We start from the raw sequence: 57671 nt of genomic DNA, 5'->3' as shown, positions 1-57671 counted from the left end.
CGCAGCTGAATGCGCCAGCTGCCATCATCAAAGCTGATCCCTACGGCGGTATCCCCAATGTGATTAAGTTGTATATTTCCAAAGGGGCAAAGCAATACTTTTTACGCCAGCGACCTGATGTTTTAGATGTGTTTATTATTGATGAAGCAAACGAGCTTAAACATCAATTATATGAAAATATGTCGATGCAGGAGTTGGTGGAAAAAGAAAGCCACAGCTTTGCGTTTGAGCAGGGGGTATCATCACAGCATTATTTTAATATGCCGCAATTTTTTAAATTAGAAAGAATAAACGGTGAGTTAAACGTGGTGCCATTTGGGGTGATGATAAATGAATTGAGTTCAGACTTCTAAACCCAATTCAGTTTTGCTGACATTATCACTTTAGATATCGACAATTTGAGCTAGTACACCTGAGGGATTAAATCGCCAGCGAAATACCGCTTTGCTTTTTAATCGACTCAATCACAAACGGCATGAATATATTGTCATTACGCTCATCAAACCACTTTCCATCAACTAACGCAAAGTGATAACCACCAAAGCGAGTCGCAATCCAGAGCTCATGTAACGGCTCTTGTTTATTGATGACGATTTGCGAACCATCTTCAAACTCAAGCTGTAAAACATTACCACTGGCATTGATGTCTACATCGGCATCTTGCTCGTCAATAGCAGCTTCAATGGCATTTTCTATCTTGCTGAACATCTCATCTGCCAATTGATGAAACTCTGTATCTGTCATAGCCATGCATTTCAATCCTTGTGCTTTCTAGGTTATGAATGCGATTATAAGGCTATAACTCCCCAGATGCATAGAATGTTGAGAAAAATGAGACTGTTTTTATTCGTAATGCTTGCTAGCCTATCCATTATAGGCTGCGGACAAAAAGGCCCTTTATATAAAACTCCTGACGCAGAAACCAATCAGGAACAGCGAAAACCGCCAGAGTCTACCCTTGAGGAAAACCAAGTTAAACCTCAGACTCAGTCTCAACAATTGCCTCAAAAGCTAGGTTAAAGCCGCCTTTATCGCATAAAAGTATTACAGAATAATAAACAAGGAATCGCATAGTGGATCATTTTATTTATCAACAAGACAGCTTATTTGCTGAAGGCTGCTCAGTAGAGCAATTGGCTCGTGAGCATGGTACGCCGCTATATATTTATTCGCGCGCAACCTTAGAGCGCCATTGGCATGCCTTTGATAATGCCGTGGCAACGCACCCTCATTTAATTTGTTATGCCGTTAAAGCTAACTCTAACCTTGCGGTGCTGAACGTATTAGCACGTTTAGGCAGTGGCTTTGATATTGTTTCTGGCGGTGAATTAGCCCGGGTTATTACCGCTGGCGGCGACCCTAAAAAAGTGGTTTTTTCTGGGGTTGGTAAAACAACGGCGGAAATGGAACAAGCACTGAATATTGGTATTTATTGCTTTAATGTTGAATCAAGCGCTGAGCTTGAGCAACTTAATGAGGTAGCTGGCCGTTTAGGTAAAGTGGCCCCAATATCATTGCGAGTTAACCCAGATGTGGATGCCGGCACTCACCCGTATATTTCTACCGGGCTTAAAGAAAACAAATTTGGTATCGCCATGGATGAAGCTGAGCAAGTGTTCGCTCGCGCCCATAGTTTGCCTAATCTAGATGTTAAAGGGGTTGATTGTCATATTGGCTCACAGTTAACTGAAATGCGCCCGTTTTTAGATGCCATGGACCGAATGCTAGCGCTAATTGACCGCTTAGCAGTGCAGGGCATTGAAATTAAGCATTTCGATGTCGGTGGTGGCTTAGGGGTGACTTATGATGGTGAAACTCCGCCGCATCCTGATGTGTACGCCGCCGCCTTACTTGAGCGCTTGGGCGATCGACCACTAAAATTGATATTTGAACCCGGGCGCGCCATTGCAGCTAACGCCGGCATTTTTGTCACTCAAGTGTTGTCATTAAAAGAAAACAGCGATAAGCGCTTTGCTATTGTGGATGGCGCCATGAACGATCTCATTCGTCCGTCGTTGTATTCAGCTTGGCAAAACATTATCCCTGTTAACCAAACTGCGGCGCAAACCTTTGCTTATGATGTGGTCGGCCCAGTCTGTGAAACCGGTGACTTTTTAGGTAAAGACCGTCAGTTAAATGTGGCAGCAGGTGACTTTTTAGCTGTACGTTCAAGTGGGGCATATGGCTTTGTGATGGCATCTAACTATAACTCTCGTCCACGTGTGGCAGAGGTCATGGTCGATAAAGATCAAAATCAAGTGATCCGTGAGCGTGAAAAGATTGAACAATTGTGGCAAGGTGAACATATACTGCCGTAATAGTTTATCAATACGTTCATAATAGTTCGATAAAGGAAGACACTTTTGATCCAATTCACCAAGATGCATGGTCTAGGTAATGATTTTATGGTGGTTGATGGCGTAACACAGAATGTGTTTTTTTCGCCAGATCAAATTCGCCGATTAGCCGATCGTAACTTCGGGATCGGTTTTGATCAGCTGCTATTAGTCGAGCCGCCTTACGACCCAGATTTAGATTTTCATTACCGCATATTTAATGCAGATGGTAGTGAAGTTGAGCAGTGTGGCAATGGCGCCCGCTGCTTTGCGCGTTTTGTGCGTAACAAAGGGTTAGTCAATAAATACAAAATCCGCGTTAGCACCAGCTCAGGTAAAATGACCCTGCGCTTAGAGCGTGATGGCAGCGTTACCGTGAATATGGGCGTGCCTATCACAGAGCCCAGTAAAATCCCATTTCGGGCCAAACGCAGCGAAAAAACCTATTTATTAACAAGCCCAAAGCAAACGTTTCTTTGTGGTGCCATTTCTATGGGCAACCCCCATTGTGTATTAGATGTGGATGATGTTGCCACTGCAGAGGTGGAAGAAATTGGCGCTATGCTGACCCGTCATGAGCGTTTCCCTAAAGGGGTTAACGTTGGCTTTATGCAAGTGGTTAATCGTGGCCATATTAAGCTTAGAGTCTATGAGCGCGGCGCAGGTGAAACATTGGCTTGTGGTACCGGCGCTTGTGCTGCAGTGGCCATTGGGATTTTGCAAAATAAGTTAGATAACCAAGTTAAAGTTGACTTACCCGGTGGTAGTTTAAACATTAACTGGGAAGGTGAGGGCAAGCCGTTATGGATGACTGGACCTGCTGAACATGTATTTGATGGACAAATCCAGTTATGACCGATGTAATTAATACCAAAAAAATGCTCGCCCAAAATGCCAAAGCAGCAGCTGATTTGGGCGCTGACTTAAGCATGCCGACATTATCGATGGAGGATTTAGCCATCGATGAGCACCTGATCCGCGAGTATTTGCTGCAAAATCCAGAGTTCTTTAATCGTTACCCTGAATTATTGCTGGCGATGCGTTTATCTCATCACGAACGCGGCGCAGTGTCATTGGTCGAGCGCAGGCAAGAAATGCTGCGCACCCGAGTTACCCAGCTTGAAGAAGAAATTACCTCATTAATGAAGATAGCCACCGAGAACGAGAAAATTTTTCGCTTTAATCGGCAGTTATCCTTAGACATTCTAAAGTGTGAAGATTTAGGCCAATTAAGACAGTTGGTGTCACAAAGCCTTAAGCAAGAGTTCGGCTTTACCCATGTAAGGCTGATAACCGTGCATGATATTGACAGCGAATTGGCTAAGATTTGGCGTCAGCGTATTCAGCAAGGTTATTATTTTGGCCGCTTAACCCAATCAGAGTCTAAGCGTTTATTTGGTGGCGAAGTCGGCTCAGTAGCATTGACCAAGCTGTCAGATGAAAATGGTCAGGTGATTTTTGGGGTTGCATCAGCTGATGCGGCGCATTTTCATCCGGATATGGATAATTTGTTTTTTGAACAAATACGCGATTTACTCGACCATATGCTGCCGAAATTTTAAATGTCACAACTTTTTTAAGCTTTAACATTACTGTTTTAGCTTTATCATGATCTGCTTGGAGGTAGTGTTATGAGTCAGCTAAGTTGGTTAGCCTCATTTGAACGCTACCTTATTTCAGAACGTCAATTATCCCCCTACAGTGTGCGCAATTACCTGTATGAAATTAATCGTGCCAGCAAAATAATATTTACTCACGATGAATTAACCGAGAATGATGATTCATGGCTGGCGGTAAGCCGTGAGCAATTACAAGCCGTTTTAGCCAAACTTCACCGCCAAGGCTTAAGCCCGCGCTCGTTATCTTTATGTTTATCTTCTTTAAAACAATTCTTTGAGTTTTTAGTCCGTGAGCAAGTGATTAATGCCAATCCAGCGAAAAACCTTAATGCCCCTAAGCAAGCTAAGCCTTTACCTAAAAATATGGATTTAGATGCGGTCACGCATTTATTAGATATCGATGCTAGCGACCCCTTGAGTAAACGAGATAAAGCCATCATGGAGCTGTTTTATTCTAGTGGCTTACGTCTGGCGGAGCTCGCGAGTTTAGATATTCACGATATTGATTTTCAGCAGCATGAAGTCAAAGTCATGGGTAAGGGCAGTAAACAGCGGATTGTACCTGTGGGTAAAATAGCCCTTAGCGCGTTACAGACTTGGCTTGATTCACGGACTGAAATGCCATCAGCTGAAGCCGGTGACGCGTTATTTATCAGCCAACAGGGAAAACGTTTATCTCACCGCAGCATTCAACTGCGGATGAATAAATGGGGTCAGGAGCAAGCATTATCTGCAAAAGTTCACCCGCATAAATTGCGCCATTCCTTTGCAACGCATATGCTTGAATCAAGTGCTGATTTAAGAGCGGTGCAAGAATTGCTGGGTCATGCCAATCTGTCAACGACCCAAATCTACACCAGCCTTGATTTTCAGCACTTAGCGAAAGTGTATGATGGCGCTCACCCTAGAGCGAAAAAAGCCAAGGGGAAATAATGAAACAATACCTAAGACTGAAACCGTTTAAAGCCATTAGTTTTGATTTGGATGACACCTTGTACGACAACGTGTCGCACATTATTAAAGCGGAAGCTGAAATATCGCATTTTATGCAAGATAACTTTAAAGCGCCGTTAAATTGGGGGATCTCCCAGTGGCGCTTGTTGAAATCTCAGGTGATTGCAGAGCACCAAGAGTTGGCCCATGACACCACCGCCGCCCGTTATGAAGTGTTACGCCAAGGCTTACTGCAATGGGGTTATAGTGAAGCACAAGCTAGCCAAGGTGCCCAACAAGGGATGCAATGTTTTAGCTTTCATCGTAGCGATTTTAAGGTAACGGAGGAGGTATTGAGTTGCCTTGCCAACTTAGGAAAGCACTTTCCGTTAGTGGGTATTACTAATGGTAATGTGGATGCAACGCGCATTGGTCTTGATGACGTATTGCAATTTGTGCTGCATCCTGGACACGGGGTTAGGATGAAGCCCTACAGTGACTTATTTGATCTCAGTTGCCGCCATTTAGCCATCAAGCCCAGTGAGTTACTGCATATTGGCGATCATACAATCAGTGATGTGTTAGGTGCCAGAAAAGCGGGTTGTCAAAGTGTGTGGTTAAATCATCAAGCGAGTGACAACAGGCAAGCTAAATATATTTTACCCCATATTGAAATCCATCAATTAGATGATCTTACAAGCTTGTTTGGCTAATATTTTTAGCAATATCTATTTGTAAAAGAGTTTATTTTAACTCCCTTACTTTGAACTGTGTTTTTCAAATTATAAGTGCCTTAACGGGCATTTTTTTTGGCTGCTTTTGGCGAAAAATAGCCAAAAAAAAATGGTTCTGCTGGGGAGCAAGAACCATTAAACATGATGAATGTTAAATTGGAGCGAAAACAATGATGAAACTGGGATAAAACAAATCTGGCTCTATTTACAGTGCTAATGCCGCTGGAAATAACAGGTTATTTTCAATATTAATATGGGTCTGTAAGTCTGCATCAAACTCAGCAAGTGTCTTGTAACACTTCTGCCAAGTACTACAAGCGCCTTCAGGAGCTTGATAGTTTTGGGTTAATTCTCGTAATTGTTGCAAGATGGTGCCAGCATGGTCATGCTCGTGTTCCATGGCATTGATTGGGTTACCGATATGACCAAAGCACCCGTTCACTTCCAAGCCATCACCTAAACGTCTCATGGCAGGAAACAAAATTTGTTCTTCCTTCATAAGATGTGGCATTAAGTCTGAAACCAAGGCCTGTACAAGGTTAGCTAAAGGCTGAATTTCTGCATGGTCGCTAGCATGTGCTTGCACCATTCTTTGGGTGTATTCCACCAGTAAAGGCGCCGTTTCACGTACATATTGATGATGAGTCACTTCAATATAATCAATGAGTGATGCGAGGGGCAGTGCCTGTAATTGCTCAAAGCTTGAAGCTGTGGTCATGAATATTCCAAAGATGCATATAATTTACATGCATATTATATGCATCTTTAAGTTGCTCAATACAAGCACCATAAAAGTGTTATCTGGATCACGTTTTATGGCGCAATATGTCTCTTTATGAGTACTGCTATTGAGTGCAACCTTGATCAGTTTTTAGCGGTGAGCTCAACACAAGATTACTGACTTTTTGCTCGCTCACCATGCCGCCAATTCTTAGCAGCTTATCTTGATGACAAATGAGGCCGCGATGATCCATTGAGGGTGTTGCAAGCCTTATTGGGGTAAGCCAGCTGTTGCTAGCAAAGTCGAAGCTATATTGATATTGCTGTGGGGTACTGGGAGCGCCGTTATAACCGATACCACTATAATTGTATGGGTTGTCACTGCCACCAATAAAGATGGCGTAGCCTGCTTTGTTATTGTCTCTATCACTGTCTTTATTGCTATTTTTATTAGAGCCTACACCTGTTGCCGCCATTCTATAATGCGCAATAGCAGGCTTGTTCATGTCACTTTTTGCCGTCTTAGCAACAGAATAATGTGGCAGTAATTGCCAACTAATTCTTAAATGATTCTCTGGGTTCAGTTCACCATATAAACACACGGGTGATGATGCATAGCTGCGACGTTTACCTATATTAGCCTGAACTTTCACACCATCGCACAAGACAATTTTATTGTTAACCATGGCCACCGCTTGACCAAACACCGCCGGGGCAGGTATCGGACTTGCCTGAGACCAAGTATCGGTTTGAGTGTCATACACTTGCACTAAATTAACATTGCCGTCGTTGTGCCAACCACCAAATAAATATACATAGCGTTGTTGGTAAACACTGGCAGCCGTGTCATCAACAGCGACGGGCATGTCGGCAATACGTTGGTACTCATTAGCGCTGATGTCGAAACGGTAATTATCGACAGTGCTAATTTCTTCATGATTTTTAGCCACAGTGTAGCCACCAAAAACATAAGCTTGATCATCAACACCCACAGCTATAGAAGCTAATCTTCCAGCCAAAGGCGCGACAAAAGGAACATCTTTAATGGGCTGCCATTGGTTATTGGGACTCGATAAATCAAGCGCCCACGCTTTATTATGCACCGCGAGATAATCTTTTGCTTCAGCAAGCCCGGTAAAACTCAGTAAATACTGGGCATTATCTGTAGTGACTTTGGCGATGGCATTATTTGAAACTGACTCAGGCAAGGGCGTATAGGTTGCAAAAGCAATCGGTGCAGAAATGATTAATAAGATAGCCGAGTTGAGTTTTAAAGGCAGTTTCATGTAAATCCTTTTGTGGGTTAGCACTGTATTTATTAGTGTAGCGAGCAGTGTAATTATTCGTATGGTAAGCAGTATTTTTTTCGGTATATGCAAGCATACTTTACACAAAATAAAGTATCGAGCGAAGCCTTGATAAGAAAGTATCACAATTAAATTTCTATGAAAATTAAGGTGTTTCAGGTAATTTAGACGCTTATTATTTAGTGGAAATTAACTGTATTCGCACCATAAATTAAAATAATAACAAGGGTAACGACAAATTTTGATTATCCATAAATCATATAGAAAAATATTCTCAGCCCACTTTCTCCATCGGTGGCTAATGCTGGTGCTGGCGATTCCCATCATCATATGGAGCGTGACCGGTAGCTACTTTGTGTTGATGGATATTGGCTTTATTCGCAGTGATCATGTGGTTAGCAAAGTAGAAGTTATTGACCCTTCTCAAGTGCAATACTCGGTAGGTAACGTCTATCAAAATTACCCTAAAGCCCAGCAAATATCCCTTAAAAGCGTGCTTAGTAAAGCGGTTTATCAAGTCAATTTAACAGATGATAAGCTGCTCATCGATGCGCAAACGGGTCAGGTACTTGAACGCTTTAATGAGCAACAGGCACGTCAAATCGCAGCTTTATATTTACCATCGGTTTCAGCGACCCAATTAAGCTCCATTAGCCTTATCGAACACAATGCACCAGCTGAGTTATCTGCAAGGCATCTACCTGTGTGGCGAGCTGAGTTTGATGATATTGGCATGACAACCCTCTATATATCCGCTAAAAGTGGCGATGTGGTAACCCGCCGACATGAATACTGGCGCTTGTTTGACTTGTTTTGGAAGTGGCACATCATGGATTATAACGACGGTGAAGCCATTGATAATCAGTTACTCTTTTATACTTCAATAAGCGCATTTATCGCTGTTTTTTCTGGCCTGGTGTTAGTGTGGCAACGCCGAAAGAGGTATGTGAAATGAGTGCTAAATCGAGCGTGAGAACAAGTAAAATACCAGGCAAGAAAGCCAAGCGGTTACAGCATTTGATCCGAGTCTGGCATTACTGGGTAGGCGCGTTAGTTAGCCTACAATTTTTGATTTGGCTAGGGACTGGTATTTACTTTAATATCACCCCACACGAGGCGCTAAAAGGCATGGCATATAGTCATCATGCTGCCCATGAAGACTATAATTTCAATGCTGCAGAACTAATAACGGCAAAGCAAGTACTGACAAACCATCCGAATCAACAGCAATTAGCACTCATATCATTGGACAGCAATCCCGTGTATTTACTGACTGAAACCGCAATGCGTTATAAACATGAGTGTCAGCAGCAAACCTTAGTGAATGCCTATAGCGGTGAAGTGATTCATATTGACCTATCGTTAGCAACCACGCTGGCCATCGACAGTTATAGGGGGCCTGGCAGCGTTATCAGTGCTAATAAACTTAAGCCGCCGATTAGCGAGTGGCCTAAAGAATGCAATCCCTTATGGCAAATCAACATGGATGATGATCTTGAGACACGAATATACATCAATGCCATTAATGGCCAGTTAATTGGTCACAAAAATAGCGACACTGAACTGGCAGATTTGATGTTCAAATTACATTTTATGGATTACTTACATCAAGGCAGTTTCAATAATCCTTTCAGTTGGTTTTTTGGCTTAATGGGCTTGTTTTTATCACTGTCAGGTTTGTATTGGGTGGGAGAGAACTTAGTGAATAAGCGTTATAAATTAACGCGGTTCTTAAAGGTTAAAAGCTGAGTTTAAGTGTAGTTATTTTCATGGTTTAATAAAATCAAACTAAAAAGAAGGCCCTCATCAGAGGGCCTTTCTCATAGGTATTGTTTGCTTAACATGCCTATATAATCGTGAAGCTTAATATTTAGTGAAGCTTACGGCGACGACCAGCGAATAAACCTAGTACACCTAATGCTAAGAAGCCTAAGCTACCACCGCTTGATTTTTTCTCTTCAACAACAGGAACTTCAGGTGCTGGCGCTACAGGCTCTACGCCATCAGAGTTAACCGTTAGCTTAAAGCTGGTGGTTGCTTGATCAGACGGGTAAGCCATATCATGCACAGTTACAGATACCATGGTTTCACCAAACCAGTCAGCATCAGGGGTAATCGTGATGCTATCACCTTCAACTTTAGCAGTGATGTTATCACCTGCCACCATAATGCCATTGACTGTGCCTTTAAGGTCAGCATAGACAACATTCATTGTAAGAGAGCTATTCTCTTCAATTACTTGGTCTGTAAAACCTGCAACTTGAATATTACTTGCTGATGAAACCGTATGGGATACCGTCACTAACTCTGAATCAGCGTATTGACTGCTAACCTTTACTGCATTATCCATTCCAACAGCTGCAGCTGATACACGGGCAGAGAAGCTAACCGTTAATGCTGAGCTTTCAGGGCCTTGATAATCAGCACAAACTAGCATGCCTTCAGCCACTTTTTCATCAACGTTATTGTAGGCAAAACCGTCATTGTACCAACCACCGACAGGCTGGTAGGTGCCACGCTCACCGTAATAACCATGTAGACCAATTGAACCAAAATGATCGTTAGCCGTTTGCAGCGCTTGATAACCAAACATGATTTCATGGGCACCAGGGGCAAAATCTAACTTAGTTGAGATAATGGTTTCAACATCAAAGTAAGCTGATGCATCTGGGTTACGGTTACCGGTAAAGCGGTTATCAATTTCTGCACCACCTTTCCACTGGAACACATAATAATCATCAACCACAGCACCATATACTAGGTTAGTGACTGCGCCGATATCTTCACGGAATGCCACTTCTGGCATAATCACATCACCACGCCACAATGGGGCAACCATAGTGTCAGGGAAGCTTTGGAACACATCATTAAACTCATAATGGTAATTATAGAAATCTGGCATTTCGTCAAATTTCACATAACCAAATGGTGAGATTTCAAGTAAGTCATGCAGCATGTCTTGCTCTGCACCGTATAAAGGTACGTGAGGTAAATCATTCGCTGACATTGGAATACTCAAATATTGGTTAGAGTAGCCAGTAATGCCTAAATCAGAGAAACCAAACTCACTTGGTACATCCACAAAGGTGTCACTCGCGCCCTGCATTTGCGCAGGAATACGACACGTCGCATCCTCTAGACTCGTGGTAAACACATAGTGACGTGGGGTATCTAATGACGAAGGTTGCACAGTATTAAAGGCAATGGTATTACCATCAATTGTCATGTCTTCAGTGTATTGTGGTAAGCCAGAAACCTGAACGCTGTCTTCAATTAACTGGAAGCCTGAAGCGAGTTCAGTACTTAAGGTTAACTGACGCTCACCACCTAACAAGTTAGGCGCTAGGCTGACTTCAAACTCAACAATATCACCGGCCTTGGCACTGGTATGGCTTGCTTCAATTTCGGTGTCGCTACCGTCATGAATAAGCTGTACTGGGATATAACCTAAGTTATCATCGTTATAGCTGTCGCTACCAATTCCCACATAACCATAGTAAACATCGCCCTCTACAGCATCAGCTAAATCATAGTTTAACTGTACACGGTAAGGGTCCATGCCATTTGATGAATCTGGGCCAACGGCAGTCAGATTAGCGTCATCTTGATCACCGATGATAGCTAAAGCGAAGATCATATTATCAGCAAGGTTAGCTGCATCTTCATAATCATACTTATAGTTAGAGCCATAAGCCCAGTAAGTTCCTGGAGTTGGATTATTGATCGCGCAGTAATCGTTGTTATCAATACGAGAGTAACAAATGGCTTCTTCATTCCACTGGATCTCACCGTCGTTATTGACATCCATACCAATATCGATTGATGCATAAGCATTATAGTCAGCTTTAACCACTTCCCACACAATACGCTTAGTGCCTTCTGGTACGTCAAAGAAGTTAACCACTTGGCCATCATCAATACGTGATTGCGCGGTATTGTCTAAGTCGCGCACATCACTGCGCTGCATTTGCACATCAAAAATTTCAGCTTTAACTAAGCCATTAACGCGGCTATTAAAGGTTTGAATTTCTTCAGTGTTAATTTCAGGGGTTAAAATATGCCCTTGTTGACGGTGGATATTACCGACCACATTTTCAGGCATACTGGTACCACTGTAGCGAATGCTAACCGGTAAATGTTGCATTGGCATATCCGTGCTTGCAGGGGTAATAGTCACATCACCTAGTAAGCGTAGAGATGATGAATCAGCTCCCGGAGCTTGCACTTCTAACACTGTTGCAGTCAGCATGATGGCTTGTGTTTCGCCTTTGCTAAGGCTAAATGTCTTAGGCGACACTTCAAGCGACAACATGTCGGCACCTTCCATTGCTAATGTCTGTGCATCAACAGTCCAGCTGCCATCAGCTGTCGCTGTAAATGTACGCATCATGGTACAAGTGCCACTGCAACTTTCATTGTAAAAATATGGCACGTTGAGGGTATTCACTGTACCGCCATTTTTAGGGTTAGCCGCGCGGTAGTTATCACCGGTTTCATCCATGATTAAACCCGCTTTAAATGCGCGAGCAACGTTAATCACGCCACTACCTGCATCACTAAAGCCTGCTGGCTCTAAATCAACAAAGGGGTAAGTTTCAACCGTGCGAGTCACTTCAGCTAAATTCGCAGTCATCATTAATGCTGACTGAATTTGTGCTGGTGTCCAACTTGGTTGTGCTTGCTTTAATAATGCCATTGCACCTGCAACATGGGGCGCTGCCATTGAAGTACCACTAATGGTGTTGTAGTCACCAGGTACACCTACACCAGAAAACGGCATTTCATCAGCCCATGCCGCATAAATATCAACACCAGGAGCGGCAAGGTTTGGTGACATGACTTCAGGGTTATCAAAGTTATGTCCACGAGATGAGAAGTCAGCTAACGCATTAGGCACACGTTCAGTCGTCACCACATTTGAAGCCGTGATGGTTAACTGATGATCACTGCCTTTAGATAACCAGCTTGATAAACCAAACCAGTTAGTTGAAGCATCACCATAATAACCACTATAAGGCAAGTGAATACCGGGGATCACATAAGGGTCGTTATTAACCGACTCTGTAGAGCTGGCGTTACGTAAAATAAAACCACCTGCACCGCCTTCGGCTACGTTAATGGCTTTTTGTACACGAGCGATATCACCACGCTTACAAACTACAATTGGCGCAGTGTCATATGGAATGCCTTCAGGAGAGTTATCAAAAAAGCCTGCTGGGAAGGCTTCATTACATTTTTCATATTCCCAGCCGTAGGCTTTTGCTTCAACCACAGGGCCTGTATAACCTTCGGTAATCCCGCCGCCAACAAGTTCTGGTAGCTCTTGCTCGCCGCCAGTTGCGCCAGTAAGCATTTTACCTTCAACACTAAACTCACGTGTATGAGTGGTTGCTGCAACAGAGGTCACCCAAGGGGATAAGTGATCAATTGCGCCGCGGCGTACATTTGCTTCAGAAGGGTCAAAAGAGTTACCCGCTGAGGCTGATACCGAAATACCGGCTTCTCGTGCTGCTAAAAAGGCCATCTCCATTGGGTCTTCCCATGGGAATGCGCCATAAGCAGTACCAATTGAGTAGTTAATCACATCTACGCCATCGGCGACTGCATCTTCAATACCCGCAAGTAATGCAGAACCAGGGCAGCCTGTGTAATTATTAAAGCTGCCGTCACCTGGGTGACATACTTGGTACATAATGACGTTAGCGTGCGGCGCGACACCTGAAATACGCGGTAACATTAAGTCCGTTGGCTTGCCGTCACTGGTTACGCCAACATCAGGTACCATATAGGTACTACCTAATATGATATTACCGGCAGCGGTTGAAGCAGTATGTGAACCATGGCCGTTGTAATCTTCGCCATTAGCAGGTCTTAATGGGCCTTCGATTTCCCACCAGCCTTTATCAGGTTGAAAACTTTCATCGCTATAAGTGTCGGTAATCACAGGGTAAGAGCGCACACCAATAAGCTTGTCATTACACATGCCGGCAAACTCTTCAAGCTCACAGTCGCCTAAATAGCCAGCATAACGCGACGGTAATTGATGTACATAGCCATCATCGCCTTGTGCTGCAAACGATTCATGGTCGGTGTTAATCCCGGTATCGAGCACACCTACAACAATACCTTTACCGGTAAACGCTTCACCAGTAACTTCACCGGTCCAAAACTTGTCAGCGCCGATATGCTGTGGACCCACATCAGTTTGTAATTGGTAGATGATTTCACGGGTCACACTGACAACACCAGATAAGCCGGCAACGCTTGCTGCTTGATCTTGAGTCATACGCATCGACATACCGTTAAAGGCAAGCTGATAGTTAGCGATAGTTTTAGTGTTACCTACCAAGCTGGTAATTTGCGAGCTTACGCTAGCTTGTTTTTCACTAAGGTAACTACGATATGATTGTACATCGGTACTATTGATATCAACTTTATCATGCAGCTGTGGGCTTAATGCCGCCGGGATTTTACTGGTTCGAGGAGTCGTAGCATTTAATCCAGCAACACCGCCTTGATATAATGAAACTGGCTTGTCAGATAACTGAATAATATAAGTTTGCTCACCTTCAACATCATCTTCATAAACAAAGGGAACTTTTTGATCAACACTTGAAATAGCACGATGAACATTACGTCCATTACTATTTCGAGTTTGTGTCACTACCTCTCCAGATAAACGATCTTTATTTTTATTGTCGTTATATTGCTTAATTGCATCGGTAATAACTATAGGCTTAATATTGGCCGAGTATGCACCATCAGCATTGGCGCTATCAGCACTCGCTCCGGCAGCACCCGCATAAATGGCCGCTAGGGTCATTATATGAACTTTGTTCAGTTTCATTGTCGTTTCTTCCGTTATTATTTGTGAATGCAAATTTTTAACAAATTTGTCACATGAATGTTTAACGTGTATTTGCGTTAGCGGCCAATGCATTTTATGAATCAACTGATAGTTTTTGTGAAAAACAATAAGGGCTAGCGATCAAGTCATAAAGTAAATAAGCTTAAAAACCAATGATTTGACTTTTTTTAGATAAAAATATCAGCTATATAAGAGATTAAATGGAGTGAATTGAGTTTACTTGGCGCCTATGGTGATACAAAGTGAAACAGTCACTACAGGGTGATTGTTGTGATTATTAGGCTAATTGAACTATCGCCATTAGCTTTACTAATAAAATAATAACAATGGTACATTTTTACTGCTAAATAGCGTTAAGTATCTTTATAGCTAGAGATAATAATTTATTTAATAGTTGGCTTAATAGTTAGTGTTTTATGTTATTTGATAAAGATTAGTTGGTGAACATTATTTTATAAATTTTAGCACGAAAATATTAATTTAAATAATTCAGTTTAAATATAAGTAGGATTGATATGGAATTACGTCACATTAAATACTTTGTTGTATTGGCTGAATTAAAACACTTTCATAAAGCTGCCGCAGAGTTAAATATTACTCAGCCGTCACTATCCAAAAGCTTGCAAAAACTCGAATTATTAGTTGGTGGTAAGCTATTTCAGCGCGACTCTAAAAATATGACGCTAACCCCTTTGGGGGAAATGGTATTAGCTCATAGCCAAAACATTGTAAAGCAGCACGATAAACTAAAACGCGATATCGCCAGCTTTCATGGTGAAAATGAGCATGAAATTAGCATTGGCGCCAGCCCTATTCCATCAAACTGTTTAGTGGGCCCTATATTGGGGCAGTTTATTCAGGCTTGTCCCAAAATGACCATTGATTTTAAAGTGGATCATTGGCAATCATTAACAGAGCTGTTACTTCAAGGAAAGTTGGATTTGTTTGTTGCGGAAGCCAAAGTGACTGAGCTTGAAGATAACCCATTACTTCACTTACAAGCGCTGCCACCATTTCCGGTGATATTTTGTTGTCGTCCTGATCACCCGCTTACTAAGCTGCCGAGATTATATTTAGCGACATTTAGAGATTATCCTTTGGCGATCCCATTGAAATTGCCCATTACCATCGCCAATCAATTTGAAGACTTATTTCAATTACAAAGAGATGATTTTGCCGGTTTAATTCGTTTTGATCAGCTTCACTCAATTAAAGACGCTATTTTTCATTCAGATTTAGTAGTGCTAACTCCAGAAATAGCAGTACGTGATGAATTATTAGCGGGCACCTTGGTGCAGCTTAGCCCGCAATTGATGCCGAAACTGAATGCTAAGTTCAGTATTGTTAGCCTAGCAGAAAACCAACAAAGCCAATCGATTAAGGTGTTTAGCGAGTTTATTGTGCAGCGAGCTAACTCAGTTAAGGACTCAGTTAATGAGCTTGAAAACTTAGATATACAAATTGCGTAAGGCTGAAAAGTAGGGCAAACCTAACGAGTATCAAACTAACTTAGCTTGGCATGACTGCGTTACTGGCACAAATAGCATCACAATTTATATGGTTATTTTCAGAGGGTAGGCTATAACTAAGATGCTTGACTAAAATTGCCGCATGCCAACCAAGGATTGTCAGTATGCTTAAAATTGTATTTTTGCTTCTATTATTTAGTTATTCCCTCGAGATACTCGCCTCTCCTAAGTTTTTTAAAGTTTACTTTGATGCCGATAGAACGGGTCATATTGAATCGTCATTAGCAATTGAACAGGGTTTTAAAGTCGCATTTGAACAGGCAGATAATAAACTTGGTGGCCTTGGTGTGGAATTTGTCACCTTAGATCATCGAGGTAATGTCGGCAGAAGCAAAAAGAATATGGACCGTTTTTTGAAAGATCCTAATGGGATAGTGTTTATAGGCGGTCTGCATTCCCCGCCATTAATAAAATATCGAGATTTTATTAATGAGTCACAATTGCTCACCCTTGTCCCTTGGGCTGCTGGTGGACCAATTACTCGATACCCCTCAAAAGATAATTTTGTTTTTCGGCTTTCGGTAGATGATCAAAAAGTTGGCAAGCACTTAGTTGATTTTGCGATGCAAAAACAATGTAAAAAACCACACATGATGCTCGAAAATACCGCTTGGGGTAAATCTAATTATCGCAGTATGACTTCTGCCCTTGAGGCTTATGGCATGACTGAAGTGGGGGAAACTTGGTTTGCTTGGGGGATAAACCCAGCGCAAGCAAGATTATTATTAGCAACCGCCCAAAAAGAACAAGTTGACTGCTTATTTATGGTCGCAGGGGCCACAGAAGGGGCGTTAATCGTAGCCGCTGTGGCTGAGCTGGGTTTGGATATTTCAATATACAGTCACTGGGGGATTACCGGTGGGGATTTTGCCACTGTGGTGCCATTTGAGATCCGCAATAAAGCAAATTTACACTTCATACAATCATGCTTTAATTTTTATAGCTCAGAGGTAACTGATTTTAATCAGCAGGTTTTTAATGATGCTAAAGCTATGTTTCCAGAGCAGTTTGTTGATAAAAACATCAAATCGCCGGCAGGCTTTGTTCATGGTTATGATCTCGGTAAAATTTTTATCGCAGCCGCCAATAATGTCAGTTTTACTGACAATATAGTCACTAATCGCATAGCAATGAAGCAGGCACTGGAGTCGATGACAGCGCCGGTTGACGGATTAATAAAACAATATCAGGCACCATTTAGTGTATTTAGCCATAGCGCCCCAGATGCCCATGAGGCGCTAGATGAAAACGATTTATGTATGGCGATATACGATGATATTAATGCGGTTAAATTGATTGAGCAGTAAGCCTAAGGCGTCGAATTTATTATGTGGTTTGATAAAAAAAATGGAATGCATTTATTTTCGCTGTTTATTTTGTTGGGGGCCATTACCTTTATGGCGTCCAGTTATATTTTTGTGTCCAATCAGGCCGCTGAAACTGCAAAACTCATCAATGAAGAGAATTTAAAAGGTAAATTTTCTGCAATTGAACAATACGTTGCCGAGTTCATCGGCGCCCATGAAAGGGATGTTAATAAAATATCCACTTACCCTGATGTTATCAGCGCGACGCTAGAAGGTGTTGATGATAAACATACCTTACATGACCAACTATCACTGATAAAACCACATGATGTAGATACTTTTGTGAACCTGTATGACTTTGCTGGCGAGGGCATTTATCTTGAATTTGAGCTTGGGGAGCAACTAAGACATTACCTGGTTGAGGGGATTAATGATGAGTCAATTCTTAATGATAACAACTATATCTTTTTTAACGAGCGTGGCCAAGATTACTTATTAATCACTGAGCCGATACGATATCACGCATTAGCTGAGGGCTTGACTGCTTATATTATCCAGTTAAATGACTCGCAATTAATAGGTCGATTAATTGCAGATAAAAATCATTGGTTTGGGATCAGACAAGACAGGTTTAACTGGGCTATGTCTCCCCAGGGTGGCTGGCAGACTCAAGCGAAAATGATCCCCCAATTTGATATTTATCTTCTGTATGCATCATCGCCACAATTTGTTGAAAAAATAGAGTCAGACTTCTTACGAAGCTTATTTCTTAGAATGCTGCTTGCTACCAGTATGACCATTTTACTCTTGTATTTTTTGGGTAGAAAAATCTTAGTATCCCCCTTTCAGTCATTAGCTCGCTCACAGCAATTACTTGAGCAACAGGCGGAAAATTTAAAAAATAAAGAGGCTGAATCAACTCGACTTGCGCGGGTTGTCAAATATATGCGAGATGCGGTGGTATTTACCGATCCTGATATCAAAATAATTTGGGTCAATGGTGCATTTGAGAAGATGACAGGCTATAAAAAACATGAAGTGTTGGGCATGAAACCCGCAGATTTACTGCAAGGGCCAAAGACTAGCAAAGTAACGGCTCGTAAAATTGGTGAGCTAATAAAAAATAGAGGCTTTGGTACTTTTGAGATAATTAACTACACCAAGAGTAACGAAGCCTATTGGTTAGAGGTGCAAATTGGGCCGCTGTATGATGATTCAGGTGAGCTAGAAGGTTTTATGGCGGTTGAGCGTGATATTACTGAGCGCAAAGAATTGGAAGACTCGTTAAAACTCACTGCCAAAAAAGCCGATGCCGCAAATATCTCAAAATCGCAGTTTTTAGCATCAATGAGTCATGAGCTTCGCACTCCAATGAATGGCGTGTTAGGTATGACAGAACTGATTAAAGACACTTCTCTTAATGTTGAACAAGAAGAGATGGTCAATACCTTATTGAGATCAGGAAGGCACATGCTATCTGTGCTCAATGATATTTTGGATTTTTCAAAAATTGAAGCGGGGAAATTAACCTTAAATTTAACCCGTTTTACCATCAACGAACTCAAGTCGGAAGTTGAACCGATTTATAAAGCCTTGTGCGATGAAAAAGGCTTGGCATTTAGCTTTGAGTCGGCTGGCGAGCAAGATAAAGTTTGTGTCGCTGATAAGATCCGAATTCAACAAATACTACAAAACTTGCTCAATAATGCGTGGAAGTTTACCCCTCAAGGCCATATTGCCGCGTCAATTAACGTCATCAATAATGAGGCTGAGCCGTTATTAGAAATTATTGTGTCTGATAGCGGTATTGGTATTAATAAAGATAAACAAGATTATGTTTTTCAGGCATTCTCTCAAGCTGAAGCGGATACCACCCGTCGGTTTGGCGGCACTGGGCTAGGGCTGGCGATTATCTCTGAGCTGGTGAATGTTATGGGAGGTAGCATAGAACTCAATAGTGAGCTGGGGGTAGGTAGCCAGTTTAGAGTGAGTATACCGATTAAATTAGATGCCAAACCGCAACAGGTCACAGGTCATCATAGCTCTATGTTTGATGGCTCAGGTTTAAAAGTGCTTATTGTTGAAGATAATAAAATCAATGTAAAAGTGATGAAGATGTTCCTCAACAAACGCGGCTTTGATTGTGAGGTCGCTGAAAACGGTCAAATTGGTGTCGATAAAGTGCAAGCAACACACTTTGACTTGGTGATCATGGATAATCATATGCCGGTGATGGACGGCATTGCCGCGACCAAGGCAATTAAAGCGTTAAACTTGGCTAATGAGCCGTTAATTATTGGCTGTACCGCAGATGCTTTTGAGCAAACCCGTATCGATATGATCAGCATGGGGTGTACTGAGGTTGTCACTAAGCCTATTCATAGCTCTAAATTAGACGAGATCTTAATCGCTATCTTTTGAGCTTACTCATAGCGATAGCCCGCAAGCCTGCTTACATAAAACGCCTGTCTATCTCATTAACCCCAGTTGCGGTTAACTCAATTGCCCATCGCTAAATCATTAGCAGATAAAGATCATGCTTAGGCGCTTAAGATTAAGCTATAGTGACGCCTAAATATCAATAGTTTGCTGTTCAGCCATTAAGTCGTAGGTTGTAAATTGTTACCAGAAAAATTTAAAAAATCAGAAAAAACGATCAAGCATAGTTGGTTTGGGCGCCTGTATTTAGGCGCTGCAGATGCCATTAAATTATCGGCTAATGGCATTGAGTTTCGTGCTCAGCAAGGTCGTTTATTTAGGCATTGGTTTACAGCAAAACCTGTACCTCAGCTGCAACAATTTACTTGGCAGCAACTGGCTGCGCCAGCCGAGTTTACCCCAAGCTTTTTAGGCAGTTTGCTTCGATTTCAAGCCCAAGGCCAGTTTTATCAGGTGCCATTTCTGGGATATTTTTCTAACCCCAAATTTAAACAAGACATTGAACAATATTGGGCGCAAGCTCATGAGCAGCAGCTGTGTGAGTTAGTTGCCCGCATTGAGCATACCTTAGCGAATAAGTATTTACGTCAGTCGTTACTTGGGCAAATGCAGCCTCGCATTAAACGTGAATATCGCCGCTGGTTTCCATGGTGTAAATCGGCGGGGTTATCGGTAACGCTTAACGCTGCGTTAGTGAAATTATCTGGCTTTTATCATTGGAATAACGCCAAGATAGCGCAAATTCGTTCGGCTTATGTTGACAGGCAATTAGTCAAATATGCAGACTTTTTTGATAATGTTGAATCAAAGCCATTAACCGATAAACAGCGCCGCGCTTGCGTTATAGATGATGATAACAATTTATTACTGGCAGGGGCTGGCACCGGTAAAACCAGTGTAATGGTGGGGCGTGCAGGCTATTTAGTTGCCAGCGGTCAAGCGCAAGCAGCGGATATTTTATTGTTAGCTTACGGCCGCAAAGCCGCTGATGAAATGGATGACCGCATCAAACAAAAACTGGCCACAGATGCAATAAAAGCCAGCACCTTTCACAGCCTTGGTTTAAGGATTATTGCAGCAGTGGAAGGCAAGCAGCCCAGTTTGTCACCATTGGCAGAAGATGACCAAGCCAAAGAGAAATGGTTACAACTCCAGCTTGATAACTTGCTTAAAGATGAGGTTTACCGCAAACGGCTGTGTGAGTTTTTTAGCCAATATTATTATGTGGAAAAAAGCCCATTTGATTTTGAATCCGAAGGCGAGTACTTCCAATACTTAACTGACAATGATATTCGCACGCTTAAAGGCGAGCGGGTTAAGAGTTTCGGCGAACTGTATATTGCTAACTGGCTATTTAAAAACGGCATTGAATATCGCTATGAAGCCAAGTATGAGCATGATGTTAGTAGTGTTGATTTTCGCCAGTACCAGCCTGATTTTTACCTGCCAGAATATGATGTTTATATTGAATATTACGGCATTGATGAGGCTAATAATACCGCCAGTTATATCGATAATCAGGCTTATCTTGAGTCGATACAGTGGAAACGCGAGTTACATCAACAGCATGATACTGCCTGTATTGAGCTATTTTACTATCAGCATAAAAAGGGCCAGTTAACGGCAGAATTGCAACAGGCATTAACGGCATTTGAACTGCAATATGCGCCGCTGCCCGATGACGCGATACTGGCAACCCTTAATGAGCTTGGGCGGGTGACTGAATTAGCCAAATTATTTAGTCAGCTTATTGGTTTATACAAAGCGGCTTGCCTTGATAATAAAGGCCTAGACAAGCTATTTAATCAAGCTACTGATCCCAAGCAAAGCCGTAAGGCATTTGAATTGCTCCAGCCCATCTTAACCGCTTACCAACAGCAGTTAGCTGCAAATGGCGATATCGATTTTGAAGACATGATTGCCAAGGCGCTTAACTATATACAAACAGGGCAATTCATTAGCCCGTGGCGTTATATTATGGTGGATGAATTTCAAGATATCTCTGAGCCTAGAGCGCGTTTAGTTAAAGCATTAACACAGGCTTACTCAGCACCGAGTAAAACCACAGCCTCATTATTTTGTGTTGGCGATGACTGGCAGGCTATTTATCGTTTTAGTGGCGCAGATGTCAGCCTAACGACCCATTTTAGTGACTATTTTGGCGCAGCTGCGACAAGCTATCTTGACCAAACATTTAGATTTAATAGCAGCATTGGCGATGTTGCTACCCAGTTTGTCACTCAAAATCCGGCGCAGCTTAAAAAACAGATTCGCTCCAACGTGACAGTGACCCAAGCGGCGGTATCAGTGATTAAGCGCGGCGAACATGAAGCCGCCACAGCTGACAACCCAAGCCCTAATGCGTTAGCGCAAGCATTGTCGGCGATTAGTGCTAGGGTCAATAAGCTTAAAGCTGGCGCAAAGCAACCGACAGTGTACTTACTGGCCCGCTTTTGGTTTCAGCTGCCAGATAGTAATGCCCTAAGACTACTGAATCAGCAATACTCCAATATAACCATTGAGTGTCAGTCCTTTCATGGCGCTAAAGGTAAAGAGGCTGACTATGTGGTGATCATCGGGATGAAAACCGGCCAGCATGGCTTTCCATCAAATAAAATCATCCCGCCTTTGTTAGATGCCTTTTTAGCAAAAGAAGAAGACTTTAAGTACGCTGAAGAGCGACGGTTATTTTATGTGGCGTTAACCCGTGCTAAGCATCGCGCCTATGTGCTGGCCGATATGACCGACGTCAGCCCGTTTGCCACAGAGCTTATTCAAGATGGTTATGCCATTGAGCAAGCAGAATTTACGACCTCTATAGTGCAAAGGCTGTTTGAAGATATTAACTGTGTTCGCTGCACCACAGGAGTATTAAAGCAAAGAACCGGTAACTTTAAATCATTCTATTCCTGTTGCCACTTTCCTTTGTGCGACCACAAAGAAGCAGGCTGCGAGCTTTGTGCAAGCCCCATGACCCGTAAACGCTTTGCAGGCTTTAAAGTCTGTCTTAATGATCAATGCGCCCATACCACACCGTTATGCAGCGTTTGCGGCGCTGATATGGTGCTAAGAAAAAGCGCTCGGGGGGAATTCTGGGGCTGTAAAAATTATCGTGGTAGTCATCGTCAAAGTAGCAAGGCTAACAGCAGGCAAAGTTGCACCCATGCAGTTGATAAAGCCAAGTTAGTACTGCCGAAGTCGATCGACTTGAAAGGAGTGAGCCTTCTCTGATGCTATCAAAGATATAGCAGCAGCTAGCGGCTCACCCTAGGGGCCGATATTATTGCCCTGCTGTTTTTTGATTTAAGTTACGGGTATAAGTCGGGACATCGAGCTCAGCTAAGCAATGATTATCATCGTTACTGCCTACAGACTTTTCTTTTAGAAAATCGTGAAGATTAAGCTGCTCTACTGATGCAAAGCGGTCTGTTGAAGGCGGTACTTTAGCATCATCCATAATGATTACTGATTGGTCGGTTGTGGCTTGAATACCGGTGGCAATCACCATCAATTCCAGCTCGCAATCCAGCTCAGGCACTATGGTTAATCCAATTATCACCAATGCACTAGGGTCGAGTTGCTGCTGCAGGGTTTCGCCAATCATATTATATTGGCTGAGCTCAATATTTTCAGATGCCATCACACTGACAATCGCTCCTTTGGCATGAGTCAGCTCAACGTCTTCCAGTAATGGATTTTTAAGGGCGCTATTAATCGTCACTTGGATATCTGCACCTGGCATTTGCTTCGCCACTCCCATAGCGGCTCGTCCATGGTGATTTACCACCGCAATGAAATCATTGAGATCGATATTAATCAAACCTGATTGGCTAATGGTGGTGGTTAACCCCAGCAATACATCTTGCAAAATACGGTTACTTTCAAAAAAGGCGTTAACTAGGCTGACTTTCTTATCCAGAGTTTTAGCCAGTTTGTCATTAGGTAACACGATTACAGCATTGGCGTGCTGCATTAATTTATCGACGCCTTTATTGGCCAGAAGATTCCTTTGCTGGCCTTCAAAACTAAAAGGGGTGGTAACCACGGCAATTAATGGTTTATTTAGCGCTGCGGCGACTGAAGCCATGAACGGGATGGCGCCAGTGCCAGTGCCGCCGCCCATACCGCCAGTAATAAAAATGATGTCGGCGAGTTCAATAAGCTCTTTTATTTGTGCTTCAGACTCCTGCGCAGCAGCTTGACCTTTTTCGGGCTTAGCGCCCGCACCTAATCCTTTAGTGGCTTCAATGCCAATTTGTAATCGAGTGCTAGATTGAGAGGCCTGCAGTGATTGTGCATCAGTATTGACGGCAATCAGCAGGACGTTGTCATTGAATGGCGATTGGCTAAGTTGATTTATGGTATTGCAGCCGCAGCCTCCCACACCGAAAACGGCAATGCGAGGTGATGGGTTGTTTTGCGTCAGTAAGTCAAACATCGATTCATCTCCTTGAAGTTACGCTAAACAGCGTAACTTAAGGGTGCGACAGCCTAAGACGCAGCAATTTGATAGCGCGCATTGACCTTGTTAATTAATCGAGTGAAATGGGCTCTTAATTTGGCTGGTGCCAGCACTTCGACATTGTCAGCCATGCTCCACAACAATGTTCTTAATCCTGAGGTGTCTTCAACGGTTGCTTCAACCAGATAGCGTTTATCTTCTAACTGCTTAACAGTTTGATTGTCACTGAGCTTGGCATTGCGCATGATAAAGTTTGCTGATGCAGAAAAAAGCAATTCAATATCAATCAACTCCGCTTGGTTTTCCATTTTTCTACGGGCAATATTAGCTTCACTTCGAGTAATGGAAGGGGTGTCCAGCACTCGCACATTACGTAGTAAGTCGATGGATTTGGCAAAAAGTTTTGGCTCAACCGTGCCAATGGTAAAGGTCAGTAGTGCGACACCATCTGATATTTGTATACCTTCAGGATTAATGGGCGTGTAATCAAGCCAATAGCTTTTCCCTTGGATCACTCGCTTTATTTGGCAGGCAATCTGGCGCTTGTTAAGCAGTGCCGATTGCACAGCTTCAAATATTTGTGGATCTTGCTGCTCAATTATAAAAGGAAAAGGTTTAGGTAACTGCGCCACGCGGCAGGCCCAGTAAAGCCAAGGGTTATCAGGATCATTTCCTAATATTTGATCTGCACGGTCAAAATAAGGGGTCAACTGCTTAAGGCTTTGGGGAGGCAGCAGTTGGCTAGCACTGTGCTTTAGGGTGTAAAATGCCAATGCCATGTGATTATCCATCAAGGTCAAGTTAAGACCACGCCAACAGGCGGCAATCGACCAGCCAAAAGGCTTGCTTCTGTCATCGAGCACTATGCCAAACAGCCCCATGTCGTACATGGCTTTTAATTCCCGCTGCACGGTTCTTAATCCAATATCAAAATCACGACTTTGCAGTCTTGCAGTGATGTCATTAGCGGTAATGCGCCTTGGATGAGCAGGTATTTGTTCCAGCATGGCAATTTGGCGTTGGATATTGATTTGCATCGATGTTCTCCCGATTATCTATGCCATGAGCATAATACTACCCTGCGACAGAATCTGACGCACTAAGCATTTTTTGTATCATTATCTGATATTTAACCATGAGTAAAAGTTAAAGTTTTAGCTTGGGAATTACGTTGAAGGAAAGCGGAATCGAATACAGGAAGGGGCAACAAAACAACGGGGGTACATATGGGGGACATATCAACAAAAACGGGCTTTCCATTGCTGGAAAGCCCGTTTCAATACAACAGCTTAAGAATTGCTTCTTAGTTCATGCCGTATTTTTTTAATTTTTTGCGTAAAGTGCCACGGTTAATACCTAGCATGTTCGCTGCACGTGTTTGGTTGCCACGTGTGTGTTGCATGATGATGTCTAGTAAAGGTGCTTCAACTTCACTTAATACCATTTCATATACTTCAGACGCTTCTTGACCGTCTAACTGAGAGAAGAAGTTTGTTACTGCGCGCTTAACTGCGTCACGTAATAATTGTGGCTTGATTGTACCGTTAGCGGTTTCAATCTTACCTACGGTTAGCTGGTGAACTTCTGTGTTAGTTGTCTGATCAAACATTCTATTCTGCTCTTTATATTAAAAATTAACTAATTCATCAAAGTAACATTCCACAAGGGAATATTGCTGTTCAGCGGTTTCAAGCCTATTGAAGTCAGCACGAAATTGACGCTGCTCTTCTTGGTTTAGGTACCATCCCATGTGCTTTCTAGCAAATCGGACACCTTTGTACTCGCCGTACAATTCGTACAAAGCGTTAAGGTGTTCGAGCATGATTTCTCGTTGCTCGCTTGCCTCAACTGGCGGTAATTTGTTACCTGTTTCCAAGTAGTGGTGAATTTCTCTAAAAATCCACGGTCTGCCTTGGGCTCCTCGTCCTACCATTACAGCATCGGCGCCAGTGTAGTCTAAGACGAACTTAGCTTTTTCTGGACTGTCGATATCTCCATTGGCAACAACAGGGATTGAGACATTTTGTTTTATTGCTTTAATCGTGTCGTATTCGGCAAAGCCTTTATACATACACTGCCTAGTGCGGCCGTGAACGGCTAAGGAGGCAATGCCACAATCTTCGGCAATATGAGCAATTTCAACACCATTACGGTGTTCAGGTTGCCAGCCTGTGCGAATCTTTAGCGTTACCGGTACATCAACTGCACTAACAACAGCCTGTAAAATCGCTTTTACTAGCTGGGGATCTTGCATTAATGCTGATCCAGCAAGCTTCTTATTCACTTTTTTGGCAGGGCAGCCCATATTGATGTCAATGATGTGAGCGCCTTGTTCAACGTTGAACTGGGCGGCCGCAGCCATTAAATCAGGATCTGCACCTGCAATTTGTACTGAACGAATACCTTCTTCACCAGAATGCATCATGCGCTGGCGGCTTTTATCGGTATCCCAAACTTCGGGATTAGATGAAAGCATCTCTGAAACCGCTAGGCCTGCGCCATAACGTAAACAAAGATTTCGAAAAGCGCGATCGGTGACACCTGCCATTGGTGCCACGATCAGCTGATTTTTCAGTTGATAGGGGCCAATTTGCATTGAGTTATTCACCATGCTCGTCAAAGGGGCGCTATATTAGCCCTTTTTTACCGTCCTGAAAAGGTCAATAAATGAACTAAAGATAACTTTTTTGCTTGACTTTTAGTTGTGGAGTCGTCAGCGCCCCTTTTGGCGTAAAACTAGCTGTCATAAGGGGTGTGCTGCCTTTACCGTTATTTGCGGGTGCCTGTCAAGCGGCTCCAGTCTTCTTTGTGAGCCGCTTCATCCATGATGAACCATTGGCTGTAGAATTGTGATACTTCTTCTGCTTGCTCTTGTAGTAAGCCTGAAAGGGCTAACTTACCACCTGTTTTGACTTTCTCTGCAATCAATGGGGCAAGCTCGCGCAGTGGGCCGGCTAAGATGTTAGCGACTAAGATATCAGCCTGTAAATTTTCTGGTTGGTTTTCGGGTAAATACAGTGACAACTGCTCGACAACACCGTTGCGCTCGGCATTGGCTGTCGATGCATCAATGGCTTGATAGTCAATATCAACCCCGGTGACCTTCTTCGCGCCAAGCTTTAATGCAGCAATGGCTAAGATGCCTGAGCCACAACCAAAGTCGATAACTTCTTTATCTGACAAATCTAAGCTGTCTAACCACTCTAAACATAATGCGGTGGTTGGGTGAGTACCAGTACCGAAGGCTAAACCTGGATCAAGAATAACATTTACTGCGTCTGGTTCAGGGATGTCACGCCAGCTTGGGCAAATCCATAAACGCTGACCAAATTTGATGGGGTGGAAGCTGTCCATCCATTCACGAACCCAGTCTTTATCTTCTACTTGTTCAATTTTATGGTTAAAGCCTTTACCTAAGCAGGGAACTGACTCTAATAACTCTATGGTCGGTGCTAAATCAGTGCCAGCATCAAATAAGGCCATTAATATGGTGTCTTGCCATAAAGGTGTTTCACCTAGTTTAGGCTCGAAAATTGGCTCATCTTGGCCGTCTTCGTAGGTGATAGACACAGAACCTTGATCCATCAATAAGTCGCCTAGCATGTCTGCATGATCGCGATGAGTGTGAATTCGTAATTGGATCCAAGGCATGGGATTTTCCTAACTGATAATAAAATTAAACATGAATTGGCGGCTATTATAGCTGATGCCATAACGAGGTGGCAGATATTCCTTTGGGTTTATCGGCCAAAAAGCAAAAACGCGCCAAATGATAACTATTTAACGGCTGATATTTGTTGTGAAACATTGGCTTTTACACTTCAGAAGTGGACAGGTTGTGGGACTATTTCACCGCGATGAGTGTATTTGAGTCAAATTGACTATGATGATTTAGAGGGTAATATTTGTATCGTTATCAAAATTATTTTAGTAATGAATGATTAAGATGTGAGATTAAGGTCCAGACAATGCAGATAAATGATTTACACCTGTTTGTGCGAGTGGCTGATTGCGGCAGTATTGGCGCTGCTGCAGTTGAGCTAGATATTTCAGCTGCTGCGGCAAGTGCAGCATTAAAACGATTAGAGAAACAGTTAAATAGCGTACTGTTTATTCGCACCACTCGTAGCTTGCGTCTGACCGCCGAAGGTGAGCATTATCTGATCCATTGTCGCGAGGCGCTGGCGCAATTGCAATTAGGCCAGCAAGCCTTGTTAACCGAAAAAGGTCAAATCTCAGGTCAGCTCAATATCTCAGTCTCTTCTGACTTTGGCCGGAATGTATTCTTACCTTGGTTAGACAGTTTTCTACTGCAGTATCCAGATTTAACCATTCAACTGCATATAGGCGATAGCCTTAGCCATTTTCAGCACGATAAAATTGATATGGCGTTACGTTATGGCATACCGCCTGATTCAAGCCAAGTGGCGTTTAATATTTGTCATACTCAACGGGTGTTATGTGCCTCTTCTGCTTATATTCAGCATCATGGCGAACCTAAAAGCCCAGCTGAATTAGCGCAGCACAATTGTTTAATTTATAAGGTTGATGAACGTAATTATGATTTGTGGACGTTAATTAACGAGCAGCAGAGCTTTAAAATACGGGTGAGTGGTGATCGAAGTAGCAATGATGCTGATGTCACTCGTCGGTGGGCAGTATCAGGCCAAGGCATTGTATTTAAATCGGCTTTAGATGTTGTAGATGATTTAAATAGCGGTCGACTGCAACAGATATTGCCTGGATTTACCAGTGAGGCGATGCCGTTGAATCTCATTTGTGCAGGGCGACAGCATGTCAGCCCTGCCATGTTGTTAATGCGTGATAAACTGCGGCAACATTGCCTGCAATTACAACAAGCTGTGGCTATTTAGTCTTATGTTTAGAGGGTTTGATATCAAGTTCAAATCTTTATCTCAAAGCGCAGTGGCTTGCTAACATCTCACGATTCGCGTTGGTGTGATCTGCGTCTGACTCTTGCCTTGCGGTGGGTGATCTGGGTCACTTGCTGGTTTTTGGTTATTGCTACCGTTTGTGAACTTGATATGGTCATAAGTCATATTGAATTTACAGGACGTGCAAATTTATGGCTGATCAACCCGCTCTTGAAGCGCTAACCTCTGCAGCAAAAAAGACCAGCGGATTCTCTCATCCTGTATGGGCCGCTCGGGCCGATATGCTTCAAAGTGCAACTGGCCTGTTACTTGGCATATTCATCATTATGCATCTGCATTTTGAGTCGAGTATTTTGATCAGTAAAGAAGCCTTTTATCATGTAGGCCACTTCTTAGAAGGGGGCATGTTCAGTGAAACTGGCCATGGCTTTCCTGTTCTGACTAAATTCATTTCGGCATTTATGCTGATAGTCTTATTAATCCACGCTGTATTTGCCTTACGTCGCTTTCCTGCACAAATAAAGCAATGGCGGGCACTTAGAAGTCAAATGACCATTATGCCTCACCAAGATACTAAAATTTGGTTTTGGCAGTTAATTACGGGTTTTTTACTGTTCTTTCTCGCCCCCGTTCACTTGTTTGACATGATCACCAATCCTGAAATCGGCCCGCATTTATCGGCTGAGCGTGTTTACCACCAAGATGTGTGGATGCTGTATGTCTTGCTATTACCTGCTGTGGTATTGCATGCCATGTTTGGTCTCTATCGCCTAGCGGTAAAGTGGGGCGTGACCACAAAGCGTATGGCGGCGCTTAAGCTTGCCAAAATAATGGTGGTTTACTTAATGATTATTGGTATCGCAAGTTTATTGACCTACATCTTTATTGGGCAATCGTTGGAGTTACCCGTAACGCCTTTTGTACCGAGTTAAAGACACAGTGACTGTGCACAGTCATGCACCATTGAGTTTATCGCTTAGAAATACAAAGCCTAATACCGTATTAAAGGAATGCCAGTGAAAATTATTTATACAGATTCATTAGTTGTCGGCGCCGGTCTTGCTGGTTTACGTGTGGCAATCGCCTCCAAAGAGCGTGGTTTAGATACCGTGGTGCTGTCATTAATACCTGCCAAACGTTCCCATTCTGCTGCAGCCCAAGGCGGTATGCAAGCCAGCCTTGGTAATACAGTTAAAGGCATGGGTGACGATGAAGACGTCCACTTTCAAGACACAGTAAAAGGCTCTGACTGGGGCTGCGATCAAGATGTGGCGCGCATGTTTGCCCATTGCGCACCTAAAGCGGTGCGAGAACTTGCTAATTGGGGCGTGCCTTGGTCACGTATTAGTGCTGGCGATCGTGAAGTGGTGGTGAACGCCGAAAAGGTCACCATTACTGAAGCCGAGCAAGCCCACGGATTAATTAATGCCCGTGACTTTGGCGGGACTAAAAAATGGCGTACTTGCTATACCGCCGACGGCACCGGCCACTCACTACTGTATGCCGTTGACAACAAAGCCATTGAAATGGATATTCCTGTCCATGAACGCATTGAGGCATTATCGCTTATTCATGATGGCAAACGTTGTCACGGCGTCATTGCCCGTTGTCTCATTACGGGTGAATTACGTGCCTATATTGGTAAATCAACGACGATTGCAACAGGCGGCTATGGCCGTATTTATGAAGTCTCTACCAATGCCATTATCTGTGAAGGCATTGGCCAAGCATTGGCGTTAGATACTGGCGTTGCCACATTAGGCAATATGGAAGCGGTGCAATTTCACCCAACAGCGATTGTACCAGTGGGGATCTTAACCACGGAAGGTTGCCGAGGTGATGGCGGCTTACTGCGAGATAAAGACGGTCATCGTTTCATGCCAGATTATGAGCCTGAAAAGAAAGAGCTCGCCTCTCGAGATGTGGTCTCACGGCGCATGACTGAACATATGCGTAAAGATAAAGGCGTTGATAGCCCTTATGGGCCGCATTTATGGCTTGATATCACTTTGCTTGGGCGCAAACACGTTGAAACCAACCTTAGAGAAGTGAAAGAGATTTGTGAAAATTTCTTGGGCATAGATCCTGCCAAAGACTGGATCCCAGTGCGTCCGACTCAGCATTACTCAATGGGCGGTATTCGTACTAATGCTACCGGTGAAAGCCCGCAATTAGCAGGCTTATTTAGCGTGGGTGAGGCTGCGTGTTGGGATATGCATGGCTTTAACCGTTTAGGTGGAAATTCTCTGGCTGAAACTGTAGTTGGCGGTATGATCATCGGTAAGTACGTGGCTGATTTTTGTGAAAAGAACACCCTTGAAATCAATACAGCCGAAATTGAAGCCAGCATGGCTAAGATGCAGCAAGAAATCAACGGCTTGTTAGTCGGTAAGGGCACTGAAAATGTGTTTGATATCAAACTGGAAATGCAGCGCATCATGATGGATTACGTAGGTATTTTCCGCAATGGTCCTGAGCTTGAAAAAGCCATTGCTGAATTAAAAGAATTACTGGTTCGCAGTAAAAGTATTGGCCTTAAATGTAAAAAACGTCATGGGAACCCTGAGCTGGTGGAAGCGTTACGTGTGCCGCGTATGCTGCGGGTTGCCTTAACGGTTGCGTGCGGCGCCAATGCCCGTACAGAAAGCCGCGGTGCCCATGCTCGTGAAGATTACCCGCAACGTAATGATAAAGAATGGCTCAACCGCACTTTATCAACTTGGCCAGACGAAAACGCCCTTGAGCCCAAGCTAACTTACGAGCAACTTGATGTGATGAAGATGGAGTTGCCGCCAGGTTATCGTGGTTATGGTAACGACAATGCCATTGCGCATCCTGATACAGCTGCCCGTGAAGTTGAAATTGAAAAAATCCTCGCTGAGCTGGGTGACGATGCAGACCGCGTTGAAAAACAAGCAGCCGTTATGCCATTTGATTTACCAGAAAGCTTGCGTCCGCGTAATGAAAGATTAAGTGACACCTTTTTGGCGTCAGGAGAAAAGAGCTAATGACCAGCCCACGAACTATCAGTTTTAATATCTTTCGTTACGATCCACAAGATCCAAGAGATAAACCTAAAATGGTCACATATGAGCTCACTGAAGCGCCTGGAATGACAGTATTTATTGCGCTTAATATGCTGCGTGAGCAACAAGATCCTTCACTGCAGTTTGATTTTGTCTGCCGCGCAGGGATCTGTGGCAGTTGCGCTATGGTGATTAATGGCAAACCTACATTGGCTTGTAGAACCTTAACCGCTAATTTCCCTGACGGTAACATTACCCTAATGCCGTTACCGGGTTTTGAGTTAATTGGTGACTTGTCAGTGAACACGGGTAAATTCATGCGCGAGCTAGCTGAGCGACTGCAGTTATGGTTGCAACCTGATGCCAACGATATTGATATTCATCGCTTAGAAACGCCAATGGACCCTGCTGAGGCGGCTAAGTTATATGAGCTTGAACGCTGCGTTGAATGTGGTGTTTGTGTGTCTGCATGTGCCACTAAGCAAATGAAAGACAGTTTTGTTGGCGCTGTGGGGATGATGAAAATCGCCCGCTTTGAAATGGATAGCCGTGATATTCGCAGCGCAGAAGATTTCTATCATGTGATAGGTAATCAAGATGGCGTATTTGGCTGTATGACCTTACTGGGTTGTCAAGATGCCTGTCCTAAAGATTTACCGCATATGCAACAGATTGCTTATTTACGCCGTAAAATGGCGCAGACTATTGTGAGTTGCTAAGTTATTTATAGCTTAAACAAAGCCGCATACCTGTAGAGGTAAGCGGCTTTTTTGTCGATGGATTTAGCTATTCGCAACATGCTTAACTAACAGTTGGTGTATGAAATAAGCTTTGTTCTATTCCTTGTTTGTCATTTTGAGCAAATCAATGTCGTGGCGCTTAGTTCACACCTGATTTGAACCGTAAGTTTCCTTTCTGTATTTCCAAACTCCGTTTGGATTAAGATCGTGGGTTTTCCACCCACACCCGACCAAAAGGGGAAAAGCGCTTGTTCCCCTTTTGGATATCCCCCAGCGCCCCGACGAAAAATGCTGAAAAGCGCATGATTTTCGATGGGGATTGATCCAGATTTTGACTTCGTTTGTAGCCTTCCTCGGTCTTATTCGAAAATGCTAACGCTTCCGATGGTGCATCCCTGCACCGCGAAAGCTAGCCTGACGTCCTGTCAGGCTCACGCTATTTTCTCCGCGTCCTCAATTCAAATGGAGTCTTTAAAATGAAAGATCTACTAGCTTTAGCTCTTTAAATTATCACCAATGCAGTCAAATCGAAGAGACAATAAACCCAGTGTAGATACGTTCAAGACCTTCGAAAACATGGATGTTTTCGCAGAGCCCACAGGGATGTGTTTACGGCGTGTCTTGGATGTATCTGCACAAAAGCCTGCGGCAGGCAATGGATTAGATTGAAGATTCGATTCTCAGTAGCAGAGTCAATACTGATGAAGTACAAAGTTGGTGCTGGTAACTCGTTTATGCCCCATTATGTGATAGTTACCGTTAAATCTTTAATTAAAATCAACTTCAGATATACCTCTTACCGATACCAATTAAACTCTATTAACACACAGTTATAATGATTCTCTAGTTGTTCACCATATTATCGAAGTAAAAATCAGCGAAATCCGCATCAATAAATTTAAGGTTAAAATTTAATTGTTACATATCAGTCGTTTAAATTTTTCCCGTGAAGTAACAATGGACCCGCTAAATGTTCTTGCTCAACTTTGCGGAGTGGTGAAATAGAGGACGACAAAAAGTTAGGTATTAGTTGCTTTACATCAATAAGTTACGTTGATATGTTGGATGTGAATTTATTTAAGGCAGGGATTTATCCGAGACCCAGGATAATGAGATGTTAGGTGATTAGGAGTTTTTTGCGGACTATGCTCAAATTAAATGACGTGGATAAAGAAATCCTAATGATTTTAAGGAAAGTGTTCCTTTCTAAACATATAAAGCCATTGCAATCTGACGATCATTTACGGATTTGGATGATTGGTATATTTTTTTATTTATCTATACTTTTTGTTATTGGCAAAGTTGTACTAACTATATCGGGCAAAGGACTTCCTAGCGAATACTCTACAATGGCATCCACTCCCATTGCTTTTTTCTTTGGAACTTTGTTTATTTATATAAATTCAGAATCAGAAAACACTAGTTTATTGGTGTTTATTTTAACTTGGGTGTCTATAGTAATTGCGCTTTATATGGCATAGAGTCAAAATCACCTAGATTGTGTGAGGGAGTTTAAACATTATTCGATTTCAATACATTTACTAATTCCACAACCTACTTTTAGACCCTTTGCACTAAATGGTTTTTGTCCAAAAAAAGCTTCAAACTTTATTCATTGAAGACATTGGTAGATATAACTAAACCAAAGGTGCCAGCAGCATTAATTCGGCAATATTTTGCACGCCAAGTTTTTCCATTAGTTTTGAGCGGTGCACTTCGATAGTTCTCACCGCGACGCACAATTCATTCGACATTTGCTTGTTAGTATTACCAGCGATAACGAGCTCGAATATTTGCTTTTCACGTGCAGACAATCCTTCAATAAGGCGAATATTAGAAAGCTTCCAATGCTGATTGGCGCTGTAACTCAAACCATTCTCAATAGATTTCGATAACACATTGCCTTGGACTGGTTTTTGGAAAAAGTCGAAAGCGCCTTTTTTAAAGGCATCTACCGCCATGGGAACATCGCCGTGGCCGGTGAGAAATATTACCGATAATGGACTGTGAGCTTCGCTTAATAATTGTTGAATTTCAGGACCTGTGAGTCCCGGCATTCTGGCATCTAAAATGACACAGCCGGGCAGGGTCAGATCGATTGATTCAAGGAATGTACTGCCTGAATTGAAGCTAATGATTTTGTAGTGGTAGCTATCCATCAAGTAAGTGATGGAATCAATAATTGCCTCGTCATCATCGACAAGATATACCGGGCCAGAAGTTATATTTTGCACGCTAATTCCTTTAACTCTCCATATCGATAATTGATAAATATCTCAGTTTGAAACCTTTAGCTAACTTTATTTACACAAAGCATGAATCACATCACGTTGATTAGGGACGACTCTAACGTAAGCTTATTAAAGTTCATTTATTAAGGATGCTAACTTGCTGCGTTTTATATTGGGTTTACTGGTTATATGTTCAATGTATCCAGCGTTTTCAGCCTCTTCTGAGCCTATTAATCAAGAAATGCGCATTCAAGCGTTGAGTACTCACGGGCATAAGCCTCAAGAGTTCAATGTTGGTGTATTAGCTAATTGGGGGCACCAACAAGCAGCTGAGCGCTGGGCTCCGATGATGGCATATTTAAATAAACATATTGATGATGTGAATTTTAATGTCTATCCAGGAGATTTTGAGGCGCTTAATGAGGCTATGGAACTCGGTAGCATTCAATTCATTATTACCAACCCTGGACAATATCTTTATCTCTCCAATCAATATCCATTATCTTGGCTAGCGACGATGCGATCGCGCCGCCACAATGGGGCAACATCGGCTATTGGATCAGCCATTATAGTGAAGGCCAATAGTGATTATCGCACCCTATTTGATTTAAAACACAAAGTGATTGCAGCAAGTGACCCAAATGCTTTGGGAGGGTATCAAGCCACAATCGGTTTAATGCACAAGCTAGGTATGAAATCCAAAGATTACTTTAGTGAGGTCAAGTTTTTAGGTTTTCCGCTTGATCCATTGTTATATCAAGTACGCGACGGCAATGTCGATGCTGCGATTACGCCGTTATGTACCTTTGAAGACATGATTGCTAGAGGGTTAATTAATGCTGCTGATTACCGAGTTTTAAATCCAAGTAAGCCCGAAGGCTTTGATTGCCAATGCAGTACCAAACTCTATCCTAACTGGTCTTTTGCTGCGAACGAAAGTGTGAGTAATGTGCTCAGCAAAGAAATCACCCAAGCATTAATGGATTTACCTTCAGACCACCCCGCAGCCATTAAAGCGCAATTGATGGGATGGACATCGCCAATCAGTCAGCTTGCTGTTATTCAACTCTTTAGTGATTTAAGGGTTAAGGTGACTGACGTCAACCGCTGGGAAACCTTACGAAATTGGTTGAATGATAATCGCCACTGGGGCATTTTTGCAGTACTTCTTTTTGTGGTCGCAACGGTTTATCACTTGTGGATTGAATACCGTTTTCATCAAAAAAGTGAGTCATTAATTGCATCGGAGCGCCAATTAAAGCAGCAAGAAATCGCGCTAGAACGGCTGCAAAGTGCAGCTATTATTGGTGAAATTGGTGCAGGACTCGCACATGAGATAAACCAACCCATAGCGGCTATTACCAGCTACAGTGAAGGCGGTATTATGCGCCTACAAAGTCATCAATTACCAGATAATCAAACAGCCATAGAACTGCTAGAAAAAATCCACAAACAATCCACTAGGGCGGGTGAGGTTGTGCACCGTATTAGAGGTTTATTGAAGCGCCGAGAAGCGGTAATGGATGATGTAAATATTCTAACGCTAGTGGATGAGAGTATTTCCTTGCTGCGGCTGGAGCTTGCTCGGCGTGATATTAAAGTGGCTAAAGATATTAAAGGTGAGCCGTTTTTTATTACCGCTGACAGAGTTGGGCTGTTACAAGTACTGATCAATCTGATTAAAAACAGTATTGATGCGATTGATGAACATCTGTATGAAACTACTGGGGAAATTAGTATATCTATCCACTTTAAGGATCAGCAAGTCAATATCGTGATCATCGATAACGGCCCTGGTTTAGCGCAAGATTCTGACGCGGTAATGGCGACCTTTTTTACCACTAAAGAAGAAGGCTTAGGTCTTGGGTTAGCCATCTGTAATGACGTGATTAAAGAGCATGAGGGAATCTTTAAACTTAAAAATCGCGAAGATGAATCCCATGGTTGTAGTGCGCTGATAGCATTAAAAAAGCGCGGTAGTAAGCAAAAAATACAGGCATAAACCTCTGAGTTTGTTCAATATGTGGTTTACCACAATAGTAAAACTTACTTGTTTGTGATGGTGATTTTTTGAACTGTGAATAGCGTCACAAAGCATGCTATAGACTTGTAGATATGTGGTTTACCACAATATTCAATCTCTCAAACCTAGTTAACAATGGTGCAAACCTTGGAACACGACAATCACATTAGCAGACCTTAGTTTAGGTTGATGACCGTCGATTTCGTTCTTGGGCAACATTGTCAGTTGGGAGATAAACCATGAAATTAAATCGACGAACCTTTATCAAGGGCGTTGGAGCTGGAACCGCAGGGTGTGCATTTGCAACCTTACCTGGTTCTATTGCTGCCCTTGGTAAGACTGAGCTACACGGAAGTGAAGAATCAGTCGCTAGTATCTGTGAAATGTGTTCTACGCGCTGTCCTATTTCGGCCCGTGTTGTTAATGGTAAAAACGTCTCTATCTTAGGCAACAAAAATGCCAAGTCATATGGCGGTGCGGTTTGTGCCCGTGGTGGAGCAGGCCATAGTCAGCTTTATGATAAGCAGCGTATTGTTAAACCGCTAAAGCGTGTTGGTGAGCGTGGCGAAGGTAAATGGGCTGAAATTGAATGGGATGAAGCCTATTCTATCATCGCTGAAAATCTTAATAAGATTAAAGCTAAACATGGCGCAGAATCGGTCGCTTTCTCTTCTAAATCTGGCTCCTTGTCAGGTCATCTATTTCATCTTGCTAAAGCTTTTGGCAGCCCTAATACGTTCACCCATGCATCAACTTGTCCTGCGGGTTATGTTGTCGCAGCTAAAGCGATGTTTGGCACTAAAGCCAAGCGTGATTTAAGCAATTCAAAATACATTATTAACTTTGGTCATAACTTGTATGAAGGCATCAACATGTCTGAAACACGAGGTATGATGAATGCGCAAATGGAAAAGGGCGCCAAGTTAGTGGTATTCGAACCTCGTTTTTCAATTGTGGCTGACAAAGCGGATGAGTGGTATGCCATTAAACCTGGTACCGATGTCGCCATAGCATTGGCAATTTGCCATACCTTAATAAAGGACGATTTATACGATAAAGATTTTGTCGCGCAATATGTGTCTGGCTTTGAAGATTTTGCTAAAGAAGTGCAAGCCTATACGCCGGAATGGGCGGAATCGATTACTGATGTGCCTGCTGAAGATATCCGCCGTATTACTCACGAATATGCCGCAGCTGCACCGCATGCACTTGTTGATTTTGGCCATCGTTCTTCGTTCACCACTGAAGAATTTGAAATGCGCCGCGCCATCTATGCAGCCAACGTCTTGGTTGGCAATATTGAGCGTAAAGGCGGTTTGTACTTTGGTAAGAAAGCGTCGACATACAACAAATTTGCTGGTGAAAAGGCTGCACCTACGTTAGCCAAGCCGGGCGTAAAAAATATGCCTAAGATTGATGCTAAGCGTATCGATATGGTTGATGAACAGTATTCTTTATTGTGGTCATCTGGTGGTATATATCAAACGATTCTGGATGCCAGTTTAGACGCCGTACCTTACCAGCTTCATGGTTGGGTTATGAGCCGAACTAACCCAATGCAAACCATGACAGACAGAGCGCGTATTGTTAAGACGATGCAGAAACTCGACTTCATTGTGGCTTGTGATATCTACATCAGTGAAAGTGCTGCCTACGCCGATATCTTCTTGCCTGAATCAACTTACCTCGAGCGTGACGAAGAAATTGTCGATAAGTCAGGTAAAAATCCTGCTTACTACGTGCGTCAAAAAGTGGTTGATACCATTGGTGATACCAAACCAAGCTGGTTAATTTGGAAAGAATTAGCCAGCAAGTTAGGTCAAGGCGACTTTTTTCCTTGGGATTCAATGGAAACATTGCAACTGTTCCAAGTTGATAAAGATGTTGCCCTGTTGAACAAAATCAAACGTGACGGTTGGGTGAGCTATGGTAAACCTCTTATGTTACGTGAGCCGAGTATGGTGCAAGATTTTGTCGCTGATTACCCCAATGCTAAAACCCCTGATGAGGATCAAACTTACGCTAGCCACATGAGCTTTAAAACACCTACTGGCAAGATTGAACTGAGCTCCGACAAAGTGGAACAAATGGCACCGGGTCGCGGAATTATTAAGTTCCGAGAAGTGACTATGAAAAAAGCGGATGAGCTATTTTTTATCCAAGGTAAAGTCGCTGTTCATACCAACGCCGCCACTCAAAATGTGCCGATGTTAGCCAATCTCATGTCTGACAATGCCTTGTGGATCCACCCCGTGACTGCTGAGTTATTGAATATATCCACTGGGGATGCTATTCGGATTTATAACGACACCGGCAGTGAAGAAGGCCATGCATTGGTGACACCGGGTATTCGACCTGACACCGTGTTTGCTTATATGGGCTGTGGTTCTAAAAACAAAGAGCTTGCTCGTGCCACAGGTAAAGGTATTCATTGTGGCAACCTTCTTCCCGATATTACTGCTCCGGTTACAGGTATGAATCTACATACCACCGGCGTCAAAATAGCTAAGATTTAAGCGGAGTTCATTATGACTAAACGTTATGTTCTTGTGCACGATGAAAACAAGTGCATTGGCTGCCAAGCTTGCAACGTAGCTTGCCGCAGTGAAAATAATGTCCCTGAGTCGGTTACTCGTATTCAGGTTCGAGTAGAAGGGCCTTATGGCAACTTCCCAAACTTACATTTTAAGTACAATCGTGTTTCGTGTGAGCAATGTGAAGATGCACCTTGTGTGAAGGTTTGCCCGACAGGTGCAGCTTACGTAAATGATGACGGCATTGTCTCTATCAACGAAGGTAAATGTGTTGGTTGTTTGTATTGTGTGGCAGCTTGCCCTTACAAAGTACGCTTCATTAATCCTGAAACCAAAGCGCCTGATAAGTGTGATTTCTGTAAAGAATCGCGTTTAGCGCGAGGTGAAGATCCTGCTTGTGTGAGTGTATGCCCAACCCAAGCGTTAACCTTTGGTGATGCCAATGATCTGACTTCTGAAGTCAGTAAGTTACTTGATACTAAACAGCACTATCAGCACAAGGCGAATCTTGGCACTAAGCCAAGGGTCTATCGTATTCCTAGCCGTAGAGGGGGGATTAAAGCATGAATAATATCTGGGGCTCAATGGAGCAATATGATCCGGTTGTCTGGAATTGGATAATCGCAGTGTATTTATTTATGGCAGGATTATCAGCAGGTTCAATGCTGGTGGCTATAGGACTAAAATGGTACAAGCAAAGCCGAGGTCTGCCTACTGAAGGCTTACCTGTTATCAAAGCTGCTGCGGTACTGGGTCCAGCTGCGATTTGTTTAGGCATGGCGTTGTTGGTACTTGATTTAACTAAGCCGTTTGAGTTTTATCATATCCTGCTCAACTATAATTTTACCTCTGTGATGGCATGGGGAGTATTAGCGCTAATGGTTTACATTCCATTGGTGTTTGTGTTCGCGATATTAGTTTTTGATAAGCAAGTTATACGCTTTGCACCTTGGTTAGCGGGAGTGATAAACGTCTGCCGTAAAGTTGAAGGTAGTTTAAATAAACTGATATTTGCGTTAGCGTTGGGTGTGGGAGTGTATACCGGTTTTTTATTATCGGCGTTAATTAGTTATCCGATATTAAATACTGCGGTGTTACCGGCGTTATTCTTAGCATCGTCATTGTCAGTGGGCTCAGCGGGTAATATTTTGGTGGCAACCTTGTTCTTTAGTAAGAAAGAATCAGATTGCATCGAGCAAGTTCACCGTATTGAATACCCTGTGGCATTTAATGAAGCGCTTTGTTTAGTATTGTTATTTGTCGGGCTCAACTTTTCAGGACCTGCAGCGCAAGCAGCAACCTCTGCAATAACGACGGGTGCTTGGGCGAGTGTATTCTGGATTGGTGTTGTGGGATTAGGGCTAGTGGTTCCTGTACTTGCCAGCACTTTATCACCCAAAAGCTGGAAGCATACTAAAGGCTTTTTGATTACGGTGTCGTGTAGCACCATATTAGGGGTATTAGCACTAAGACACTTCGTGGTTTATGCCGGACAAAGTTATATTAGCTAGTGACGGTATTAAAGAAACTAACAATACATTTAGTTAAGCAAACAAAGTAACCCAATAAAAATGCCGCTAACTCAGTTAGCGGCATTTTTGTATTCAGTTTCGTTACTGTATTAAAACAATAAAGAGAATTAACTCTTAGCGCGTTTCATTGCAGTGAAGAACTCATCGTTAGTTTTGGTCATTGCCAATTTATCGATAAGGAATTCCATGCCGGTAACTTCATCCATAGGATTAAGGATTTTACGTAAAATCCACATCTTCTGTAGCTCATCAGGCGTGGTTAGTTTCTCTTCACGACGAGTACCAGAGCGGTTAAAGTCGATTGCAGGGAAAACGCGTTTTTCAGCTGCTTTACGAGAAAGGTGTAACTCTTGGTTACCAGTACCTTTAAATTCTTCGTAAATAACTTCATCCATTTTAGAGCCAGTATCCACAAGCGCTGTTGCGATAATGGTTAAGCTGCCGCCATGTTCGATGTTACGTGCAGCACCGAAGAAACGTTTTGGACGATGTAATGCGTTTGCATCAACACCACCAGTAAGCACTTTACCTGATGATGGGATTACTGTGTTGTATGCACGGGCAAGACGAGTGATTGAATCTAATAAGATAACCACGTCTTTTTTGTGTTCAACTAAGCGCTTGGCTTTTTCAATAACCATTTCAGCAACTTGAACGTGACGACTTGCTGGCTCATCAAAGGTAGAAGCAATAACTTCACCTTTTACCATGCGCTGCATTTCGGTTACTTCTTCAGGACGTTCATCGATAAGTAATACCATTAACACCACTTCTGGGTTGTTATAGGTAATGCTTTGCGCCATGTTTTGTAGCAATAAGGTTTTACCCGCTTTAGGCGGAGCCACAATCAAACCACGCTGACCTTTACCAATTGGAGAACATAGATCCAAAATACGTGAGGTGATGTCTTCTGTTGAACCATTACCACGTTCCATACGCATACGTTCTTCTGCATGCAGTGGGGTAAGGTTTTCAAAGAGGATTTTTGTGCGAGAATTTTCAGGCTTATCGAAGTTAACTTCGTTAACTTTTAAGAGTGCAAAATAGCGTTCACCATCTTTCGGTGGGCGGATTTTACCAAAGATGGTATCACCGGTACGCATATTGAAGCGTCTGATTTGGCTAGGAGAGACATAAATGTCATCAGGGCCTGCTAAATATGAACCATCTGAGCTTCTTAAAAAGCCGAAACCATCTTGGAGGATTTCAAGCACACCGCCACCAAAAATGTCTTCACCGCTTTTGGCGTGGGATTTCAGAATAGAGAAGATGATGTCCTGTTTACGGGCACGGGCCATGTTCTCTAATTTCATGCTATCTGCTAGTGAAACCAGATCTGATATAGACGTGTCTTTTAATTCAGTTAAATTCATGTTGGGGGTCTTGTATTACGCGACGATGCTTACTGCAATCAATCTTTCTTTGGGTCTTACGAAATTGAAATAGTCGATTGATAAGCGAGTAGGGGTTTGGTTGAAAAATCTGATGAATAAATTAGCACTATATGGGCAGTGCGTCCAGAATTTTAGCGAAAAAACGGCACAAATTGTTCATATATTGTGCCGATTGTCACTTTTCAAACGTAAAACACGCAACATTATTAAAATTGATTGTTGTTCATTACACTAAAATAGCGTTTTTTTTAGCAATAACCTGCTAACGGGGTTAGCAGGTTATGTCATTAATCAATAGTGCCGCGATTTTATAAATAGACTTGATTAAGCTTGTGCGTCAATAAACTCTTTAAGTTGAGTTTTTGATAAAGCACCCACTTTAGTAGCAACTAACTCGCCGCCTTTAAACATTAATAATGTTGGAATGCCACGTACACCGTACTTAGCAGGTGAAACATTATTTTGGTCAACGTTTAATTTAGCTACAGTTAGCTTACCCGCGTACTCTTCAGCCACGTCGTCTAGGATTGGGGCAATCATTTTACAAGGACCACACCACTCTGCCCAGAAGTCTACCAGTACTGGTAATTCTGAGTTAATGACGTCGTTTTCGAAGCTGTCATCGCTTAGGTATACAATTTTATCGCTCATGTAGATCTCCAGATTTGGCACCATTGCTAGTTTATTAATGGCTTACCATGTATATTGGGACGGTTAAATAGCTTTTCAAGTGACCGTTCTATTAATGTAGCTATTTGAAACGATCGAGTCTTTTTTTGCAACACTAACGGGTATGCTTGCGCTATGAGCGAAACACATTTATCAACACAAAGATTCGCCGACTTCCCTCTGAAGTCAGAGGTTATACAGGCTTTGAACGAAAATGGCTTTGAATTTTGTACGCCAATTCAGGCGTTATCTCTTCCCATTTTATTACAACAAAAAGATATTGCTGGCCAGGCACAAACAGGAACTGGCAAGACAATGGCCTTTTTAGTGGCCACTTTTCACCACCTTCTCTCAGTTGCTGAGCCAGAAGGTCGTCAAATTAATCAGCCTAGAGCTATCATCATGGCACCGACTCGCGAACTTGCGATTCAGATTGCCAAAGATGCTAAATTGCTTGCACGACATACGGGTTTAAAAGTCGGTATTGTTTATGGCGGTGAGAGTTATGATGTTCAACGCCAAGTGCTTGATGCTGGTGTTGATATTTTAATTGGTACTACGGGTCGTATTATCGATTACGTACGCCAAGGTGTGATCAGTTTAAATGCAATTCAAGCCGTTGTGCTTGATGAAGCTGATCGCATGTTCGATTTAGGTTTTATTAAAGATATTCGTTTCTTGTTTAGGCGTATGCCTGATGCTAAGTCACGCTTAAATATGTTGTTTTCAGCGACGTTATCAATGAAGGTTCAGGAATTAGCTTACGATCATATGAATGATCCAGAAAAAGTTGAAGTCTCACCTGGCGAAAAAACCTCAAAGAACATCAAAGAAGAAATTTTCTACCCTTCGACTGAAGATAAAATGCGTTTGCTTCTGACATTAATGGAAGAAGATTGGCCAGAAAAGGCTATCGTATTTTCAAACACCAAACACAGCTGTGAAAAGGTGTGGTCATGGTTAGAAGGCGACGGCCATCGAGTGGGGTTATTAACCGGTGATGTACCGCAGAAAAAACGTATTCGCATTTTAGAGCAATTTACTTCAGGCGCGCTTGATGTGTTAGTTGCAACTGATGTGGCGGCGCGTGGCTTACATATTTCTGATGTATCTCATGTTTATAACTATGATTTACCAGATGATTGTGAAGATTACGTTCACCGTATTGGTCGTACAGGTCGTGCGGGACAAAAAGGTGTGTCAGTGAGTTTTGCTTGTGAAGAGTACGCACTGAATTTACCGGCCATTGAGACGTATATTAAGCACTCAATACCAGTCACTAATTATGAGCGTGAAGCTTTGCTAGACGATTTACCGCCACCGGTTCGTATCCATCGTAAGCACCCAACAACACGTACGCGTGATGGTGCGAGAAGTGGTGCGCATCGCAGTGGTGGACGTCCACCTCAAAGGGCACGTAGACATTCGTAAATGACAGTGACAGCTGCAATGCCTGCATATGCCGCGATAACACTCGGCTCAAATAGTTTTAATATGTTGGTCGCTCACACCCTGAACGGCCAACCCACTATTATTGCAAAATACAAACGTAAAGTACGTTTGGCTGAAGGTATTGGGGCTGATAACCGTCTTGATGAAGCCGTATTACAGCGCGGGCTAGATTGTTTGCAAATGTTTGCTGAGATGCTTGATAAACATCAAGTCGCAGCTGAGCATGTGGCGGTATTTGCCACCGCAACTTTACGTGTGATCAGCAATGCTGATGAGTTTCACCAACGGGCATTACCGATTTTAGGTCATCCGATTGAAGTCATTAGTGGTTTGCGAGAAGCTGAATTAATTTACCAAGGTATGGCGGCCACTACAGAAGGTGGCGGCCAACGCTTGGTGATTGATATTGGCGGCGCCAGTACTGAGTTTATTATCGGAAATGGTAATCAAGTGCTGTTTAAAACCAGTTTAGACTTTGGCTGTGTGGGCTTTAATCAACAGTTTTTTAAGCAAACGCCTTATCTAATGGCTGATTTTGAGCAAGCTAAAGCTGCGGTACTGATGGCGCTGAAGCCTTGCTTGCAACAACTGACACAATTGGGTTGGCAAGGCGTTGTGGGCGCATCAGGGGCTGTACAGTCTGTGGTGTCAGTACTTCATCATCGCGAGCTGTCTGAGATCATCACTTTGAAAGTGCTGCATCGTTTTAGAGACGAAGTGTTGGCACAGCAAAATGAGTCACTGCATCATATTCAAGGCTTATCTGCTGAAAAAGCACCGACATTTGCCTCAGGGATTGCGATTTTAATCGCCTTATTTGAGTTACTTGATATTGAGTCGCTTAATTTATCGGGTGGTGCGCTGCGTGAAGGAGTGCTAAGCATGTTGGCTGCAAGAATGGCTTAATGCTTTAATGACCTTGTAATAAAAATCGAATACAAAAAACGGGATCATTTGATCCCGTTTTTATTTGCCTGAAAAAACTCAAGAGGCTTTCAAAACAGACTATTTCAGAATGTTGACTAAATCTTGTTCCAGCGACACTGTTGGACGTTCAACGATTCGGCCAATTTCTTCATCTTGTTGCTGAATGATAAAGGTCGGGATTCGGGTGAATTCATATGCTGCCGCTAGGCCTTCTGGATCAACTTTGCTGCGATCAATACCTATGTAAGTCACGGTAATATTCGGATTGGCCGCTTCTTCGATAAGGCGCATGAAACGTGGCGTTTCACGATGGCAATCAGGGCACCAAGTACCAATAATTACCACGATATTTGTTGGGGTAGTTACCGCTTTTAATTCAGTTAATGCGGCAGCATCAATTTTATACTGCTCATACTCTGCAGCGTAACCTGGTAAGTCTTTTTCAAGTGTTGAAATATCAACAAGTCCGGTAATAATCACTTCTTGTTTCTCCTCGCTGCATGTTGCCATGAAGCCTGTTTGCTCTTCATCGAATGAACAACCACTGCCAGCCATGGCTGAGCCAGCAACCAAATGGCTGCCAAAGAAAATTGCGGTTGTAGCTAATAATGTTTTAACAGTGTTATGCATGATAAGGCCTCAAGAAAGAACAATAAAACAATTCAATCATTTAACCTTAGGTTAGTGAAGTTGAATATTAGCTAGCTGTTAGCTAGATCACTAATATAAGTAAAATTCAAAGATAACTTTGCACTGGCTCATAGTGCATTAGCAAGAGTTAATGTTTATTGCTACGGCGATGAATGTCACTATTGGGGGGGGTAGTCGCCTTTGTAATCAATTTGAATCATTTAGCCTGCAAAATGCGCTATAAAAAAGGAGACCAATAGGTCTCCTGTTTGTTATTCATCTTGTATAAATAAAATCTTTTATTTACTTATCTTCTTTTAGCCATTGAGCGGCACTTTTTGCAAAATAAGTTAATATGCCATCAGCGCCTGCGCGTTTAAAACAAAGTAATGATTCCATTACAATGGCTTTTTCAGCTAACCAACCATTTTGAATTGCTGCCATGTGCATGGCATATTCGCCACTCACTTGGTATGCAAAAGTCGGCACTGCTAGTTCGGTTTTTACGCGGCGAACGATATCAAGGTATGGCATGCCAGGCTTTACCATTACCATGTCTGCACCTTCTTGAATATCTAATGCGACTTCATGTAAGGCTTCATCGCTATTGGCTGGATCCATTTGGTAGCTATGCTTGTTGCCACCTTTAAGGTTACCTGCTGAGCCGACAGCGTCACGGAAAGGGCCGTAGTAACTAGAAGAGTATTTGGCTGAATATGCCATAATTTGGGTGTTAACGTGACCTGCAGCTTCTAATGCTTCACGAATAGCGCCAATTCGGCCATCCATCATGTCTGAAGGAGCGACAATGTCAGCGCCGGCTTCAGCGTGTGATAAGGCTTGTTTGACTAAGATCTCAGTGGTGATGTCGTTAAGGATGTAACCTGTGTCATCAATAATGCCGTCTTGACCATGGGTGGTGAAGGGGTCAAGTGCCACATCTGTCATAATCCCAAGCTCAGGAAAAGCTTGTTTTAACTCACGTACGGCGCGCTGTACTAAACCGTCACAATTGTAAGCTTCTTCAGCCATGAGGGTTTTCTTTTCCGCAGGTGTAACTGGGAACAGGGCAATCAAAGGAATGCCAAGTTCGACTAATTCAGCGGCTTCTTTGAGTAATAAGTCGATTGAATAGCGTTCAACACCCGGCATCGACGCCACTTTTTCGGTGCGATTGTTGCCTTCAAGAACAAACATTGGGTAGATAAGGTCATTCACCGACAGTTTGTTTTCTGACATTAAACGGCGGCTGAAATCATGTTTACGCATGCGGCGCATTCTGCGCTGTGGAAAAGCACTAGTAATTATATTCACATTCGACTCCTGAAATTAGACTGATCTTAATCAGACGAAAACAGACAAACCTGATTTCGTCCACTGCGCTTAGCTTGGTAAAGCGCTTTATCTGCTTGTTCAAGTAACTGAGTTGGCTGTTCATTGGTTTCGATAATGGCAGCGCTCACACCGATACTTACGAAAAGGGAAATAGGGTTATTATCCCAATCGATTGATAAATTAGAGATTGCTTGGCGAATTCTTTCAGCCAATAGCATCGCTCCTACACTATCAGTATTTGGTAATATAATAGCAAACTCTTCACCTCCAAAACGTGACACCAGATCGGTTGGTCGTTTTAAAAACTCAGAAATTGTTGTCGCAATCACTTTAATTGCAAGGTCGCCAGCAAGGTGACCAAATTGATCATTAATCTGTTTAAATTTATCAATATCAACCATTAGGATAGCAAGTGAGGTTTGCTGACGACGACTAATGCGTCCTTCTGCGGTTAGGCGTTTATCAAAGGCGTTTCTATTTTTTACCCCAGTTAAACTGTCAGTGGTGCTTTGTTGCTGCAGCTTTTGATTGGCATCATTTAGCTCACGTAAGGTGACTTCGAGCTCAAGAGTCCGCTCAGCGACCATTTGTTCGAGACGTTCATTGGTTCTCGCTTCTGCTTTTAAAGCTTCATCACGGTTTTGTTGTAGTTTTTGGGCTTGCTCTAGGGCCTTTTTTTGCATTTGAAGTTTGGCTTTTCGTTCATCGTTATAGCGCACTGCTAGCACTGCAGCCATGACAATGACTTCAAAGGTCAGTCCGATCATCATTGGAGTATGCGCTGGCATATACCACTGTAAATAGCCCAGATAAATGAGCCCGCTGAGAATGGCACCAATAAATAGCCCGATACGGGCAATAGCATATAAACGTGCATTTTTACTGCCTTTAATTACTTGTATTAAAGATACTGTAATCAGTACACAGCTAATGGCGATTACCGAGAAAGTGAGCAAATATAAGCTGAACTTAAAATCAATAAACGAGATAACCAGACTCAGTAAAACGCAGTAAACCGCAAGGTAACGACCGACTAATAGCATCGGTTTATTATGATATTTAAGTAGCATCACTTTTTCGGTAAACATCAGCGCAAAAGCTAAGGCTATCGGGATTAATATTGGAATGGCTAAGTTTTGCACCACCGGCAGTGTGGGCCATAAATATTGAAAGGCAATACCATGAATAGTGGCCACAAGTAGAGTTAAACTGAGTACATAGCCACTATAGTAACTATAACTAAAAGACCCTGATGCGAGGGCAATAAACAAACTAAATAGCCCAATGGCAATCAATATCCCAATTTGAAAGCCATTAGCAAGGCTTTGAGACTCAATGGCATGGCTGTAATCATTTTTACTCCATAGTACCAATGGAAAATTTAAGCTGCCGCGATTATCGATTTTTAAGTAAAAGGTATGTGTTTCGTTTGGCTGTAATTCAAAGGGGTAAAGAAATAAATTACTTTGCAGTGGGCGCTGTTTAAACGGATAGCTATCACCCATTAGCTCCACTTTTACTAATTTGTTATTGACTAAATGATATAGTTTCATGCTATCTAGCAGTGGGTTATTCAGCGCTATCATGCGTGATAGATGGTCATTAGGGCTAAAAATACTAAAACTCAACCAAGTATTTTTAGCGCCAATTTTACGCATATCGCCGCGGCTTAACTTGCGCCAATCTTGTTGGCTATTTTTTAGCAGTGTTAAGCTGGCAAGCTCTTCAATATCTTGAGACTGATTGATATACATCCAATCCGTTAATTTGATTTTTGTAATGGATGAGGCGGTTAATCTTAGCGGGGGATTGGCGTGCTCAACGGCAAGCGCGTGGGCTGCTTGTAATTGAGTTAGCAATATAATAAAAAACAAAGTAAATGCTTTAAACGCCCAATGCACTTGCTGCATTAATCCTGCCCTAGGTTAAAAAAACGCTGGCTGTTGGTGTAGCAATGGGCTGCCAGCTCTGCATAGGGTTGCTGACGAAGATTAGCAATATACTCGGCAATATAGGGCAAGTATTGTGGCAAATTTTTGCTAGATTTGGGTTTAGGGCGCATGCTGCGAGGTAATAAATAAGGGCTGTCAGTTTCAACCATTAAGCGGTTGTTTGGGATCAATGGCACTATGCTCGCCAGCTCAGCGCCGCGACGTTCATCGCATACCCAGCCAGTTATGCCGATATGTAAATCTAATTCAAGACAAGCAAGTAACTCATCTTTGCTGCCCGTAAAGCAATGCAGCAGCGCTGCAGGGAGCTTGTGGCGATATTGACTTACTATTGCAATAAAGTCCTCGTGAGCGTCACGACAGTGCATCAGTACCGGCATTTGTAATGCAACTGCCAATTCAAGTTGGGCGTGAAAGGCAAGGCGCTGGGCATTACGGGGAGAAAAGTCGCGATTATAATCTAAACCGCATTCACCAATAGCAACCACTTGCTTTAATGCTGCTAAGGTTTTTATCTCATCAGCACTGGCAGCATTCCAGCTACTGGCGTGGTGAGGGTGAACCCCTGCAGTGCTATAAAGTTGCTGAGGGTATTTTGCGCACAGCGAGGCGCTGTCGCTACTTTCAGTAATATCACTGCCAATAACAATTAACGGCGAAACATGATGTTGCGCCGCTTGAGTCACTATGTTGTCAATATCAGCGATTAACCTGCTGCTAAGCAAATTAACGGCTATGTCGATATGCTGCGGCATGATTTATTTTAAACGCTTCACTCGAATAGTGGAGTTACGATCATCGCTGCCCAGTAGGAATGAACCGAGAGCGCCTTTTTCAACAAAGACGGTTTGATCTTTTTTCACTTTATAGCGGTCAGTACCTGATTGCTTCCAAGTTTGATTATTAGACAGGGTAATAATTAATGAGCCGTAAGGATCTTTTTTTACCGATACAACGTCAGCATAAAGGCGAGTGACATCCTCATCGACCTTCTTTTTAAGACCAAACTCTTGTTCTGCAGTAGGATTGTTAGACGTTGCAACTGCAGCCTTTGTTACGGCAGATGCAGTTACTACTGCTGGCGTCGATACCGCAGTAGCAGTCTCTGTTGTCGCTGAAGTGAGGGAGGTGTTAACTGACGCGGCTAATGTGTCGTAACACATTAGCCGGTCAAGTTTGTCAGTTTGAGCTGCACAGCTCGCCAGTTGTTGCTCAACACTGGCCTGTGCTTGAGAAGAGATAGCCAAAGCAAAAGTGGCAATCAAAGTTAAACGCATTACAGAATCCTTCTTTTTATTGGTTAACTAGTCCATGAGTGCGATGCGCAATTTAACTATCAGCTTTCTCGTTCTCTGGCTCTTCGTTATCTGTATCTTCTTTTGGGGTATATAGCCTAGCTGCTAATAAACCACCTTCAAATAATATTAACATAGGAATCGCTAACATTGTTTGTGAAATAATATCAGGTGGCGTTAGCATCATGCCAACCACAAATGCACCTACAACAATGTAAGGGCGTTTTTGTTTAAGCTCATCTGGTGTTGTCACGCCAGCCCAGCACATTAATACTACGGCTACAGGGATTTCAAAGGCTAAACCAAAAGCAAAAAATAGCTTTAAGATAAAACTTAAATAGCTACTAATGTCGGTTGCTACTTGCACTCCTTCTGGTGCGACACTGGTGAAAAACGCAAATACCACCGGAAATACCACGTAATAGGCGAAAGCAATACCGAGGTAAAATAATACCGTACTGCTAAATAGCAGCGGCATAATCATGCGCTTTTCGTGTTTGTATAAACCGGGCGCCACAAATGACCATACTTGAAATAGTACGTAGGGGATCGCCACAAAAAATGATAACACTAAGGTTAATTTAAATGGCGCAAAAAAGGGCGCGGCTACATCCGTTGCAATCATACTGCCGGTCTCTGGCAGTGATTGCATTAATGGGATTGCCATATAATGGTAAATGTCATTTGCCCAATAAACTAAGCAGATAAATACCAGCAATACGCTGCCGATAGCTCTAAGTAACTTATTTCGTAACTCAAGCAAATGACTGATAAGAGGTAGCTGTTGTGACATTGGTTACCCGTGTTAGCTTTTGGTATTTGAACTGTCAGAGTCGTTTGCTTGTTCACTTTTGGCAGTAGAACTTTCAGCGGGTGTAGCTGCAGAGGTATCTTTGGCTACTTCGTCAACTTGATAGGGACGATTAACCGATTTTGCAGCATCTTTTAGCTGATCAATGGACTCTTGTAGTTCAGGTGATAGGTTCGACAAACCTTTGCTTTCTGCTTTTTTAAGGTCAGCATGAAGCTGATCAATTTTAAGCTCTTGCTCTAATTCATCTTTGACTGAGTTTGCCATCCGCTTTAATGAGCGGATCCACTCAGATATTGAACGTACTGCAACCGGAAGTCTTTCGGGGCCGAGAACCACAAGCCCCAAAATTCCAATCAGCAGTAGCTCCATAAAGCCAATACCGTCAAACATAATGAATTACGCCTGTTCTTTATCCTTTGACTCGGATTTCTGCTCAGTTGCCTGTTCAGACTTTTTCGCAGTGCTGTCTTCTAGAGACTTCTTTTCTTCATCTTCAGGATTCATTGCATTTTTGAAGCCCTTAACAGCCCCACCTAAATCGCCACCTAAAGAACGTAATTTTTTAGTTCCGAATAACAACACAACAATTAACGCAATAATTAGAAGCTGCCAAATACTGATGCCGCCCATGAACATTTCCTCTATAAGAATAAAAACATGATGTTGGAATTTTTACATTCACAATTGTAACCTTTATACATAGAGTATTATGAACCTCTAATGTATAAGTGCTAGTTAAAATTTACGGTTTTTTGGTCTGGATCGCCATCCTGTGAACCAAAGCACTATACCTGATGTGATACAAATGTAAGCAGGCCATAGTGTAGCGTATTGGTTTAATAATATTGTGCCACAGATCAACATTACAGCAGCTGTTATTAATAAGTAATTACTTTTATGGGCTTTATGTTGAAATTTTAGGTACTTATCAAGCATTTGTTGTTGGGTGCCCAGTAGTTTTCGACCCATTTTTAAATTGTCATAGATAAGTTCTGGAAATTCTGGCAGCTTTTCAGCCCAATAAGGGCTCTTCATTTTAACTTTATCAAAAATGGCTTTCGGGCCGACTTGTTCAGACATCCACTGCTCTAAAAACGGTTTAGCTGTTGACCATAAGTCTAGCTGTGGGTACAGCTGACGACCTAAGCCTTCAATGTAAAGTAATGTTTTTTCGAGTAAAACAAGTTGTGGTTGCACGACGATATCGAATCGGCGGGCAGTGCGAAATAACTCCAGTAACACATGGCCAAATGAGATTTCGTCTAATGGCTTATTAAACATGGGTTCGCAAACCACTTTAACCGCTTGCTCAAATGCCAGTACGTCAGTGTTTTCTGATACCCAACCCGATTCAATATAAAGCTGGGCAATACGCTGATAATCACGATTAAAAAAGGCTAAGAAATTTTCTGCTAAATAGCGTTTGTCGACATCATTAAGGGTGCCCATAATGCCGCAATCCATGCCGATATAAAATGGATTGTCAGGGTGTTCACGGCTTATAAAAATATTGCCAGGGTGCATGTCAGCATGGAAAAAATTATCACGAAATACTTGGGTGAAAAACAGCTCAACACCGCGTTCAGCCAAAAGCTTTAAATTAGTCCCTTGGGCTTTTAAGGCTTCAATATCTGAAACTGGAATGCCGTAAACACGCTCCATTACCATTAGGCGAGGGTAGCAATAATCTTCATAAACATAAGGCACATACAAGCTATCAGAGTCTAAAAAATTGTTACGTAGCTTGATGGCATTGAGCGCCTCTAGTTTAAGGTTTAGCTCGCCTAAAATGGTGGTGCGATAATCATCAATGACTTCAGCAGGGCGCAGACGATTGCCTTCACCTAATAGCTTTTCAAGTAAATTGGCCGCTTGGCACATCAGTTGTAAATCAGCATTAACTTGCGCTTCAACGTTGGGACGTAAAACTTTTAACACCACCTCTGCGCCATTTTCTTTCAAGTTAGCAGTGTGAACTTGAGATATGGATGCTGACGCTAAGGGAATGTCTTCAAAGTTGTCAAATAATGAGTCTATCGGCGCTTTTAGTTCTGCTTCAATAGCTTGGCGGGCAAGGGTTGAATCAAAAGGTGGTACGCGGTCTTGCAACATAGCCAGCTCACTGGCCCACTCATCATTGAGTAAGTCACGGCGAGTTGACAGCATTTGTCCCAGCTTGATGTAAACCGGTCCTAAATCTTGCATCGCCAGCTTTAAACGCTCAGCAGAAGATTTGTCTTTGTGTTGGTTGCGGATCCAAAAGAAACAATTTCGCAGAAGTGAAAAGTACCAGGGAGTTTTATTTTTGGGTAAAACATCATCTAAGCCGTAATGGAGTACAGTTTTTATGACTTGGTAACCACGCCTGATACTTGCAATTGTCATGGGGTAATTTTTTCTCTTAATTTTGCTATCTTGGACTCAATGCTTGTTGTTCTATCAACAAGCTGTTCCAGATTATCACGAAAATGAATGAAGTCGATTTGATGAGGGGCGAGTCGATATTCTTCAGTGGTTAATTGACCCACATGAGAGAGCGACTTTTCAAACACTTGCTTCATTGAACTGGCTAAGTGTTTGGTATTAGTCAGCAACATATGAGTCGGGGCATCACCAATATACTTTGATAATGGCTCGGCAAAATCTAACTCAATGTGCTTTAAGTAATGACTAAAGCTTTGCAATAAGTTGATATCGCCATCGAGGATCAGCTTATCTTGCTTAATGAGCTCGGTAAGGTTAGCCCCTTCAGTCACCTTATAAAGCGTAGTGACATCAGCAGTAATACTGACGTCAACAGTGGCTTCATAAGCGCTCATGACTTGAATTTGCGGTGCAAAAATAAGGTATATTGGCCAACTAACTTGGGTTAACTGAATTTTGAATACTTTACCGTGCAACGGCTTTAGTCGCGCATATTCACCCTGATCTTGTGCTTGTAACTGCCCGAGAGCAGTTTCCATTGCAGCACAAGCCAGTAATGAACAGTGGTTCGGCAGCATTAGAATTTATAACCGCGATGTAAGGCGACAACACCATCAGTCATATTGGTGTAGTCAACTTGTTCAAGACCGGCATCAAGCATCATTTGCTTTAAGGTTTCTTGATCTGGATGCATGCGAATTGATTCAGCTAGGTATTCATAGCTGTCAGCATCTTGGGTAATTAGTGCGCCCATTTTAGGCAACACTTTAAAGCTATAAAGATCATAAACTTTACGCATGACTTCGTGTTGAGGTTTTGAGAACTCAAGCACTAATAACTTTCCGCCAGGTTTTAGTACCCGGCGCATCGAGCGTAATGCTGCGTCTTTATCGGTCACATTACGTAAACCAAACGCAATGGTAATAATATCAAAATGATTGTCAGGAAACGGCAGTGCTTCAGCATTAGCTTGTACGTAACTGACATTGCTAACAATGCCTTTGTCGCGCAATTTAGTACGGCCAACTTTAAGCATTGAATCATTAATGTCAGCAAGAATAACCTGGCCGCGCTCACCCACAAGGTGTGAGAATTTAGCGGTTAAATCACCGGTGCCGCCAGCAAGGTCAAGTACTTTCATGCCCGGTCTTGCGCCTGCGGTCGCAATCGTGTGACGTTTCCAAAAACGGTGTACACCGAATGACATAACATCATTCATGATGTCGTATTTAGCAGCAACCGAATGAAATACGTCAGCAACTAAATCCGCTTTTTTCTCTGAATCAACGGTTTTGTAACCAAAATGGGTGTTCTTTGGGTCGCCCTCAGACATCTGTGTATTCCTATAATGTGCGGTAATTAACAGCGAGTGTATGTCATTGCTTGCTTTGCAGAAACTTCAATCAGCCAGAATGTGATCAAGTTTACTTGAAATAGCTAAGAATGCGTTAAGACAGCGTATTATTCTATCTCATCAAAATTGCCCTGCATTAGAGCATAAAATTCACAGTTATTGAATAGTGAAAGTATTAGGTAATAGCGTGCAATAAATTTAACAGCTTAAGTTTGTACGATCCTTAAGCGAGAGAAGTTCAAATATCCCTTGCTTAAGCTAGCTTACTTTTCTTGCCTGGATATAACTGTACATTAATTCACAGACACTTTGGCCTACATCACGCTTACCAGCCATATCACCCGCATCGTGACATTGAGGCGCGGCTTCAGCAATATGCAGATAAGCACAAGGGCAGTGTTTAGCGATGTGATGAATATAGTGGCAGGCATCTAACAAGGGCACACCGGCAAAAGTGGATGCGCTGCTGGGCATTTTGGCGATGGCATCTACATCAATTTCTAAGGCCACTGGCAGTTGAGTTTGATTAAGATTGCTGGCGATTTGTTGCAGCGCTTGGCTTAAGTCGATTTCTCGTCTGACCCAAATTTGCTGAAAGCTGTGCCAATGACCGCCAAATAAGCTTAATTGCTCTAAGGTGGCTTCAGTGTTTTTTAGCTCATGTAAACCTAGCACATGGTAATAAGCCAGTGCGCCATTGGCTGCAGCATAGCTAAATCCGTTGCCACTGTGGCGCCCTTCCCGTGGGCGAAAATCGCTATGGGGATCAAGGTTTACTGCCGCAGCCGCCTGATTAAAGTGAGCCTTAGTCGCCATTAGCATGCCATATGCATTGTTATGACCGCCGCCGATCACTATGGGCTCAAGTTCTGCTGCCATAATTTGGCTGATCACACTAATGACTTGGTTATCAAGTTCTTTAGTCGCTTGCCTTAACTCTTCTAGGGATGCCGCTTCTGGCAGTGGGGCCTGAGATATTTCCCCTAAAATAAGACACTGTTTACCATCAAGGTAGCGGTTGGACTGCAAATTAAGCCATTGTTGCATAGTGGCACTAAAGGCTGCAGATGAGCCGCCGCGGCCTAAGTTAGCCCTTGGACCAGCATCTTCGGTAATTCCGACAATAACAAATTGCACCCCATTGGTTTTAGCCTCACAAAGTGCCTGTTTAAGATCCGCTAAAGAGGGGGCTGATTCGGAGATAAGCTTGACGGTTTGGCCCAGTTTGCTTTCGCCATCTCTGCTGGAGAGGTATTGATTAACTTCACTGCGGGTCATTATCTGCAACATTAAGAACCTATTTCATTCAATTGGGGTTAGCTTTAAGGCTAATATGTCGAGCCACATATCTAGAGTCAAATACTTAGAGCTTATGACTTAAAAATAGGCCATAAAAAAGCCAGCATAGCTGGCTTTAGTCGATATTTAAACTGGTAATATGTAACCAGCAATATCAATCGATTATTCGATATCTAATGGCTCTGGCGATAAGATAACGCCAGTATTGTCAGCATAGATATGGTCGCATGGCAGGAATGTTACCCCACCAAAGTTAACTGGGATTTCAACTTCACCAACGCCATTAGTGTCAGCGCCAATCGGGATTGAAGCTAATGCTTGAATACCAATATCCATTTCTTCAAGGGTATCAACGTCACGTACTGAGCCGTAAACAATAATGCCTTCCCACTTGTTAGCCACTGCGATTTCAGCAATCGAGGCATCAATTAATGCACGGCGCATTGAACCGCCACCATCTACTAACAAGACTTTACCTTCGCCTTCTGCTTGCAGCGCATCAGCAATTAAGCCGTTATCTTCAAAACATTTGATGGTACTAATCGAACCACCAAAAGAGCTACAACCGCCGTAATTACTGAACATTGGTTCTACTACATCAACGACATCTAAATACATATCACACAATTCTGAGGTGTTGTATTCCATAGTGACACTCCTTGGGGTTAGCGATTCACAGAGGTTTTCGCCAGTTATCAAAGCAATAATATATGAATTATATGAGCTTTTTATGAAAATAACAGCGATATTCATCACTTGATAAAGATAATCAGTTAGTTGTTCAGTCTTTGGTCTTCAGGCGGGATGACTTAAACGGCTGTTGTTTATCGCTGTGATAAGCCCTTTATTAGCCTTAGTTCTTGTTTTTATATGATTAACTGCATTGTTGCC

General features: G+C 42.7%; 48 protein-coding genes and 1 pseudogene (1 of these 49 cut by a window edge). 24 read left to right on the top strand and 25 right to left on the bottom strand.

Annotated elements, in window-relative coordinates:
* A protein-coding gene (locus tag AB4160_RS04775; protein ID WP_372001036.1) for a class I adenylate cyclase crosses the window boundary here: on the top strand, positions 1 to 353 show its 3' portion. Its footprint begins 2077 nt before the window's first position; only the last 353 of its 2430 coding nucleotides appear in the window; the start codon falls outside the window, past its left edge; it ends in the stop codon at positions 351 to 353.
* A gap of 67 nt (positions 354 to 420) precedes the next feature.
* Here the strand turns inward: AB4160_RS04775 and cyaY are convergent, their stop codons facing one another.
* A complete protein-coding gene (gene cyaY / locus AB4160_RS04770) occupies positions 421 to 750 on the bottom strand; it encodes an iron donor protein CyaY (RefSeq protein ID WP_076539407.1) in 330 nt (109 codons plus the stop codon).
* Positions 751 to 831: 81 nt separating this feature from the next.
* Between cyaY and lptM the strand changes: the two genes are divergently transcribed.
* From lptM to AB4160_RS04740, 6 genes are all read left to right on the top strand, one after another.
* Entirely contained in the window at positions 832 to 1020 is a 189-nt protein-coding gene (lptM, locus tag AB4160_RS04765) for an LPS translocon maturation chaperone LptM (RefSeq protein ID WP_241901024.1), read from the top strand.
* A gap of 53 nt (positions 1021 to 1073) precedes the next feature.
* A complete protein-coding gene (lysA, locus tag AB4160_RS04760; RefSeq protein ID WP_102476048.1) occupies positions 1074 to 2318 on the top strand; it encodes a diaminopimelate decarboxylase in 1245 nt (414 codons plus the stop codon).
* Between the two features lie 45 nt (positions 2319 to 2363).
* Entirely contained in the window at positions 2364 to 3191 is an 828-nt protein-coding gene (gene dapF / locus AB4160_RS04755) for a diaminopimelate epimerase (RefSeq protein WP_102440233.1), read from the top strand.
* 74 nt (positions 3192 to 3265) lie between these two features.
* Positions 3266 to 3898, top strand: a complete 633-nt coding sequence (locus AB4160_RS04750; RefSeq protein WP_102440240.1) for a DUF484 family protein — start codon at positions 3266 to 3268, stop codon at positions 3896 to 3898.
* Positions 3899 to 3967: 69 nt separating this feature from the next.
* A complete protein-coding gene (xerC, locus tag AB4160_RS04745; RefSeq protein WP_372001039.1) occupies positions 3968 to 4888 on the top strand; it encodes a tyrosine recombinase XerC in 921 nt (306 codons plus the stop codon).
* Complete coding sequence (locus tag AB4160_RS04740) at positions 4888 to 5601, top strand: HAD-IA family hydrolase (protein ID WP_102440231.1); 714 nt, start codon at positions 4888 to 4890, stop codon at positions 5599 to 5601. The genes xerC and AB4160_RS04740 overlap by 1 nt, the downstream gene beginning before the upstream one ends.
* 226 nt (positions 5602 to 5827) lie before the next feature.
* Here the strand turns inward: AB4160_RS04740 and AB4160_RS04735 are convergent.
* Positions 5828 to 6316 (bottom strand): annotated as a pseudogene (locus AB4160_RS04735) (hemerythrin domain-containing protein); the annotation flags it as partial.
* 151 nt (positions 6317 to 6467) lie between these two features.
* On the bottom strand, positions 6468 to 7628 hold the full coding sequence (locus AB4160_RS04730) for a Kelch repeat-containing protein (protein ID WP_372001043.1): 1161 nt from the start codon (positions 7626 to 7628) through the stop codon (positions 6468 to 6470).
* Between the two features lie 322 nt (positions 7629 to 7950).
* On the opposite strand from AB4160_RS04730, the gene AB4160_RS04725 reads away from it, so the two are divergent.
* Together AB4160_RS04725 and AB4160_RS04720 are read left to right on the top strand one after the other, a co-directional pair.
* Positions 7951 to 8604, top strand: a complete 654-nt coding sequence (locus AB4160_RS04725; RefSeq protein ID WP_102440228.1) for a peptidase — start codon at positions 7951 to 7953, stop codon at positions 8602 to 8604.
* Positions 8601 to 9398, top strand: coding sequence for a PepSY domain-containing protein (locus AB4160_RS04720; RefSeq protein WP_102440227.1), 798 nt, complete (start codon positions 8601 to 8603; stop codon positions 9396 to 9398). The genes AB4160_RS04725 and AB4160_RS04720 overlap by 4 nt, the downstream gene beginning before the upstream one ends.
* A 121-nt stretch (positions 9399 to 9519) precedes the next feature.
* Here the strand turns inward: AB4160_RS04720 and AB4160_RS04715 are convergent, their stop codons facing one another.
* On the bottom strand, positions 9520 to 14496 hold the full coding sequence (locus AB4160_RS04715) for a S8 family serine peptidase (protein WP_372003742.1): 4977 nt from the start codon (positions 14494 to 14496) through the stop codon (positions 9520 to 9522).
* 536 nt (positions 14497 to 15032) lie between these two features.
* On the opposite strand from AB4160_RS04715, the gene AB4160_RS04710 reads away from it, so the two are divergent.
* The 4 genes from AB4160_RS04710 (at position 15033) to AB4160_RS04695 (ending at position 23023) form a co-directional block, all read left to right on the top strand.
* Complete coding sequence (locus tag AB4160_RS04710; RefSeq protein WP_102519929.1) at positions 15033 to 15986, top strand: LysR family transcriptional regulator; 954 nt, start codon at positions 15033 to 15035, stop codon at positions 15984 to 15986.
* A 164-nt stretch (positions 15987 to 16150) separates the two neighbouring features.
* Complete coding sequence (locus tag AB4160_RS04705; RefSeq protein WP_102476036.1) at positions 16151 to 17353, top strand: ABC transporter substrate-binding protein; 1203 nt, start codon at positions 16151 to 16153, stop codon at positions 17351 to 17353.
* Positions 17354 to 17374: 21 nt separating this feature from the next.
* A complete protein-coding gene (locus tag AB4160_RS04700) occupies positions 17375 to 19774 on the top strand; it encodes an ATP-binding protein (RefSeq protein ID WP_372003740.1) in 2400 nt (799 codons plus the stop codon).
* Positions 19775 to 19972: 198 nt separating this feature from the next.
* Positions 19973 to 23023: a UvrD-helicase domain-containing protein gene (locus tag AB4160_RS04695; protein WP_372003738.1), complete on the top strand. Its 3051-nt coding sequence runs from the start codon at positions 19973 to 19975 to the stop codon at positions 23021 to 23023.
* 49 nt (positions 23024 to 23072) lie between these two features.
* Here AB4160_RS04695 and ftsZ read toward each other — a convergent pair whose 3' ends face one another.
* The 5 genes from ftsZ to prmA form a co-directional block, all read right to left on the bottom strand.
* The gene (gene ftsZ, locus AB4160_RS04690) at positions 23073 to 24230 is read right to left on the bottom strand and encodes a cell division protein FtsZ (protein ID WP_372003736.1); all 1158 of its coding nucleotides are present in this window, start codon (positions 24228 to 24230) and stop codon (positions 23073 to 23075) included.
* Between the two features lie 53 nt (positions 24231 to 24283).
* Positions 24284 to 25291: a YafY family protein gene (locus tag AB4160_RS04685; protein ID WP_102476032.1), complete on the bottom strand. Its 1008-nt coding sequence runs from the start codon at positions 25289 to 25291 to the stop codon at positions 24284 to 24286.
* A gap of 266 nt (positions 25292 to 25557) precedes the next feature.
* The gene (gene fis / locus AB4160_RS04680) at positions 25558 to 25863 is read right to left on the bottom strand and encodes a DNA-binding transcriptional regulator Fis (protein ID WP_011494902.1); all 306 of its coding nucleotides are present in this window, start codon (positions 25861 to 25863) and stop codon (positions 25558 to 25560) included.
* An 18-nt stretch (positions 25864 to 25881) separates the two neighbouring features.
* Positions 25882 to 26850, bottom strand: coding sequence for a tRNA dihydrouridine synthase DusB (dusB, locus tag AB4160_RS04675; RefSeq protein WP_102437013.1), 969 nt, complete (start codon positions 26848 to 26850; stop codon positions 25882 to 25884).
* A gap of 173 nt (positions 26851 to 27023) precedes the next feature.
* On the bottom strand, positions 27024 to 27905 hold the full coding sequence (prmA, locus tag AB4160_RS04670) for a 50S ribosomal protein L11 methyltransferase (RefSeq protein WP_102437011.1): 882 nt from the start codon (positions 27903 to 27905) through the stop codon (positions 27024 to 27026).
* Between the two features lie 317 nt (positions 27906 to 28222).
* Here prmA and AB4160_RS04665 point away from each other — a divergent pair, with 317 nt between their 5' ends.
* The 5 genes from AB4160_RS04665 to AB4160_RS04645 all read left to right on the top strand — a co-directional run bounded on the left by AB4160_RS04665 (position 28223) and on the right by AB4160_RS04645 (position 34396).
* Positions 28223 to 29128, top strand: a complete 906-nt coding sequence (locus AB4160_RS04665; RefSeq protein ID WP_102437009.1) for a LysR family transcriptional regulator — start codon at positions 28223 to 28225, stop codon at positions 29126 to 29128.
* A gap of 212 nt (positions 29129 to 29340) precedes the next feature.
* Positions 29341 to 30081, top strand: coding sequence for a fumarate reductase cytochrome b subunit (locus AB4160_RS04660; RefSeq protein ID WP_102437007.1), 741 nt, complete (start codon positions 29341 to 29343; stop codon positions 30079 to 30081).
* 84 nt (positions 30082 to 30165) lie between these two features.
* Positions 30166 to 32157 carry a fumarate reductase flavoprotein subunit gene (locus tag AB4160_RS04655; protein ID WP_102437005.1) on the top strand — a complete coding sequence of 664 codons (1992 nt, stop codon included), beginning with the start codon at positions 30166 to 30168 and terminating at the stop codon, positions 32155 to 32157.
* A complete protein-coding gene (locus tag AB4160_RS04650; RefSeq protein ID WP_372003734.1) occupies positions 32157 to 32894 on the top strand; it encodes a fumarate reductase iron-sulfur subunit in 738 nt (245 codons plus the stop codon). Before AB4160_RS04655 ends, AB4160_RS04650 begins: the two co-directional genes overlap by 1 nt.
* A 1166-nt stretch (positions 32895 to 34060) precedes the next feature.
* Positions 34061 to 34396, top strand: a complete 336-nt coding sequence (locus AB4160_RS04645; protein WP_372003732.1) for a hypothetical protein — start codon at positions 34061 to 34063, stop codon at positions 34394 to 34396.
* A 156-nt stretch (positions 34397 to 34552) separates the two neighbouring features.
* Here AB4160_RS04645 and AB4160_RS04640 read toward each other — a convergent pair whose 3' ends face one another.
* The gene (locus tag AB4160_RS04640; protein WP_372003730.1) at positions 34553 to 35149 is read right to left on the bottom strand and encodes a response regulator transcription factor; all 597 of its coding nucleotides are present in this window, start codon (positions 35147 to 35149) and stop codon (positions 34553 to 34555) included.
* A 154-nt stretch (positions 35150 to 35303) separates the two neighbouring features.
* On the opposite strand from AB4160_RS04640, the gene AB4160_RS04635 reads away from it, so the two are divergent.
* The 4 genes from AB4160_RS04635 to nrfD all read left to right on the top strand — a co-directional run bounded on the left by AB4160_RS04635 (position 35304) and on the right by nrfD (position 41214).
* Positions 35304 to 37148: a sensor histidine kinase gene (locus AB4160_RS04635; RefSeq protein WP_303503616.1), complete on the top strand. Its 1845-nt coding sequence runs from the start codon at positions 35304 to 35306 to the stop codon at positions 37146 to 37148.
* 260 nt (positions 37149 to 37408) lie between these two features.
* Positions 37409 to 39685 (top strand): thiosulfate reductase PhsA, encoded by a 2277-nt coding sequence (phsA, locus tag AB4160_RS04630; protein ID WP_303503614.1) that lies wholly within the window; start codon positions 37409 to 37411, stop codon positions 39683 to 39685.
* Positions 39686 to 39697: 12 nt separating this feature from the next.
* A complete protein-coding gene (locus tag AB4160_RS04625; RefSeq protein WP_144211395.1) occupies positions 39698 to 40270 on the top strand; it encodes a 4Fe-4S dicluster domain-containing protein in 573 nt (190 codons plus the stop codon).
* On the top strand, positions 40267 to 41214 hold the full coding sequence (gene nrfD / locus AB4160_RS04620; RefSeq protein ID WP_102436993.1) for an NrfD/PsrC family molybdoenzyme membrane anchor subunit: 948 nt from the start codon (positions 40267 to 40269) through the stop codon (positions 41212 to 41214). Before AB4160_RS04625 ends, nrfD begins: the two co-directional genes overlap by 4 nt.
* A 128-nt stretch (positions 41215 to 41342) precedes the next feature.
* On the opposite strand, the gene rho is transcribed toward nrfD, so the two are convergent.
* Together rho and trxA are read right to left on the bottom strand one after the other, a co-directional pair.
* On the bottom strand, positions 41343 to 42608 hold the full coding sequence (gene rho, locus AB4160_RS04615; RefSeq protein ID WP_076539336.1) for a transcription termination factor Rho: 1266 nt from the start codon (positions 42606 to 42608) through the stop codon (positions 41343 to 41345).
* A 345-nt stretch (positions 42609 to 42953) separates the two neighbouring features.
* Complete coding sequence (gene trxA, locus AB4160_RS04610; RefSeq protein WP_055023577.1) at positions 42954 to 43280, bottom strand: thioredoxin TrxA; 327 nt, start codon at positions 43278 to 43280, stop codon at positions 42954 to 42956.
* A gap of 153 nt (positions 43281 to 43433) precedes the next feature.
* Between trxA and rhlB the strand changes: the two genes are divergently transcribed.
* On the top strand, positions 43434 to 44729 hold the full coding sequence (gene rhlB / locus AB4160_RS04605) for an ATP-dependent RNA helicase RhlB (protein ID WP_372003728.1): 1296 nt from the start codon (positions 43434 to 43436) through the stop codon (positions 44727 to 44729).
* Positions 44730 to 45656, top strand: coding sequence for an exopolyphosphatase (locus AB4160_RS04600; RefSeq protein ID WP_372003726.1), 927 nt, complete (start codon positions 44730 to 44732; stop codon positions 45654 to 45656).
* Between the two features lie 99 nt (positions 45657 to 45755).
* Here the strand turns inward: AB4160_RS04600 and AB4160_RS04595 are convergent, their stop codons facing one another.
* From AB4160_RS04595 to rraA, 13 genes are all read right to left on the bottom strand, one after another.
* Positions 45756 to 46307 carry a thioredoxin family protein gene (locus tag AB4160_RS04595; RefSeq protein ID WP_102476031.1) on the bottom strand — a complete coding sequence of 184 codons (552 nt, stop codon included), beginning with the start codon at positions 46305 to 46307 and terminating at the stop codon, positions 45756 to 45758.
* Positions 46308 to 46610: 303 nt separating this feature from the next.
* Entirely contained in the window at positions 46611 to 47621 is a 1011-nt protein-coding gene (gene hemB, locus AB4160_RS04590) for a porphobilinogen synthase (RefSeq protein WP_102436987.1), read from the bottom strand.
* A 26-nt stretch (positions 47622 to 47647) separates the two neighbouring features.
* The gene (locus tag AB4160_RS04585; protein ID WP_303446369.1) at positions 47648 to 49552 is read right to left on the bottom strand and encodes a diguanylate cyclase; all 1905 of its coding nucleotides are present in this window, start codon (positions 49550 to 49552) and stop codon (positions 47648 to 47650) included.
* Positions 49552 to 50349, bottom strand: a complete 798-nt coding sequence (locus tag AB4160_RS04580; RefSeq protein WP_102436983.1) for a TatD family hydrolase — start codon at positions 50347 to 50349, stop codon at positions 49552 to 49554. Before AB4160_RS04580 ends, AB4160_RS04585 begins: the two co-directional genes overlap by 1 nt.
* A gap of 3 nt (positions 50350 to 50352) precedes the next feature.
* Entirely contained in the window at positions 50353 to 50871 is a 519-nt protein-coding gene (locus tag AB4160_RS04575; protein WP_102476028.1) for a hypothetical protein, read from the bottom strand.
* A 52-nt stretch (positions 50872 to 50923) separates the two neighbouring features.
* On the bottom strand, positions 50924 to 51682 hold the full coding sequence (gene tatC, locus AB4160_RS04570; RefSeq protein ID WP_076539321.1) for a twin-arginine translocase subunit TatC: 759 nt from the start codon (positions 51680 to 51682) through the stop codon (positions 50924 to 50926).
* A gap of 12 nt (positions 51683 to 51694) precedes the next feature.
* A complete protein-coding gene (gene tatB / locus AB4160_RS04565; RefSeq protein WP_102436979.1) occupies positions 51695 to 52093 on the bottom strand; it encodes a Sec-independent protein translocase protein TatB in 399 nt (132 codons plus the stop codon).
* Between the two features lie 6 nt (positions 52094 to 52099).
* Complete coding sequence (tatA, locus tag AB4160_RS04560) at positions 52100 to 52333, bottom strand: Sec-independent protein translocase subunit TatA (protein ID WP_076539319.1); 234 nt, start codon at positions 52331 to 52333, stop codon at positions 52100 to 52102.
* A 105-nt stretch (positions 52334 to 52438) separates the two neighbouring features.
* Positions 52439 to 54088, bottom strand: a complete 1650-nt coding sequence (gene ubiB, locus AB4160_RS04555; protein ID WP_102476026.1) for a ubiquinone biosynthesis regulatory protein kinase UbiB — start codon at positions 54086 to 54088, stop codon at positions 52439 to 52441.
* Entirely contained in the window at positions 54085 to 54705 is a 621-nt protein-coding gene (locus tag AB4160_RS04550) for an SCP2 domain-containing protein (RefSeq protein WP_102476025.1), read from the bottom strand. The genes ubiB and AB4160_RS04550 overlap by 4 nt, the downstream gene beginning before the upstream one ends.
* Positions 54705 to 55460 carry a bifunctional demethylmenaquinone methyltransferase/2-methoxy-6-polyprenyl-1,4-benzoquinol methylase UbiE gene (ubiE, locus tag AB4160_RS04545; protein ID WP_102436973.1) on the bottom strand — a complete coding sequence of 252 codons (756 nt, stop codon included), beginning with the start codon at positions 55458 to 55460 and terminating at the stop codon, positions 54705 to 54707. Before ubiE ends, AB4160_RS04550 begins: the two co-directional genes overlap by 1 nt.
* Before the next feature lie 279 nt (positions 55461 to 55739).
* Positions 55740 to 56771: a formimidoylglutamase gene (locus AB4160_RS04540; RefSeq protein ID WP_102436972.1), complete on the bottom strand. Its 1032-nt coding sequence runs from the start codon at positions 56769 to 56771 to the stop codon at positions 55740 to 55742.
* Positions 56772 to 56942: 171 nt separating this feature from the next.
* Positions 56943 to 57428: a ribonuclease E activity regulator RraA gene (gene rraA / locus AB4160_RS04535; RefSeq protein ID WP_076539310.1), complete on the bottom strand. Its 486-nt coding sequence runs from the start codon at positions 57426 to 57428 to the stop codon at positions 56943 to 56945.
* Positions 57429 to 57671 lie beyond the last annotated feature (243 nt).

This window comes from Shewanella sp. 10N.286.51.B8 (genome assembly GCF_041469325.1).
Lineage (GTDB): Bacteria > Pseudomonadota > Gammaproteobacteria > Enterobacterales > Shewanellaceae > Shewanella.
Note: the sequence above shows the minus strand (reverse complement) of the source record. Positions and strands in the feature narration are given on the sequence as shown.

Excerpts from the sequence above, each read along its gene's own strand:
- cyaY (WP_076539407.1), bottom strand. The coding sequence starts at position 750 with ATGGCTATGACAGATACAGAGTTTCATCAATTGGCAGATGAGATGTTC.
- lptM (WP_241901024.1), top strand. The coding sequence starts at position 832 with ATGAGACTGTTTTTATTCGTAATGCTTGCTAGCCTATCCATTATAGGC.
- AB4160_RS04750 (WP_102440240.1), top strand. The coding sequence starts at position 3,266 with ATGCCGACATTATCGATGGAGGATTTAGCCATCGATGAGCACCTGATC.
- xerC (WP_372001039.1), top strand. The coding sequence starts at position 3,968 with ATGAGTCAGCTAAGTTGGTTAGCCTCATTTGAACGCTACCTTATTTCA.
- AB4160_RS04740 (WP_102440231.1), top strand. The coding sequence starts at position 4,888 with ATGAAACAATACCTAAGACTGAAACCGTTTAAAGCCATTAGTTTTGAT.
- AB4160_RS04730 (WP_372001043.1), bottom strand. The coding sequence starts at position 7,628 with ATGAAACTGCCTTTAAAACTCAACTCGGCTATCTTATTAATCATTTCT.
- AB4160_RS04725 (WP_102440228.1), top strand. The coding sequence starts at position 7,951 with ATGCTGGTGCTGGCGATTCCCATCATCATATGGAGCGTGACCGGTAGC.
- AB4160_RS04720 (WP_102440227.1), top strand. The coding sequence starts at position 8,601 with ATGAGTGCTAAATCGAGCGTGAGAACAAGTAAAATACCAGGCAAGAAA.
- AB4160_RS04715 (WP_372003742.1), bottom strand. The coding sequence starts at position 14,496 with ATGAAACTGAACAAAGTTCATATAATGACCCTAGCGGCCATTTATGCG.
- AB4160_RS04710 (WP_102519929.1), top strand. The coding sequence starts at position 15,033 with ATGGAATTACGTCACATTAAATACTTTGTTGTATTGGCTGAATTAAAA.
- AB4160_RS04705 (WP_102476036.1), top strand. The coding sequence starts at position 16,151 with ATGCTTAAAATTGTATTTTTGCTTCTATTATTTAGTTATTCCCTCGAG.
- AB4160_RS04700 (WP_372003740.1), top strand. The coding sequence starts at position 17,375 with ATGTGGTTTGATAAAAAAAATGGAATGCATTTATTTTCGCTGTTTATT.
- ftsZ (WP_372003736.1), bottom strand. The coding sequence starts at position 24,230 with ATGTTTGACTTACTGACGCAAAACAACCCATCACCTCGCATTGCCGTT.
- AB4160_RS04685 (WP_102476032.1), bottom strand. The coding sequence starts at position 25,291 with ATGCAAATCAATATCCAACGCCAAATTGCCATGCTGGAACAAATACCT.
- fis (WP_011494902.1), bottom strand. The coding sequence starts at position 25,863 with ATGTTTGATCAGACAACTAACACAGAAGTTCACCAGCTAACCGTAGGT.
- dusB (WP_102437013.1), bottom strand. The coding sequence starts at position 26,850 with ATGCAAATTGGCCCCTATCAACTGAAAAATCAGCTGATCGTGGCACCA.
- prmA (WP_102437011.1), bottom strand. The coding sequence starts at position 27,905 with ATGCCTTGGATCCAATTACGAATTCACACTCATCGCGATCATGCAGAC.
- AB4160_RS04665 (WP_102437009.1), top strand. The coding sequence starts at position 28,223 with ATGCAGATAAATGATTTACACCTGTTTGTGCGAGTGGCTGATTGCGGC.
- AB4160_RS04660 (WP_102437007.1), top strand. The coding sequence starts at position 29,341 with ATGGCTGATCAACCCGCTCTTGAAGCGCTAACCTCTGCAGCAAAAAAG.
- AB4160_RS04650 (WP_372003734.1), top strand. The coding sequence starts at position 32,157 with ATGACCAGCCCACGAACTATCAGTTTTAATATCTTTCGTTACGATCCA.
- AB4160_RS04645 (WP_372003732.1), top strand. The coding sequence starts at position 34,061 with ATGCTCAAATTAAATGACGTGGATAAAGAAATCCTAATGATTTTAAGG.
- phsA (WP_303503614.1), top strand. The coding sequence starts at position 37,409 with ATGAAATTAAATCGACGAACCTTTATCAAGGGCGTTGGAGCTGGAACC.
- AB4160_RS04625 (WP_144211395.1), top strand. The coding sequence starts at position 39,698 with ATGACTAAACGTTATGTTCTTGTGCACGATGAAAACAAGTGCATTGGC.
- nrfD (WP_102436993.1), top strand. The coding sequence starts at position 40,267 with ATGAATAATATCTGGGGCTCAATGGAGCAATATGATCCGGTTGTCTGG.
- rho (WP_076539336.1), bottom strand. The coding sequence starts at position 42,608 with ATGAATTTAACTGAATTAAAAGACACGTCTATATCAGATCTGGTTTCA.
- trxA (WP_055023577.1), bottom strand. The coding sequence starts at position 43,280 with ATGAGCGATAAAATTGTATACCTAAGCGATGACAGCTTCGAAAACGAC.
- rhlB (WP_372003728.1), top strand. The coding sequence starts at position 43,434 with ATGAGCGAAACACATTTATCAACACAAAGATTCGCCGACTTCCCTCTG.
- AB4160_RS04600 (WP_372003726.1), top strand. The coding sequence starts at position 44,730 with ATGACAGTGACAGCTGCAATGCCTGCATATGCCGCGATAACACTCGGC.
- AB4160_RS04595 (WP_102476031.1), bottom strand. The coding sequence starts at position 46,307 with ATGCATAACACTGTTAAAACATTATTAGCTACAACCGCAATTTTCTTT.
- AB4160_RS04585 (WP_303446369.1), bottom strand. The coding sequence starts at position 49,552 with ATGCAGCAAGTGCATTGGGCGTTTAAAGCATTTACTTTGTTTTTTATT.
- AB4160_RS04580 (WP_102436983.1), bottom strand. The coding sequence starts at position 50,349 with ATGCCGCAGCATATCGACATAGCCGTTAATTTGCTTAGCAGCAGGTTA.
- AB4160_RS04575 (WP_102476028.1), bottom strand. The coding sequence starts at position 50,871 with ATGCGTTTAACTTTGATTGCCACTTTTGCTTTGGCTATCTCTTCTCAA.
- tatC (WP_076539321.1), bottom strand. The coding sequence starts at position 51,682 with ATGTCACAACAGCTACCTCTTATCAGTCATTTGCTTGAGTTACGAAAT.
- tatB (WP_102436979.1), bottom strand. The coding sequence starts at position 52,093 with ATGTTTGACGGTATTGGCTTTATGGAGCTACTGCTGATTGGAATTTTG.
- tatA (WP_076539319.1), bottom strand. The coding sequence starts at position 52,333 with ATGGGCGGCATCAGTATTTGGCAGCTTCTAATTATTGCGTTAATTGTT.
- ubiB (WP_102476026.1), bottom strand. The coding sequence starts at position 54,088 with ATGACAATTGCAAGTATCAGGCGTGGTTACCAAGTCATAAAAACTGTA.
- AB4160_RS04550 (WP_102476025.1), bottom strand. The coding sequence starts at position 54,705 with ATGCTGCCGAACCACTGTTCATTACTGGCTTGTGCTGCAATGGAAACT.
- ubiE (WP_102436973.1), bottom strand. The coding sequence starts at position 55,460 with ATGTCTGAGGGCGACCCAAAGAACACCCATTTTGGTTACAAAACCGTT.
- AB4160_RS04540 (WP_102436972.1), bottom strand. The coding sequence starts at position 56,771 with ATGTTGCAGATAATGACCCGCAGTGAAGTTAATCAATACCTCTCCAGC.
- rraA (WP_076539310.1), bottom strand. The coding sequence starts at position 57,428 with ATGGAATACAACACCTCAGAATTGTGTGATATGTATTTAGATGTCGTT.